The 56,020-nt window shown below is 53.4% G+C and carries 58 protein-coding genes, 1 other RNA gene and 2 pseudogenes (2 of these 61 running past the window's edge); 31 read left to right on the top strand and 30 right to left on the bottom strand.

The genetic code is table 11. The features are described 5' to 3' along the window. Positions 1-229, bottom strand: the 5' portion of a protein-coding gene (locus tag HV041_RS00865; protein ID WP_048213165.1) for a protein YgfX. The gene continues 179 nt to the left of window position 1, outside the view; the window shows 229 of its 408 coding nt (coding positions 1-229); it begins with the start codon at positions 227-229; its stop codon lies beyond the left edge, outside the window. Then, complete coding sequence (gene sdhE / locus HV041_RS00860; RefSeq protein ID WP_005123351.1) at positions 210-476, bottom strand: FAD assembly factor SdhE; 267 nt, start codon at positions 474-476, stop codon at positions 210-212. The genes HV041_RS00865 and sdhE overlap by 20 nt, the downstream gene beginning before the upstream one ends. A gap of 255 nt (positions 477-731) precedes the next feature. Here sdhE and ygfZ point away from each other — a divergent pair, with 255 nt between their 5' ends. Then, complete coding sequence (ygfZ, locus tag HV041_RS00855) at positions 732-1,712, top strand: tRNA-modifying protein YgfZ (RefSeq protein ID WP_048213166.1); 981 nt, start codon at positions 732-734, stop codon at positions 1,710-1,712. Between the two features lie 90 nt (positions 1,713-1,802). Here ygfZ and HV041_RS00850 read toward each other — a convergent pair whose 3' ends face one another. Both HV041_RS00850 and yqfB read right to left on the bottom strand, forming a co-directional pair. Next, positions 1,803-2,462, bottom strand: a complete 660-nt coding sequence (locus HV041_RS00850) for a hemolysin III family protein (protein WP_003026947.1) — start codon at positions 2,460-2,462, stop codon at positions 1,803-1,805. Positions 2,463-2,625: 163 nt separating this feature from the next. Beyond that, complete coding sequence (gene yqfB / locus HV041_RS00845; RefSeq protein ID WP_048213167.1) at positions 2,626-2,937, bottom strand: N(4)-acetylcytidine aminohydrolase; 312 nt, start codon at positions 2,935-2,937, stop codon at positions 2,626-2,628. Between the two features lie 52 nt (positions 2,938-2,989). On the opposite strand from yqfB, the gene HV041_RS00840 reads away from it, so the two are divergent. Together HV041_RS00840 and bglA are read left to right on the top strand one after the other, a co-directional pair. Beyond that, a complete protein-coding gene (locus HV041_RS00840) occupies positions 2,990-3,718 on the top strand; it encodes a MurR/RpiR family transcriptional regulator (protein WP_003838265.1) in 729 nt (242 codons plus the stop codon). A 120-nt stretch (positions 3,719-3,838) separates the two neighbouring features. Then, positions 3,839-5,272, top strand: a complete 1,434-nt coding sequence (bglA, locus tag HV041_RS00835; protein WP_121585023.1) for a 6-phospho-beta-glucosidase BglA — start codon at positions 3,839-3,841, stop codon at positions 5,270-5,272. Positions 5,273-5,313: 41 nt separating this feature from the next. Here the strand turns inward: bglA and HV041_RS00830 are convergent, their stop codons facing one another. The 8 genes from HV041_RS00830 to HV041_RS00795 all read right to left on the bottom strand — a co-directional run bounded on the left by HV041_RS00830 (position 5,314) and on the right by HV041_RS00795 (position 15,553). After that, positions 5,314-6,057, bottom strand: coding sequence for an SDR family oxidoreductase (locus HV041_RS00830; RefSeq protein WP_121585024.1), 744 nt, complete (start codon positions 6,055-6,057; stop codon positions 5,314-5,316). 61 nt (positions 6,058-6,118) lie between these two features. After that, positions 6,119-8,992, bottom strand: coding sequence for an aminomethyl-transferring glycine dehydrogenase (gene gcvP / locus HV041_RS00825; RefSeq protein WP_121585025.1), 2,874 nt, complete (start codon positions 8,990-8,992; stop codon positions 6,119-6,121). Positions 8,993-9,169: 177 nt separating this feature from the next. After that, positions 9,170-9,559 carry a glycine cleavage system protein GcvH gene (gene gcvH / locus HV041_RS00820; RefSeq protein WP_003026965.1) on the bottom strand — a complete coding sequence of 130 codons (390 nt, stop codon included), beginning with the start codon at positions 9,557-9,559 and terminating at the stop codon, positions 9,170-9,172. Between the two features lie 25 nt (positions 9,560-9,584). Then, positions 9,585-10,679, bottom strand: coding sequence for a glycine cleavage system aminomethyltransferase GcvT (gcvT, locus tag HV041_RS00815; RefSeq protein ID WP_121585026.1), 1,095 nt, complete (start codon positions 10,677-10,679; stop codon positions 9,585-9,587). Positions 10,680-11,131: 452 nt separating this feature from the next. Beyond that, positions 11,132-12,334 (bottom strand): FAD-dependent 2-octaprenylphenol hydroxylase, encoded by a 1,203-nt coding sequence (gene ubiI, locus HV041_RS00810; protein WP_101742752.1) that lies wholly within the window; start codon positions 12,332-12,334, stop codon positions 11,132-11,134. Between the two features lie 115 nt (positions 12,335-12,449). Further along, entirely contained in the window at positions 12,450-13,628 is a 1,179-nt protein-coding gene (gene ubiH, locus HV041_RS00805) for a 2-octaprenyl-6-methoxyphenyl hydroxylase (RefSeq protein WP_121585027.1), read from the bottom strand. Next, positions 13,625-14,950 carry a Xaa-Pro aminopeptidase gene (gene pepP / locus HV041_RS00800; protein ID WP_121585028.1) on the bottom strand — a complete coding sequence of 442 codons (1,326 nt, stop codon included), beginning with the start codon at positions 14,948-14,950 and terminating at the stop codon, positions 13,625-13,627. The genes ubiH and pepP overlap by 4 nt, the downstream gene beginning before the upstream one ends. 24 nt (positions 14,951-14,974) lie before the next feature. Beyond that, on the bottom strand, positions 14,975-15,553 hold the full coding sequence (locus HV041_RS00795; RefSeq protein WP_086523442.1) for a YecA family protein: 579 nt from the start codon (positions 15,551-15,553) through the stop codon (positions 14,975-14,977). Between the two features lie 167 nt (positions 15,554-15,720). Between HV041_RS00795 and zapA the strand changes: the two genes are divergently transcribed. The 3 genes from zapA to HV041_RS00780 all read left to right on the top strand — a co-directional run bounded on the left by zapA (position 15,721) and on the right by HV041_RS00780 (position 16,891). Beyond that, positions 15,721-16,050, top strand: coding sequence for a cell division protein ZapA (gene zapA, locus HV041_RS00790; RefSeq protein ID WP_003026980.1), 330 nt, complete (start codon positions 15,721-15,723; stop codon positions 16,048-16,050). 41 nt (positions 16,051-16,091) lie between these two features. Continuing rightward, positions 16,092-16,275, top strand: a non-coding RNA gene (ssrS, locus tag HV041_RS00785) — 6S RNA. Between the two features lie 19 nt (positions 16,276-16,294). Then, complete coding sequence (locus HV041_RS00780) at positions 16,295-16,891, top strand: 5-formyltetrahydrofolate cyclo-ligase (RefSeq protein ID WP_121585029.1); 597 nt, start codon at positions 16,295-16,297, stop codon at positions 16,889-16,891. Positions 16,892-17,271: 380 nt separating this feature from the next. On the opposite strand, the gene serA is transcribed toward HV041_RS00780, so the two are convergent. Both serA and rpiA read right to left on the bottom strand, forming a co-directional pair. Continuing rightward, entirely contained in the window at positions 17,272-18,504 is a 1,233-nt protein-coding gene (serA, locus tag HV041_RS00775) for a phosphoglycerate dehydrogenase (protein ID WP_121585030.1), read from the bottom strand. Between the two features lie 269 nt (positions 18,505-18,773). Beyond that, positions 18,774-19,433 (bottom strand): ribose-5-phosphate isomerase RpiA, encoded by a 660-nt coding sequence (rpiA, locus tag HV041_RS00770; protein WP_086523812.1) that lies wholly within the window; start codon positions 19,431-19,433, stop codon positions 18,774-18,776. Positions 19,434-19,603: 170 nt separating this feature from the next. Between rpiA and argP the strand changes: the two genes are divergently transcribed. The 5 genes from argP (at position 19,604) to HV041_RS00745 (ending at position 26,149) form a co-directional block, all read left to right on the top strand. Next, positions 19,604-20,497 carry a DNA-binding transcriptional regulator ArgP gene (gene argP / locus HV041_RS00765; RefSeq protein ID WP_003026988.1) on the top strand — a complete coding sequence of 298 codons (894 nt, stop codon included), beginning with the start codon at positions 19,604-19,606 and terminating at the stop codon, positions 20,495-20,497. Between the two features lie 232 nt (positions 20,498-20,729). Continuing rightward, positions 20,730-22,874 (top strand): methylmalonyl-CoA mutase, encoded by a 2,145-nt coding sequence (gene scpA, locus HV041_RS00760; RefSeq protein ID WP_048213179.1) that lies wholly within the window; start codon positions 20,730-20,732, stop codon positions 22,872-22,874. Next, positions 22,867-23,862, top strand: coding sequence for a methylmalonyl Co-A mutase-associated GTPase MeaB (gene meaB / locus HV041_RS00755; protein WP_048213180.1), 996 nt, complete (start codon positions 22,867-22,869; stop codon positions 23,860-23,862). Before scpA ends, meaB begins: the two co-directional genes overlap by 8 nt. A 10-nt stretch (positions 23,863-23,872) precedes the next feature. Continuing rightward, a complete protein-coding gene (scpB, locus tag HV041_RS00750; RefSeq protein ID WP_003026994.1) occupies positions 23,873-24,658 on the top strand; it encodes a methylmalonyl-CoA decarboxylase in 786 nt (261 codons plus the stop codon). A gap of 24 nt (positions 24,659-24,682) precedes the next feature. Further along, the gene (locus HV041_RS00745) at positions 24,683-26,149 is read left to right on the top strand and encodes an acetyl-CoA hydrolase/transferase family protein (RefSeq protein ID WP_165712744.1); all 1,467 of its coding nucleotides are present in this window, start codon (positions 24,683-24,685) and stop codon (positions 26,147-26,149) included. On the opposite strand, the gene HV041_RS00740 is transcribed toward HV041_RS00745, so the two are convergent. The 7 genes from HV041_RS00740 to epd form a co-directional block, all read right to left on the bottom strand. Next, the gene (locus tag HV041_RS00740; protein WP_003026999.1) at positions 26,146-27,042 is read right to left on the bottom strand and encodes a LysR family transcriptional regulator; all 897 of its coding nucleotides are present in this window, start codon (positions 27,040-27,042) and stop codon (positions 26,146-26,148) included. The genes HV041_RS00745 and HV041_RS00740 overlap by 4 nt on opposite strands. A 123-nt stretch (positions 27,043-27,165) precedes the next feature. Continuing rightward, positions 27,166-27,912: an oxidative stress defense protein gene (locus HV041_RS00735; RefSeq protein WP_003027002.1), complete on the bottom strand. Its 747-nt coding sequence runs from the start codon at positions 27,910-27,912 to the stop codon at positions 27,166-27,168. 93 nt (positions 27,913-28,005) lie between these two features. After that, a complete protein-coding gene (gene argO, locus HV041_RS00730; RefSeq protein WP_121585504.1) occupies positions 28,006-28,641 on the bottom strand; it encodes an arginine exporter ArgO in 636 nt (211 codons plus the stop codon). A gap of 189 nt (positions 28,642-28,830) precedes the next feature. Next, entirely contained in the window at positions 28,831-29,691 is an 861-nt protein-coding gene (locus tag HV041_RS00725; protein ID WP_003027007.1) for a small-conductance mechanosensitive channel MscS, read from the bottom strand. A 191-nt stretch (positions 29,692-29,882) separates the two neighbouring features. Then, on the bottom strand, positions 29,883-30,962 hold the full coding sequence (gene fbaA, locus HV041_RS00720; RefSeq protein ID WP_003027029.1) for a class II fructose-bisphosphate aldolase: 1,080 nt from the start codon (positions 30,960-30,962) through the stop codon (positions 29,883-29,885). Positions 30,963-31,176: 214 nt separating this feature from the next. Beyond that, positions 31,177-32,340, bottom strand: a complete 1,164-nt coding sequence (pgk, locus tag HV041_RS00715; protein ID WP_003027032.1) for a phosphoglycerate kinase — start codon at positions 32,338-32,340, stop codon at positions 31,177-31,179. Positions 32,341-32,379: 39 nt separating this feature from the next. Beyond that, positions 32,380-33,408, bottom strand: a complete 1,029-nt coding sequence (epd, locus tag HV041_RS00710) for an erythrose-4-phosphate dehydrogenase (protein ID WP_003027035.1) — start codon at positions 33,406-33,408, stop codon at positions 32,380-32,382. A 374-nt stretch (positions 33,409-33,782) separates the two neighbouring features. Here epd and HV041_RS00705 point away from each other — a divergent pair, with 374 nt between their 5' ends. Genes HV041_RS00705 through HV041_RS00685 form a run of 5 tightly spaced genes read left to right on the top strand, consistent with a single transcriptional unit; the run spans position 33,783 to position 36,828 of the window. Further along, positions 33,783-34,208, top strand: coding sequence for a PPC domain-containing DNA-binding protein (locus tag HV041_RS00705; protein WP_101742760.1), 426 nt, complete (start codon positions 33,783-33,785; stop codon positions 34,206-34,208). 24 nt (positions 34,209-34,232) lie between these two features. Continuing rightward, a complete protein-coding gene (locus tag HV041_RS00700; RefSeq protein ID WP_003027040.1) occupies positions 34,233-34,811 on the top strand; it encodes an ECF transporter S component in 579 nt (192 codons plus the stop codon). Next, complete coding sequence (locus tag HV041_RS00695) at positions 34,812-35,519, top strand: energy-coupling factor transporter transmembrane component T (protein ID WP_121585032.1); 708 nt, start codon at positions 34,812-34,814, stop codon at positions 35,517-35,519. It begins immediately after the preceding gene. Continuing rightward, positions 35,507-36,184, top strand: a complete 678-nt coding sequence (locus HV041_RS00690) for an ABC transporter ATP-binding protein (protein WP_048213187.1) — start codon at positions 35,507-35,509, stop codon at positions 36,182-36,184. Before HV041_RS00695 ends, HV041_RS00690 begins: the two co-directional genes overlap by 13 nt. Beyond that, complete coding sequence (locus HV041_RS00685; RefSeq protein ID WP_048213188.1) at positions 36,178-36,828, top strand: ATP-binding cassette domain-containing protein; 651 nt, start codon at positions 36,178-36,180, stop codon at positions 36,826-36,828. Before HV041_RS00690 ends, HV041_RS00685 begins: the two co-directional genes overlap by 7 nt. A 60-nt stretch (positions 36,829-36,888) precedes the next feature. Here HV041_RS00685 and tkt read toward each other — a convergent pair whose 3' ends face one another. Next, entirely contained in the window at positions 36,889-38,880 is a 1,992-nt protein-coding gene (gene tkt / locus HV041_RS00680; RefSeq protein WP_048213189.1) for a transketolase, read from the bottom strand. A gap of 279 nt (positions 38,881-39,159) precedes the next feature. Between tkt and HV041_RS00675 the strand changes: the two genes are divergently transcribed. Then, complete coding sequence (locus HV041_RS00675; protein ID WP_003027053.1) at positions 39,160-39,918, top strand: M48 family metallopeptidase; 759 nt, start codon at positions 39,160-39,162, stop codon at positions 39,916-39,918. 196 nt (positions 39,919-40,114) lie between these two features. On the opposite strand, the gene speB is transcribed toward HV041_RS00675, so the two are convergent. The 4 genes from speB to HV041_RS25175 all read right to left on the bottom strand — a co-directional run bounded on the left by speB (position 40,115) and on the right by HV041_RS25175 (position 43,522). Then, on the bottom strand, positions 40,115-41,035 hold the full coding sequence (gene speB, locus HV041_RS00670; RefSeq protein WP_121585033.1) for an agmatinase: 921 nt from the start codon (positions 41,033-41,035) through the stop codon (positions 40,115-40,117). A 142-nt stretch (positions 41,036-41,177) separates the two neighbouring features. After that, complete coding sequence (gene speA / locus HV041_RS00665; RefSeq protein WP_071887384.1) at positions 41,178-43,154, bottom strand: biosynthetic arginine decarboxylase; 1,977 nt, start codon at positions 43,152-43,154, stop codon at positions 41,178-41,180. Beyond that, positions 43,147-43,293 (bottom strand): acid stress response protein YqgB, encoded by a 147-nt coding sequence (yqgB, locus tag HV041_RS00660; RefSeq protein ID WP_005123310.1) that lies wholly within the window; start codon positions 43,291-43,293, stop codon positions 43,147-43,149. Before yqgB ends, speA begins: the two co-directional genes overlap by 8 nt. 91 nt (positions 43,294-43,384) lie before the next feature. Further along, the gene (locus HV041_RS25175; protein ID WP_269149342.1) at positions 43,385-43,522 is read right to left on the bottom strand and encodes a hypothetical protein; all 138 of its coding nucleotides are present in this window, start codon (positions 43,520-43,522) and stop codon (positions 43,385-43,387) included. 418 nt (positions 43,523-43,940) lie between these two features. On the opposite strand from HV041_RS25175, the gene metK reads away from it, so the two are divergent. The 8 genes from metK to ruvX all read left to right on the top strand — a co-directional run bounded on the left by metK (position 43,941) and on the right by ruvX (position 51,125). Then, positions 43,941-45,095, top strand: coding sequence for a methionine adenosyltransferase (metK, locus tag HV041_RS00650; protein ID WP_040232098.1), 1,155 nt, complete (start codon positions 43,941-43,943; stop codon positions 45,093-45,095). 401 nt (positions 45,096-45,496) lie between these two features. Further along, a complete protein-coding gene (gene galP, locus HV041_RS00645) occupies positions 45,497-46,891 on the top strand; it encodes a galactose/proton symporter (protein ID WP_003027074.1) in 1,395 nt (464 codons plus the stop codon). A gap of 77 nt (positions 46,892-46,968) precedes the next feature. Continuing rightward, positions 46,969-47,466, top strand: a complete 498-nt coding sequence (locus HV041_RS00640) for a SprT family zinc-dependent metalloprotease (RefSeq protein WP_061068543.1) — start codon at positions 46,969-46,971, stop codon at positions 47,464-47,466. Positions 47,467-47,560: 94 nt separating this feature from the next. Beyond that, positions 47,561-48,268, top strand: coding sequence for a deoxyribonuclease I (endA, locus tag HV041_RS00635; RefSeq protein WP_121585034.1), 708 nt, complete (start codon positions 47,561-47,563; stop codon positions 48,266-48,268). A 74-nt stretch (positions 48,269-48,342) separates the two neighbouring features. After that, the gene (gene rsmE / locus HV041_RS00630; RefSeq protein ID WP_121585035.1) at positions 48,343-49,074 is read left to right on the top strand and encodes a 16S rRNA (uracil(1498)-N(3))-methyltransferase; all 732 of its coding nucleotides are present in this window, start codon (positions 48,343-48,345) and stop codon (positions 49,072-49,074) included. A 12-nt stretch (positions 49,075-49,086) separates the two neighbouring features. After that, positions 49,087-50,034: a glutathione synthase gene (gshB, locus tag HV041_RS00625; RefSeq protein ID WP_003027083.1), complete on the top strand. Its 948-nt coding sequence runs from the start codon at positions 49,087-49,089 to the stop codon at positions 50,032-50,034. A 111-nt stretch (positions 50,035-50,145) separates the two neighbouring features. Beyond that, a complete protein-coding gene (locus tag HV041_RS00620; RefSeq protein ID WP_048213499.1) occupies positions 50,146-50,709 on the top strand; it encodes a YqgE/AlgH family protein in 564 nt (187 codons plus the stop codon). Then, entirely contained in the window at positions 50,709-51,125 is a 417-nt protein-coding gene (ruvX, locus tag HV041_RS00615; RefSeq protein WP_061068855.1) for a Holliday junction resolvase RuvX, read from the top strand. The genes HV041_RS00620 and ruvX overlap by 1 nt, the downstream gene beginning before the upstream one ends. Here ruvX and HV041_RS00610 read toward each other — a convergent pair. After that, the gene (locus HV041_RS00610) at positions 51,122-52,102 is read right to left on the bottom strand and encodes a type IV pilus twitching motility protein PilT (RefSeq protein WP_121585036.1); all 981 of its coding nucleotides are present in this window, start codon (positions 52,100-52,102) and stop codon (positions 51,122-51,124) included. The two genes, ruvX and HV041_RS00610, sit on opposite strands and share 4 nt — an antisense overlap. A 17-nt stretch (positions 52,103-52,119) precedes the next feature. Between HV041_RS00610 and HV041_RS00605 the strand changes: the two are divergent. Beyond that, positions 52,120-52,290: pseudogene (locus HV041_RS00605) on the top strand (YggS family pyridoxal phosphate enzyme); the annotation flags it as partial. Positions 52,291-52,295: 5 nt separating this feature from the next. Here HV041_RS00605 and HV041_RS00600 read toward each other — a convergent pair. The 3 genes and pseudogenes from HV041_RS00600 to HV041_RS00590 all read right to left on the bottom strand — a co-directional run. Further along, positions 52,296-52,715 carry a DUF3828 domain-containing protein gene (locus tag HV041_RS00600; RefSeq protein WP_182294034.1) on the bottom strand — a complete coding sequence of 140 codons (420 nt, stop codon included), beginning with the start codon at positions 52,713-52,715 and terminating at the stop codon, positions 52,296-52,298. After that, complete coding sequence (locus HV041_RS00595; protein WP_061068548.1) at positions 52,715-53,074, bottom strand: hypothetical protein; 360 nt, start codon at positions 53,072-53,074, stop codon at positions 52,715-52,717. The genes HV041_RS00600 and HV041_RS00595 overlap by 1 nt, the downstream gene beginning before the upstream one ends. 352 nt (positions 53,075-53,426) lie before the next feature. After that, positions 53,427-53,552, bottom strand: a pseudogene (locus HV041_RS00590) (type IV pili twitching motility protein PilT); the annotation flags it as partial. A gap of 17 nt (positions 53,553-53,569) precedes the next feature. On the opposite strand from HV041_RS00590, the gene HV041_RS00585 reads away from it, so the two are divergent. The 5 genes in view from HV041_RS00585 to hemW are tightly spaced (at most 18 nt apart) and all read left to right on the top strand, a layout consistent with a single transcriptional unit that may run on beyond the window. Next, a complete protein-coding gene (locus HV041_RS00585; RefSeq protein ID WP_048213195.1) occupies positions 53,570-54,274 on the top strand; it encodes a YggS family pyridoxal phosphate-dependent enzyme in 705 nt (234 codons plus the stop codon). 18 nt (positions 54,275-54,292) lie between these two features. After that, positions 54,293-54,859, top strand: a complete 567-nt coding sequence (locus HV041_RS00580; RefSeq protein ID WP_003825417.1) for a YggT family protein — start codon at positions 54,293-54,295, stop codon at positions 54,857-54,859. Continuing rightward, positions 54,856-55,146, top strand: a complete 291-nt coding sequence (gene yggU / locus HV041_RS00575; protein WP_005123286.1) for a DUF167 family protein YggU — start codon at positions 54,856-54,858, stop codon at positions 55,144-55,146. Before HV041_RS00580 ends, yggU begins: the two co-directional genes overlap by 4 nt. A gap of 7 nt (positions 55,147-55,153) precedes the next feature. Beyond that, positions 55,154-55,747, top strand: a complete 594-nt coding sequence (locus tag HV041_RS00570; protein WP_115642890.1) for an XTP/dITP diphosphatase — start codon at positions 55,154-55,156, stop codon at positions 55,745-55,747. Further along, on the top strand, positions 55,740-56,020 hold the 5' end (the start) of the coding sequence (gene hemW / locus HV041_RS00565; protein WP_121585039.1) for a radical SAM family heme chaperone HemW. It continues 856 nt past the right edge of the window; 281 of the gene's 1,137 nt are visible here — the first part of the coding sequence; the start codon lies at positions 55,740-55,742; its stop codon lies beyond the right edge, outside the window. The genes HV041_RS00570 and hemW overlap by 8 nt, the downstream gene beginning before the upstream one ends.

Here is a 56,020-nt window from a genome sequence, read left to right as displayed (position 1 = left end):
AGCGCAGGCGACCGTCCATTAACAGTCTAATCTCTCCCTGACAAGCGTTAATGCGACGCTGACTGCGTACGCTATCAAACACCACCAGAGAGAGCAGCACCAACCATAATGGGGTGTAGCTCAATGGCCAGGGCATCAATAAAATGAATACCGCAACCAGCCCATGAATGAGCAGAGAGAGCCACTGTGCGCGCCATGAAACGCGTAAATCAGATTGCCACTGGACCACGTTCCCGATTCCGTGTCTGGATGAGTCGCACCATCTGCTCCAACTGCTCATCAGCCGGTTTCCCATGATTCATCAACCAGTTAAATAAGTCTGGATCATCACATTCCAGCAGACGGATAAAGATGCGTTTTTCTTCGTCACTTAAGTTGTCATACTCATGTTCGAAAAACGGCATGATAGAGATGTCCAGTTCACGCATACCGCGGCGGCATGCCCAATGAATACGTGCTTTGTTGTTAATATCCATGTTCTTTTCCCTGTCTCGCGAAAACGAAGTATCCGGCTATTGTAACGTGTTTTTCACGCTCTTTTACGGGAATATCAGTAAACGGAAGCGCGATCGCTAAATAAAACCACATTAAGTCAAAGGGTTCACTTTTTTGGATGTCTCCTCGCAAAGCTTAATATAAGGCACAAACAGGATGTTTAAACCGCTTGCAATAGCCTATAGCTCTTTTACCATTAGTCATTATTACCGCGTTAAGCAAATCAGGACATTATTATGGCTTTTACATCGTTTCCTCCTCGCCAGCCGTGTGCGTCGGCACGTTTGCCTCTGACGCTAATGACGCTCGACGACTGGGCTCTCGCCACCATTACCGGCGTCGACAGTGAAAAGTACATCCAGGGCCAGGTCACCGCTGATGTCAGCCAAATGACCGAACAGCAACACCTGCTGGCAGCTCACTGCGATGCCAAAGGTAAAATGTGGAGCAACCTGCGTCTCTTCCGTCAGGCTGATGGTTTTGCCTGGCTTGAACGCCGTAGCCTGCGTGATGCCCAATTGACCGAACTGAAAAAATACGCCGTCTTCTCGAAGGTCGTGATTGCCCCGGATGACGAGCGCGTCCTGCTGGGCGTAGCGGGCTTCCAGGCGCGCGCGGCGCTAGCCAATCTCTTTAGCGAACTGCCAACCAGCGATAAGCAGGTCGTTACCCACGGCGCTTCCGCCCTGCTGTGGTTCGAGCATCCATCTGAACGCTTCCTGCTGATCGTTGATGTCGCAACAGCTGAGATGATTGCGGAGAAACTGCGTGGCGAAGCAGAATTGAATAACAGCCAACAGTGGCTGGCGCTGGATATCGAAGCGGGTATTCCGGTTATTGATACTGCCAACAGCGCACAGTTTATTCCGCAGGCCACCAATCTGCAGGCATTGGGCGGTATCAGCTTTAAAAAAGGCTGCTATACCGGTCAGGAAATGGTTGCCCGCGCAAAATTCCGCGGCGCCAATAAACGCGCCATGTGGACTCTGGCAGGTGCGGCCAGTCGGGTGCCGGAAGCGGGTGAAGACCTTGAGCTGAAAATGGGCGAGAACTGGCGTCGTACCGGCACCGTACTCGCCGCGGTACAGCTGGCTGATGGACAAGTGCTGGTGCAGGTTGTGATGAATAACGACATGGAAGCCGACAGCGTGTTCCGCGTTCGCGACGATGCAAAAACGCTGCATATCGTACCGCTGCCGTATTCGCTGGAAGAGTAAAAGATTAACGCCGGATAGCGCACGCTTATCCGGCCTACAGGCACATTTTGTAGGCCGGATAAGGCGCTAGCCGCCATCCGGCATCAAGGGTTAAGCCTGACCAACGTACAGATAGATTGCCAGGAAGTGGCAAACGCTGCCACCCAGCACAAAGCCATGCCAGATCGCGTGGTTGTAAGGAATGCGCTTACAGACGTAGAAAATAACGCCCAGCGAATACACGACGCCGCCAACGGCCAGCAACGTCACACCACCCGCCGCCAGCTTAACCGCCAGTTGATACACCACTATCAGCGATAGCCAGCCCATTGTCAGGTAGGTCACCAGCGACAGAACCTTAAAGCGGTGCGCAATAGTCAGTTTGAATAAAATACCGATTAGCGCCAGGCTCCAGATAACAATCATCAGTCCGCGTGCCAGCGGCGAATCCAGCCCCACCAGCAGAAATGGCGTGTAGGTCCCGGCAATCAGCAGATAAATCGCGCAGTGGTCGAATTTTTTCAGCCAGACTTTCGCTCTCTGATGGGGGATCGCATGATACAAGGTTGAGGCAAGGAACAGCAGGATCATGCTGCCGCCGTACAGGCTATAGCTGGTAATAGCCATGGCGCTGGCGTTGGTATCCACTGCCTGAACCAGTAACAGCACCAGTCCGACAATCCCAAACACCAGCCCGATACCGTGACTGATGCTATTGGCTATTTCCTCTGCCAGCGAATATCCCTGCGCGATTAATGGCTTCTGAACCATAAGTTACTCCCCAGAAACGAACACTTTCGTTATTGCGCCTCTAGCGTAACTGAGAATGGTTCCAGTGAACACATGTTAGCTAAAATATTTATCAAATAATAAATAATTAATAAAAATCATATAATTGCATTTTATATTTCAGCTAACAGCTGTACCTGTAAAGTTAAAGGCATTTAAAATCAATCACATAAAATTGCGTTTGATCCGGGTAAATCTCGGCGATCACCTGTTTAAGCTCATCGAGCGCCATGTTTTCCTGTTGGGCATGTTTTTCCGTTAGCGTATCCAGCGTGACGGTTGAGGTGCCGACAACTTCAATCGTGCAGAAGTAGCCCTCATCTTCGAAGCGCCCAACCCGTAAAATGTCCCCGGCTTTGAAGTGTGATTCGGACTCGTCACGAATGGTGATGGTCTTGCGTCCGGCCAGAATGTCATCCTGGAAACGCTGAAAAAAAGTGATGTCATTTGGCTGCATGTTATTATTCCCTGTAGATGAAGTCTGATGAGTGAGTTTTGCCATTGTGAGTATGTTCTCCCACGCTGCCATCGCCAGTCTCAACAATCTTGAGATGCTGGTCTACAACTATGTCATCAAAAACCGTGACAAAGTCATGTACATGACCATTCGCGAACTGGCCGATGCCGTGGGTGTTTCCACTACCACCGTACTGCGCTTTTGCCGCAAGCTTAAATGTGAAGGTTACTCAGAATTTCGCGTGCGCTTCAAATTATATTTAGAGCAGAATGAACCGCAACAGGCTAATTTCGGTGCCAGCGAAATTATCAGTTTCTTTAAAGGCGTCAATAACGACGAGTTCGATAAACTGCTCGATCAGGCTGTTGATATTATATTATCGTCCGAACGTATTATATTCGTCGGAGCGGGAACGTCTGGAGCGCTGGCAAAATATGGCGCACGTTTTTTCTCAAACGTCGGTAAATTCAGTAATCACATTGACGATCCTTATTTCCCGGTAACTAACGACATGGCCAGAAACGCGCTGGCGATCGTGCTTTCCGTGTCTGGTGAAACAGAAGAGATCCTGCGCTTTGCCAGCCAGTTCAGTCTGCACAACTGTAAGGTTCTGTCGGTCACCAGCCATGAGCACTCTCGCCTGGCGAAACTCGCCGACTTTAACCTCTCCTGGCATGTTCCACAAACACGTATTGCCGGGGTATACGATATAACCACGCAGATCCCCGTTATTTATATTCTGGAATCACTCGGTCGCAAGCTGGCGAAAAGAATAGCGTAAAAAAACAATCTGTTTTTTTGATGTAACAAATCACATTTACGATATTTTGTTATATCGTGACATTTATCTTTCCTTTGTTAGACTCAAAATCAGATTGTATTAATTTGAGACTGAGCGCAGATGAAAAAACTTACCTTACCAAACGATTTTTTATGGGGCGGCGCGGTTGCGGCGCACCAGGTTGAAGGCGGCTGGAACAAAGGTGGCAAAGGCCCTAGCATTTGCGACGTACTGACCGGAGGGGCACACGGCGTTCCGCGAGAAATCACTCAGGAAGTTGAGCCCGGTAAGTACTACCCTAACCACGAAGCTGTCGATTTTTACAGTCATTACAAAGAAGACATCAAGCTGTTTGCCGAGATGGGCTTCAAATGCTTCCGTACCTCAATCGCCTGGACCCGTATCTTCCCGAAAGGGGACGAAACCCAGCCGAATGAAGAAGGGCTAAAGTTCTACGACGACATGTTTGATGAACTGCTGAAGTACAACATCGAACCGGTCATCACCCTTTCCCACTTCGAAATGCCGCTGCACCTGGTTCAACAGTACGGTAGCTGGACCAATCGTAAAGTCGTCGATTTCTTTGTCCGATTTGCTGAAGTCGTTTTTGAGCGCTACAAGCACAAGGTCAAATACTGGATGACCTTTAATGAGATCAACAACCAGCGCAACTGGCGTGCACCGCTGTTTGGTTATTGCTGCTCCGGCGTGGTGTATACCGAGCATGAAAACCCGGAAGAGACTATGTACCAGGTGCTGCACCACCAGTTCGTGGCCAGCGCTCTGGCAGTAAAAGCCGCACGTCGCATCAACCCGGAAATGAAAGTCGGCTGCATGCTGGCGATGGTGCCACTGTACCCGTTCTCCTGTAAGCCTGAAGATGTGATGTTCGCGCAGGAATCGATGCGTGAGCGCTATGTTTTCACCGACGTTCAACTGCGCGGCTACTATCCATCATATGTACTGAACGAGTGGGAACGCCGCGAATTCAACATCCGAATGGAAGCCGGCGATGAGCAAATCCTGCGTGAGGGCACCTGTGACTATCTCGGATTCAGTTACTACATGACCAACGCGGTAAAAGCGGAAGGCGGCAGCGGCGATGCCATTTCTGGTTTTGAGGGCAGCGTACCGAACCCGCACGTAAAAGCCTCCGACTGGGGCTGGCAGATTGACCCCGTCGGTCTGCGCTATGCCTTATGTGAGCTGTATGAACGCTACCAGAAGCCGCTGTTTATCGTTGAAAACGGGTTTGGCGCTTATGACAAAGTAGAAGAAGACGGCAGCATCAACGACGACTATCGCATCGACTATCTGCGCGCCCACATCGAAGAAATGATGAAAGCGGTAACCTATGATGGCGTAGACCTGATGGGCTACACGCCATGGGGCTGCATCGACTGCGTATCGTTTACCACCGGTCAGTACAGCAAACGTTACGGCTTTATCTACGTGAACAAACATGACGACGGCACCGGCGATATGACGCGTTCACGGAAGAAGAGTTTTGAGTGGTATAAAACGGTGATTGCCAGCAACGGCGAGAATTTGTGATTTTTTGCCGGATGGCGCTGCACCATCCGGCAAACAACACATTACTTCCCGCCCGCCAGTTCCAGAAAACTGCCCGTTACGTAAGATGCCTTCTCGCTCAGTAGCCAGGTAATTGCCTGTGCGACTTCTTCCGGCTGCCCGCCACGCTGCATAGGCAACATAGATTTCACGCGATCGACTCTTCCCGGCTCGCCGCCTGACGCATGCATTTCAGTGTAGATAAGACCCGGCCGCACACCGTTCACGCGGATACCCTGCGCCGCAACCTCCAGCGCCAGGCCGGTGGTGAGCGTGTCCACCGCGCCTTTCGAGGCCGCGTAATCAACATACTCGAATGGCGCACCAAGCCGCGATGCCGCTGAAGAGACATTCACAATCGCCCCGCCCTGACCACCATGCTTGAACGACATGCGCTTTACCGCTTCCCGACAGCACAGGAAATAGCCGGTAACATTGGTCGCCAGGACGCGATTAATGCGTTCGGCGGTTAAGTTTTCGACCGTGCTTTGCTCAAACAAGATCCCGGCATTATTCACCAGGGCAGTCAGCGGTTCGCCTTCACGGTCAATAGACTCAAACATTGCCACCACCTGGCTTTCATCACTGATATCCGCACGCAAAGCAATTGCTTTACCGCCTGCAGCGATGATGTAGTTCACCACCTCGGTTGCCGCACGAATATTGTGATGAAAATTCACGGCGACCGTGTAACCCTCTTGCGCCAGTTGCAGCGCGGTTGCTCGACCAATGCCACGACTGCCGCCCGTCACCAATGCTATAGCCATAACGTTTCTCCCAAAAAATAAAGGCGCCGAAGCGCCTTTAAAAGATAGTCGAATCAGCAGATTACTGATATTCGCTCATCGGTACGCAGGAGCAGAACAGGTTACGGTCACCGTAAACGTCATCAAGGCGTTTCACGGTTGGCCAGTATTTGTTCGCCACACCCGCCGGGAAGACGGCGATTTCGCGGCTATAACCGTGATTCCACTCCGCTACCAGCTCGTTTTGCGTGTGCGGTGAGTTAACCAGTGGGTTATCTTCCAGTGACCATTCACCGGCTTTCACGCGATCGATCTCAGCGCGGATTGCCAGCATCGCATTGATAAAGCGATCCAGTTCCACTTTGCTTTCAGATTCTGTCGGTTCAACCATCAGGGTACCCGCGACCGGGAAAGACATGGTCGGCGCATGGAAACCGTAATCGATCAGGCGCTTGGCAATATCCAGTTCGCTGATGCCGGTCTCTTCTTTCAGTGGGCGAATGTCGAGAATACATTCATGCGCCACGCGACCATCGCGACCGGTATACAGTACCGGATAAGCATCTTTCAGACGGCTGGCAATGTAGTTAGCGTTAAGGATCGCCACCTGGCTTGCCTGCTTCAGACCTTCTGCGCCCATCATACGGATGTACATCCAGCTGATTGGCAAAATGGATGCGCTACCGAACGGCGCCGCAGAAACTGCGCCCTGACGGGTCAGCATCCCTTCAATCTGCACTACGCTGTGACCCGGTACAAACGGCGCCAGATGTGATTTCACGCCGATCGGTCCCATACCTGGGCCGCCGCCGCCGTGCGGAATGCAGAATGTTTTATGCAAGTTGAGGTGCGAGACATCTGCGCCAATAAAGCCCGGCGTGGTGATCCCAACCTGAGCGTTCATGTTCGCGCCATCAAGGTAAACCTGGCCGCCGAACTGGTGCACAACGTCGCACACTTCACGGATCGTTTCTTCATAAACGCCGTGGGTGGATGGGTAGGTCACCATGATGCAAGAAAGGTTGTCGGCATGTTGTTCTGCTTTTGCTCGCAGATCGTCCAGGTCGATGTTGCCGTTCTTATCACAGGCGACAACCACGACCTGCATACCCGCCATCTGTGCAGACGCCGGGTTGGTACCGTGGGCAGAGGCCGGGATCAGGCAGATATCGCGATGACCTTCGTTACGGCTTTCGTGATAATGACGAATCGCCAGCAGACCCGCATACTCGCCCTGCGCGCCGGAGTTCGGCTGCATGCAGACGGCATCATAACCGGTCAGTTTTACCAGCCACTCGGAAAGCTGGCCGATCATCTGGTGATAACCTTCAGCCTGCTCTGGCGGGCAGAACGGATGCAGCTCAGCGAATTCAGGCCAGGTGATAGGGATCATCTCGGCAGCGGCGTTGAGTTTCATGGTGCAGGAACCCAGCGGGATCATTGCCTGATTCAGCGCCAGATCTTTACGCTCCAGTGAGTGCATGTAGCGCATCATCTCGGTTTCGCTGTGGTAGCGGTTGAACACCGGATGGCTGAGGATCGCATCGTCACGCAGCATGCTTTCCTGAATAGAACGACTGTCGAGCGCCACGTCTTTATCCAGCGTATCGATGTTCAGGCCGTGACTGTCGCCCAGCAGAACATTGAACAACTGCACCACGTTTTCACGGGTGGTGGTTTCATCGAGCGTAATACCTACCGCGTTATGGATATCGCTACGCAGGTTGATTTCTGCCGCTTCGGCACGCGCCAGTACCGCCGCTTTGTCGGCCACTTCAACACACAGAGTGTCGAAGTAGTGCGCATGACGCAGCTTCAATCCTTTCTGTTGCAGACCGGCTGCCAGAATATCAGTCAGGCGGTGGATGCGATTAGCAATGCGTTTCAGGCCAACCGGACCATGATAAACGGCATACAGGCTGGCGATGTTGGCCAGCAGAACCTGCGAGGTACAAATGTTGGAGTTCGCTTTCTCGCGGCGGATATGCTGCTCACGAGTCTGCATCGCCATGCGCAGTGCGGTATTGCCCGCCGCATCTTTGGAGACGCCGATAATACGGCCTGGCATGGAGCGTTTGAATTCGTCTTTAGCGGCGAAAAATGCCGCGTGTGGGCCACCGTAACCCATCGGTACGCCGAAGCGTTGTGCAGAACCGAAAACGATATCCGCGCCCTGTTTGCCCGGAGCAGTCAGCAGTACCAGCGCCATAAAGTCGGCAGCGACACTGACCACAACTTTACGGGATTTCAGCTCGGTAATCAGTTTGCTGTAGTCATGCACTTCACCGGTGGTGCCAACCTGCTGCAACAGCACGCCAAACACATCCTGGTGATCCAGTGCTTTCGCCGCGTCATCAACAATCACGTCAAAACCAAAGGTTTGTGCACGGGTACGCACGACGTCCAGCGTTTGCGGATGAACATCAGCCGCAACGAAGAAGCGGTTGGCGTTTTTCAGTTTGCTGACACGTTTGGCCATCGCCATGGCTTCAGCGGCCGCGGTGGCTTCATCCAGCAGAGAAGCGGAAGCCATATCCAGCCCCGCCAGATCCAGTGTGACCTGTTGGAAGTTCAGCAGAGCTTCCAGGCGCCCCTGAGAAACTTCTGGCTGATACGGCGTATACGCAGTGTACCAGCCCGGGTTTTCCAGCATGTTGCGCAGGATTACCGGTGGCAACTGCACGGCGGTGTAGCCCATGCCAATGTAGGACGTGAAGCGCTTGTTACGCCCAGCGATGGCTTTTAATTCAGCCAGCGCAGCGTATTCGGTCGCCGCCTCGCCCACCTGCGGCGGGGTTGCGAGCTGAATGTCTTTCGGCACAATCTGGCCGATCAGCGCGTTTAACGACTCGGCGCCAACCGCATTCAGCATCTCTTGCTGCTGCGCGGCGTCCGGTCCGATGTGGCGTTCAATGAAAGCGCCGCTGTTTTCAAGCTGGCTTAACGTCTGTGTCATGGGCGATGGTTCCTGAAACGTGCAGTGAATCGTAGGTGTCTCTACTTACCTGAATACGCAAAATAATTCGCGTTGCAGGACGGCGGCGACGCAGCACATCCCCAGGAGCTTACATAAGTAAGTGACTGGGGTAAGCGAGGAAGCCAACACACCTGCAACGTGAAGGATGAAGCGTATTTACTCGTCTTCTAACAATGCTTCATATGCGGTCGCATCCAGCAGCGATTCAATTTCGCTTTCATCGCTGGCTTTGATTTTGAAAATCCAGCCACCCGCATATGGCTCGCTGTTGACCAGTTCCGGGGAGTCGCTGAGCGCGTCGTTAACCGCCACAATCTCACCACCTACTGGCGCATAGATATCGGATGCCGCTTTTACGGACTCCGCAACGGCACAATCATCGCCCGCACTGACGGTTGCGCCAACTTCTGGCAGGTCAACGAAAACCATGTCACCTAACAGCTCCTGAGCGTGTTCGGTGATACCAACGGTGTAAGAGCCGTCAGCTTCTTTGCGCAGCCATTCGTGTTCTTTGCTGTATTTCAGTTCTGCAGGTACGTTGCTCATCAATCAATCTCCAAAAAAGGATGAATTACGCGACGGCTTTGCCGTTACGCACAAAAACAGGTTTAGTCACTTTTACCGGCATTTCGCGGTTACGAATTTGCACAATCGCCGTGTCGCCGATACCCGCAGGGACACGCGCCAACGCGATGCTGTAACCCAGGGTTGGGGAGAATGTCCCGCTGGTGATAATGCCTTCCTGCTGGTTGCCAGAAGCATCGGTGAAGCGCACCGGCAGTTCATTACGCAGCACGCCTTTCTCGGTCATCACCAGCCCGACCAGTTGTTCGTGGCCTTTTTCACGCTGCATTTCCAACGCTTCACGACCGATAAAGTCGCGGTCAGCCGGTTCCCATGCGATGGTCCAGCCCATGTTGGCCGCCAGCGGAGAAATGCCTTCGTCCATCTCCTGACCGTACAGGTTCATACCAGCTTCTAAACGCAGCGTATCACGCGCGCCCAGACCGCAAGGCTGAACACCGGCTTCGACCAGCGCACGCCAGAAATCCGCGGCCTTTTCATTCGGCATGGCAATTTCATAGCCTGCTTCGCCGGTATAACCGGTGGTTGCGATAAACAAATCACCCGCCTGAACGCCAAAGAACGGCTTCATGCCTGCTACCGCCTGACGCTGCTCATCAGTAAACAACGTAGCTGCTTTTGCCTGCGCGTTTGGTCCCTGTACCGCGATCAGCGACAGGTCGTCACGAACGGTGATGTCGATAGCGTATGGTTCAGCGTGTTGGGTAATCCAGGAGAGGTCTTTTTCGCGGGTGGCGGAGTTTACAACGAGGCGGAAGAAATCTTCAGTGAAGTAGTAGACAATCAGGTCATCTATCACGCCGCCCGAAGCGTTAAGCATACCGGAGTAGAGGGCTTTACCCGTCTTCGTTAGCTTCGCGACGTCGTTTGCCAGCAGATAACGCAAGAACTCCCGGGTGCGGCTACCGCGCAGGTCGACGATGGTCATATGCGACACATCAAACATTCCGGCATCGGTGCGGACAGCATGGTGTTCATCGAGCTGAGAACCGTAATGCAGTGGCATCATCCAGCCATGGAAATCGACCATGCGCGCGCCACATTGCGTGTGTTGTTCGTACAAAGGAGTCTGTTGAGCCATCTTTTCCTCGTTGAATAAGCGGGGCTACCAACTCTTTCGCGGTGAAATTGTCGCCACGAAACCCAGCACCACAGCCGCTCCAGGGGCTGCGACGCAAACGTTCTCTTTGTCCTGAACTTACCACCGAAACAGACGCTAAACCATAAGGCAAAATTAACCATCACATTAGCTTATGACTAAAAATGACCAGATCGACGACAGCATAAAAAACCAGTAAAACGCCAATACATCAGAACAACAGACATATATAAGCGAAGTTAAGCCGTATCAATCCATATTAAATGTGGAAAAAATGTCAAAAATGGCGTTATGAAAAAAACGTAATATTAAAAAAACTAATGCGAAAAAAGGCGTGGAATTAGATTATTTCAAATGAGAGAACCATCCCGGCGCGCAGGCCGGGAGAGGAAAGTGTGACGGGTTTCAAACTCTTAAGATTGTCCTTACGGACACTAGCGTAGCCACTCAGGAAGATCGTTCAGTCCCATCGCCTGGCGGATGAGTTGCGGTTTTACGCCTGGCAGGGTATCGGCCAGTTTCAGACCAATATCACGCAGCAGTTTTTTCGCCGGATTCTCGCCTGCAAACAGCTCACGGAAACCCTGCATCCCCGCCAACATCAGCGCTGCGCTGTGCTTACGGCTACGTTCATAACGGCGCAGATAGAGGTACTGACCAATATCTTTGCCCTGACGCTGTAGCCGCTTAAGCTCGTCGATCAGCTCCGCCGCATCCATGAAGCCAAGGTTTACCCCCTGACCCGCCAGCGGGTGGATGGTATGCGCCGCATCACCCACCAGTGCCATACGATGGGCGGCAAACTGGCGGGCATAGCGTCCAGTCAGCGGAAACGTCTGGCGTTCGCTCTCAAGGCTGCACAGCCCCAGGCGATTATCAAAAGCGATATTCAGCGCCTGATTGAATTCGTCTACGCTTGCCTGCTGCATACGTTCTGCTTCCTGCGGCGAGAGCGACCAGACGATAGAACACAGGTGTGGATCGCTGAGCGGCAGGAATGCCAGGATACCCTCACCATGAAACGCCTGACGCGCAACCGCACCGTGGGCTTCCTGCGTACGGATAGTCGCCACCAGCGCATGATGGCGGTAATCCCAAAAGGTGAGCGGAATATCCGCTTTGTTGCGCAGCCAGGAGTTAGCGCCATCGGCACCGACGACCAGGCGTGCCGTCAGCATTGCGCCATCTTTCAGGGTCAGAAATGCCTCGTTCTCACCCCAGGCCACCTGCTGTAATTCAGCGGGTGCCAGCAGCGTAATATCCGCTGAACGCTGCGCCTTTTGCCACAGCGCGTAGTGAATCTCTGAGTTTTCGACAATGTGCCCCAAATGGCTGTAGCCCATGCTCTGGTCATCAAACGCAATTCGTCCAAAGCTGTCTTTGTCCCAGACTTCCATGCCGTGGTAGCAGCAAGCGCGACGGGCTACAATATCGGACCAGACGCCAAGACGGGTCAGCAGTTTTTCGCTGGCGGCATTAATAGCCGATACGCGAAGCTGAGGAGGAGCATCCGCCGCCAACGGCTGCGGGACATGTTGTTCCAACACCGCAACGCGCAACCCGCTGCCCTGCAAGCCGCAGGCAACCGCCAGTCCCACCATGCCGCCACCCACAATTGCTACATCAACACTTTGCACTGTTTATACCTCGAAACCTGTAATCCGTAGGCCTGATAAGCGCAGCGCCATCAGGCATTTTTGCGGAGACCCTTGCCGGATGGCTGCTTTGCCTTATCCGGCCTACAGGTCATATTTATCGCGCAACCCAACCGAGGGTTCGCTCCGCCAGCGCATCGCGCGCAGGGGTAAATAATTCCATCGCCATCAGCCCGACATTTCGTCCAACAACCAGCGGGGCCCAGCGATTGGCAAACAGATACACCAAATTATTAGTCACGCCAATCGTCGTTTCGCGATCGCGTTCGCGGCGATGCTGATAGCGTGCCAGCACCGCATAATCACCGACATCTTCCCCGCTGTTCTGCGCCTGGGTCAACGTTTCAGCCAGGCTCATCACATCACGCAGACCAAGGTTGAAACCTTGTCCGGCAATGGGATGCAGCGTCTGGGCTGCGTTCCCTACCAGCACGGTTCGATGGGTAATCGCTTTTTGCGCCGAGGTTAACGAAAGCGGATAGGCGTTGCGTTTACCCGCCTTGATAATACGCCCCAGCCGCCAGCCAAACGCGGTTTGCAGTTCACGGCAAAACCGTTCGTCGGACCAGGCCAGAATCTCATCGCGCCGTTCCAGCGGATGACACCACACCAGCGAGCAGCGACCATCAGACATGGGCAGCATTGCCAGCGGGCCATATTGCGTGAAACGTTCAAACGCTCGACCGTCGTGCGGCACAGAGGTTGTGACGTTGGCAATTACCGCCAGTTGCTCATAGGGCTGTTGCTGCCAGTCAACGCCGCAGGCGGTAGCCAGTGCGGAGCGCGTACCGTCGGCGGCCACCAGCAGGCGGCCATCAATCATTTCGCCATTTTCCAGCGTAACTTCCACGCGCTCCTGCGTGCGTGACACGCTGGCTACGCGGTCGGGGCAGTGCAGTGTGACGCCCGGCGCTTTACGCAGCAGCGCAAACAGACGTAGCCCGACATCGTGCAGCTCTACAACTTGCCCCAGCGCAGGAATACGGTATTCCTGCGCATCCAGCGTTACAAATCCGGCATGGCCGCGATCGCTGACGTGAACGGTTTTGATCGCTGTTGCGCAATCGGCAATCGCCTGCCATATGCCAATTCGCGCCAGCTGTTGGCAGGTCCCTGCCGCCAGCGCGATCGCCCGGGCATCAAACCCCGGATGGCGATCAGAGTCAGGCGCGCTTGCTTCTATCAGATGAACTGGCAGCGTCCCATGACTAAGCTGGGAAATGGCCAGCGCCAGCGTCGCGCCGACCATGCCACCACCGACGATAATCACGCTCATTGCAGTCGTGCCGCAGCCATCAGGGCTTCAATGTCATCCGCTTTCTTCACCACGCTGGCGGTCAGGTTTTCATTGCCGTCTTCCGTGATGAGGATGTCATCTTCAATACGAATGCCGATACCACGATAGGCAGCCGGTACGTCGGCGTCCGGCGCGATATACAGTCCCGGTTCAACGGTAAGCACCATTCCCGGCTCGAGAATACGTGAACGGTCCTGACCATAAACGCCGACGTCGTGTACATCCAGACCCAGCCAGTGACTAAGCCCGTGCATGAAGAAAGGTCGGTGTGCATTTTCGGTAATCAGTTGATCGACCTCGCCGTGCAGAATGCCAAGCCTCACCAGGCCGGTAATCATGATACGCACCACTTCGCTGGTGACTTCCTGGATGGATGTTCCGGGACGATACAGACGCAGGCTGGTCTCTAAGGATTCGAGCACGATATCGTAGATTTCACGCTGTGCTGGGGTAAATTTACCGTTTACCGGGAAGGTACGCGTAATGTCGCCCGCATAGCCTTTGTATTCACAGCCAGCGTCGATCAGCACCAAATCGCCATCGCGCATTTCACTTTCATTTTCAGTGTAATGCAGGATACAGCCGTTTTCACCGCTGCCGACAATCGTGTTATAGGACGGATAACGCGCACCATGGCGGGTAAATTCGTGGTGAATCTCCCCTTCTAACTGGTATTCAAACATTCCCGGACGGCATTTTTCCATCGCACGGGTATGCGCCAGCGCGGTGATTTCTCCGGCACGACGCATGACCGCGATCTCTTCTGGTGATTTGAACAGGCGCATCTCATGCACCATTGGACGCCAGTCGATAATCGCGGCAGGCGCGCGCAAATTTTGCCTGGAACCTTTACGCAGTTTATCCAGCGCCGTGCACACAATCTCGTCGGCCCAGGCATATTCACCTTGTGCGTGATACACCGCGTCCAGGCCATTGAGCAACAGGTGCAGCTGTTGGTTAATTTCGCTGAAGGCCAGCGCCCGGTCAACGCCGAGTTTTGCCGGTGCGGCATCCTGACCAAGACGACGGCCAAACCAGATCTCCGCCGTCAGATCGCGAACCCGATTAAACAAAACGCTGTGGTTATGAGTGTCATCGCTTTTAATCAGCACCAGCACGGCTTCAGGTTCGTTAAAACCGGTGAAGTACCAGAAATCACTGCTTTGGCGGTACGGGTATTCACTGTCCGCGCTGCGCGTCGCTTCAGGGGCGGCAAAAATCAGCGCGGCGCTGCCGGGCTGCATTTGTGCCAGTAAAGCCTGGCGACGACGCTGGAATTCTTGCTGAGATATCTCGCTCATCACACTCTCCTTTGCGTTTCGTTCTTAGTGCAGAGTCGGTTTACGGACTTCCGGCGCAGTCGGCTGCTGACGCGTAAACGTGTCATGACACAGCAAGGCGGCTACGCGCACGTATTCGATGATCTCTTCGAGCGACATTTCCAGCTCTTCCTGATCTTCGTCTTCGTCATACCCTAACTGCGCGATATTGCGCAGGTCGTCAATCGCTTCCCCGGTTTCGCCGGTTACTTTGTCGAGCTTCGGCTGCGTGACGCCAAGACCCAGCAAAAAGTGGTTTACCCATCCCGCCAGCGCATCGGCGCGATCGAACACGCTGACGTCATCCCCTTCAGGCAGATAAAGCTGAAAAAGGAAACCATCATCTTCCAGCGCATCGCTGGTGGCAGAGTGCATTTTCAGCAGCGCCTGAGCCAGCTCGTGACCGAAGGCCAGACCTTCGTTCGTCAGGTCGTGCAGCAGCGGCTGCCATGAGCTGTCGTTGTTGCCGCCACAAATCATTCCGCTGATTAAGCCGTGCATTTCGGCCGGGGTTAATCCAGCCCCTTGTTGGTTCAAAAACTGGCTAACGTCGTTGTAGCCAGGCATTTCGTTCTGTATAGACATAAGCATTCGTCATCAAAGGGAGGAATATTCATGGTATGCTACCACTTTGGACCCTGGTGAACCAGAAAAGGGCTTGTATCTTGATACCAGGGTAGCTATAGTGTCGCCCCTTCGCGGACCCAAGGTCTGGAGACGAAGGCAGCGCAGTCAATCAGCAGGAAGGTGGCATGTCTGCACAACCCGTCGATATCCAAATATTTGGCCGTTCACTGCGAGTGAATTGCCCGCCTGAACAAAGGGATGCGTTGAATCAGGCTGCGGACGATCTCAATCAGCGATTGCAAGATCTGAAAGTTCGCACTAGAGTCACAAATACTGAGCAGTTGGTTTTCATCGCCGCGTTGAACATCAGCTATGAATTAACTCAGGAAAAAGCGAAGACGCGTGAGTACGCGGCGAGCATGGAACAACGTATTCGGATGCTACAACAGACCATCGAACAGGCGTTGCTTGATCAGGGTCGCATAACCGAAAAAACGGGCCAAAACTTTGAATAACACTTTTCGGTTTACTGTGGTAGAGTGACCGTGAAGACAAAATTTCTCTGAGATGTTTGCAAGCGGGCCAGTCCCCTGAGCCGATATTTCATACCACAAGAATGTGGCGCTCCATGGTTGGTGAGCATGCTCGGCCCGTCCGAGAAGCCTTAAAACTGTGACGACGCATTCACCTTGAACCAAGGGTTCAAGGGTTACAGCCTGCGGCGGCATCTCGGAGATTCCCTTCTACCTGGCAACAGCCATGACACTACTTTCTGAACTCCCTTTATCCCGGCAAGAAATTCGTCAACTGATTCGTCAGCGTCGACGTGCGCTTACCTCTGAGCAGCAGCATCAGTACGGTCAGCAGGCCGCGACCCGAATGCTCAGTTTTCCTCCAGTTGTACTCGCGCATACCGTGGCGGTGTTTCTCTCGTTCGATGGCGAACTCGATACCCAGCCGCTAATAGATCAGCTGTGGCGAGCGGGCAAGCGCGTCTATCTTCCGGTGCTTCATCCCTTCAGCCCCGGTAATTTACTGTTCCTGCACTATCATCCGCACAGCGACCTGGTGACCAATCGCTTAAAAATTCAGGAACCACGGCTTGATGTACGCGACGTATTGCCGCTGTCAAAGCTGGATGTACTGATTACACCGTTAGTGGCGTTTGATGAATACGGGCAACGCCTGGGCATGGGCGGCGGATTTTACGACCGTACGCTACAAAACTGGCAGCAACATAAGATCCAGCCCGTAGGCTACGCGCACGACTGTCAGTTAGTCGAGAAGTTGCCGGTTGAAGAGTGGGATATCCCGCTGCCTGCGGTGGTGACGCCGTCAAAAATTTGGCAATGGTAGCCGTTTTTTAGCGATTGACAGCGTCGTTTTTTTGACCTAAATTCCTCGGTGAAGGGTGAGGGAGGCGAACCTCCCTCCTGCGTACTCTCTGTTAATATGCTGGGTAAGCGATGATTAACAGGATCAGCAGCATGATGACGTATCTCATCATCGTCCCTTTCCTTTTTAAAGCCCCTGCTCCGGTAGGGGCTTTCCCGTTTCAGCACTATGCTGAGCCCCTATCGTAAATTCCTTTTACTGCTGTACAACACGCAACGCTGCCTTTAGTTGCCAATTGCGGCAAGGCTCGAAAACAGAATGTATGCGTTACAGGAAGAGATTTGAGGCAGGGAAATCAGAGGAAAGATGGGCAGGTCAACCGCCTGCCCATGTAGAGGAAATCAGTACAGTAGACGAGCGCGAATGGTTCCCGGAAGGGCTTTCATCGCCTGCAGCGCTTTCTCCGCCACATCTTCATCCGCTTCAATATCGATAACAACGTAACCTACCTGCGCGGAAGTCTGCAGATACTGCGCGGCAATGTTGACGCCCTGCTCGGCAAAAATCTGGTTCAGCGCGGTCAGTACGCCCGGACGGTTTTCGTGAATGTGCATCAGACGACGACCGCCGTGTAGCGGCAGCGAAACCTCCGGGAAGTTAACTGCAGACAGCGTAGAGCCGTTGTCGGAATACTTGGTCAGTTTCCCAGCGACTTCCAGACCGATGTTTTCCTGCGCTTCCAGCGTTGAACCACCAATGTGCGGCGTCAGGATCACGTTATCAAAATCACACAGCGGCGAGGTGAAAGGATCGCTGTTAGAAGCTGGCTCCGTTGGGAAGACGTCGATGGCCGCTCCCGCCAGATGTTTCGTTGCCAGCGCATCACACAGCGCAGGAATATCAACAACCGTACCACGTGCGGCGTTAATCAGCAGCGCACCTGGTTTCATCAACGCAATCTCACGCGCGCCCATCAGATTTTTGGTGGAGGCATTTTCCGGTACGTGCAAACTGACCACATCGCTCATATTCAGCAGGTCGGAAAGATGCTGTACCTGCGTGGCGTTGCCCAGCGGTAGTTTATTTTCAATATCATAGAAGTAGACGTGCATCCCCAGCGATTCCGCCAGAATGCCCAACTGAGTACCAATGTGGCCGTAGCCGATGATCCCCAGTTTTTTGCCACGCGCTTCAAAGGAGCCGGTAGCCAGTTTGTTCCACACGCCGCGGTGCGCTTTGGCGTTCGCTTCGGGGACGCCGCGTAGCAGTAGCAGCAGTTCGCCAATCACCAGTTCGGCAACAGAACGCGTGTTAGAGAATGGCGCGTTAAACACAGGGATCCCGCGCTTTGCCGCAGCAGACAGATCAACCTGATTGGTGCCAATGCAGAAGCAGCCAATCGCGACCAGTTTCTCTGCGGCGTCAATCACATCTTCAGTCAGATGGGTACGGGATCGCAGGCCAATGAAATGGGCATCACGGATGGACTCTTTCAGTTGCTCAGTGTCCAGAGCGCCTTTGTGAAACTCGATGTTGGTATAACCTGCTGCACGAAGGCTTTCGAGCGCTTTTTGATGCACGCCTTCAACCAGCAGAAATTTAATCTTCTCTTTCTCCAGTGATACCTTTGCCATTTCCCGACCCTGTCTTTTTTGTTCAAACTGATGTGTTGTGTGTGGGATTTTCATCCTCCTCTTCAACATATCAAAAAATAATATTGCGGCAATATGAACGTTTGCGTCGCCGTGCTGAGGAAATGTCATTCAGCGGGAATTGTCAGAGGAATATACTGGCGATAACTTTTTCTTTGGAGGGATCGGCAGGACAATATTATAAACGTGACACAAGTCACCAAATTTGCCCTGCCAAAATTTTTTTAACGGGAGAAGACGCTCCCATCAGATCATTTTACGATAGTTTTCACGCCGTCCGGTGTGCCAATCAGCGCCACATCCGCACCACGGTTGGCGAACAGACCTACGGTTACTACGCCCGGAATCGCATTGATGGCGTTTTCCAGCGCCACGGCGTCAAGGATCTCCAGACCGTGCACATCAAGGATCACGTTGCCGTTGTCCGTCACCACGCCCTGACGGTATTCAGGACGGCCGCCCAACTTCACCAGTTGACGCGCGACTGCGCTGCGCGCCATTGGGATCACTTCCACCGGCAGCGGGAAGTTACCAAGAATATCGACTTCTTTGGACGCATCCGCGATGCAGATAAATTTCTTCGCCACCGAAGCAATGATTTTTTCACGGGTCAACGCTGCACCGCCGCCCTTGATCATCTGCATGTGGCCGTTGATTTCATCCGCGCCGTCAACGTATACGCCGAGACTATCAACTTCGTTAAGATCGAACACGTGGATACCGAGGCTTTTGAGTTTTTCGGTTGAAGCGTCCGAACTGGATACCGCACCTTCAATCTGACCTTTCATTGTGCCCAGCGCATCAATAAAGTGTGCGGCTGTTGAACCTGTACCTACGCCCACAATGGTGCCGGGCTGTACATACTGAAGTGCCGCCCATCCTACTGCTTTTTTCAGTTCATCCTGCGTCATGATCGTTTCGCCTGTGGTGTGAATATGGTGGGAAAATTCACGCGCATTATAGAACATTGTGCAGAAAAATGTTCCCACACCCGCTCGCAAGCGGCGGATTTCGTCTTTACCCAACCTAAATTTGTGTCATAGTGCAGAACAAGCAAAATTTTCAGGAGTGCGTCAAAGCAATGAAACGTCCGGACTACAGAACACTACAAGCACTGGATGCGGTTATTCGTGAACGAGGATTTGAGCGCGCGGCGCAAAAGCTGTGCATCACGCAATCCGCGGTTTCACAGCGCATAAAACAGCTTGAGAATATGTTCGGACAACCGCTGCTGGTGCGTACCGTCCCCCCGCGCCCTACCGAACAAGGACAAAAGCTTCTGGCACTTCTGCGCCAGGTTGAACTGCTGGAAGACGAGTGGCTGGGCGATGAACAAACCGGCTCGACGCCGCTGCTGCTTTCTCTGGCGGTGAACGCCGACAGCCTGGCAACCTGGTTACTTCCGGCGCTGGCCCCGGTACTGGCTAATTCGCCGATTCGCCTGAATCTGCAGGTTGAAGATGAAACCCGCACCCAGGAACGTCTGCGTCGTGGTGAAGTGGTCGGTGCGGTGAGTATCCAACATCAGGCGCTGCCAAGCTGTCTGGTGGATAAACTCGGCGCGCTGGACTACCTGTTTGTTGGCTCCAAACCTTTCGCCGAACGTTATTTCCCTAACGGCGTCACCCGCTCCGCCCTGCTGAAAGCCCCGGCGGTAGCGTTTGACCATCTTGATGATATGCACCAGGCGTTCCTGCAACAAAACTTCGACCTGCCGCCGGGCAGCGTGCCGTGCCATATCGTTAACTCGTCTGAAGCCTTCGTCCAACTGGCGCGCCAGGGAACCACCTGCTGCATGATCCCGCACTTACAGATTGAGAAAGAGCTGGAAAGCGGCGAGCTGATCGACTTAACGCCGGGCCTGTTCCAGCGCCGGATGTTGTACTGGCACCGTTTTGCCCCGGAAAGCCGCATGATGCGCAACGTTACCGACGCGCTGCTGGAATACGGGCACAAGGTGTTGCGTCAGGATTAAACCGTGTATTGCTCCAGAGTGCCGGATGGCGGCGTAACGCCTTATCCGGCCTACAAGCCTTTACCCTCTTTTCATGCTATTCCCGCCACGTCTTTGAAATACATCACAAAATAAAACACGCCACGCGGCAAAAAACGACGTCCTGTTGGCTATTTTTTGCTGGCGACAAGCCAAATGAAAAAGCACACCGTATTCGCAAAGATTCAACTTATTGCGTAATACGGAGCAAAAAATGGCAAACGTGCAGGAGTGGCAAACACTCGCCAACAAAGAACTCAGTCGACGGGAAAAAACCGTTGAGTCGCTGGAAAGACAGACGGCGGAAGGGATTGCCATCAAACCGCTGTACACCGAAGCGGACCTCGATAATCTGGAAGTCACGGGCACCCTCCCTGGTCTGCCGCCTTACGTGCGTGGCCCACGCGCCACCATGTATACCGCGCAGCCGTGGACCATTCGCCAGTACGCTGGTTTCTCTACCGCCAAAGAGTCCAACGCCTTTTACCGCCGCAACCTCGCCGCCGGGCAAAAAGGACTTTCCGTCGCCTTTGACCTTGCCACCCATCGCGGCTATGACTCTGACAACCCGCGCGTGGCAGGTGACGTCGGCAAAGCGGGCGTGGCGATCGATACTGTCGAAGATATGAAGGTACTGTTCGACCAGATCCCGCTGGATAAGATGTCGGTATCAATGACCATGAACGGCGCGGTGCTGCCAGTACTGGCGTTTTATATCGTCGCTGCAGAAGAACAAGGCGTAACGCCGGAGCAACTCACCGGGACCATTCAGAACGATATTCTGAAAGAGTACCTGTGCCGCAACACCTACATTTACCCGCCAAAACCTTCAATGCGCATCATCGCCGACATCATCGCCTGGTGTTCCGCCAATATGCCGCGCTATAACACCATCAGTATCAGCGGTTATCACATGGGGGAAGCCGGGGCGAACTGCGTCCAGCAGGTGGCGTTTACGCTGGCTGACGGCATTGAGTACATCAAAGCCGCGCTGTCTGCCGGGCTGAAAATTGATGACTTCGCGCCGCGCCTGTCATTCTTCTTCGGCATCGGCATGGATCTGTTTATGAACGTCGCCATGCTGCGCGCGGCTCGCTATTTGTGGAGTGAAGCAGTCAGCGGTTTTGGTGCGACTAACCCGAAATCTCTCGCTCTGCGTACCCACTGCCAGACCTCCGGCTGGAGTCTGACCGAGCAAGATCCTTACAACAACGTGATCCGCACGACCATTGAAGCGCTCGGCGCTACGCTTGGCGGCACTCAGTCCCTGCATACCAACGCCTTTGATGAGGCGCTCGGTCTGCCCACCGATTTCTCCGCCCGCATCGCGCGTAATACACAGATCATCATTCAGGAAGAGTCAGAGATCTGCCGCACCGTCGATCCGCTGGCCGGATCGTATTACGTCGAGTCGCTCACCGATCAAATCGTGAAGCAGGCGCGCACGATCATCAAACAAATTGATGAGGCAGGCGGCATGGCGAAAGCGATCGAAGCCGGGCTCCCTAAACGGATGATCGAAGAAGCTTCCGCGCGCGAGCAGTCGCTGATCGACCAGGGTAAACGCGTTATCGTCGGCGTGAACAAATACAAGCTGGATAAAGAAGACGAGACGTCGGTGCTGGAGATCGACAATGTGAAGGTGCGCAACGAGCAGATTGCCTCGCTGCAGCATATCCGTGCAACTCGCGACAATGATGCCGTTAACGCCGCGTTATCCGTGCTGACCCACGCCGCACAGCATAATGAAAACCTGTTGGCCGCCGCCGTTAACGCCGCCCGCGTTCGCGCCACGCTTGGTGAGATCTCCGACGCGCTGGAAAGCGCTTTTGACCGCTATCTGGTTCCCAGCCAGTGCGTCACCGGCGTGATTGCGCAAAGCTATCACCAGTCCGACAAATCCGCCGATGAGTTCGACGCCATCGTTGCGCAAACCGAACAGTTCCTCGCGGAAAATGGCCGCCGACCGCGCATTCTGATCGCCAAGATGGGTCAGGATGGCCACGATCGCGGCGCTAAAGTGATCGCCAGCGCCTACTCCGATCTCGGCTTCGATGTCGACCTCAGTCCGATGTTCTCCACTCCGGAGGAAATTGCCCGTCTGGCGGTAGAAAACGATGTACATGTAATAGGCGCATCGTCACTGGCGGCAGGTCATAAAACGCTGATCCCGGAACTGGTTACCGCGCTCAAAAAATGGGGGCGTGAAGATATCTGCGTGGTAGCAGGAGGCGTTATTCCGCCACAGGATTACGCCTTCCTGCACGAGCATGGCGTGGCCGCCATTTATGGCCCCGGCACGCCAATGCTCGACAGCGTTCGCGACGTATTAACCCGTATCAGCCAGCATCATGATTAACGCCGCCACGCTTGAGGATACCGTTCGTCGCTTGCGACTTGGCGAACGAGCTACGCTCGCCCAGGCAATGACGCTGGTAGAAAGCAACCACCCGCGCCACCAGCCGCTCAGTACGCAATTGCTGGACGCGATTATGCCGTTCACCGGTAACGCCCTGCGTTTGGGGATAACCGGTACGCCGGGCGCAGGGAAAAGCACCTTTCTGGAAGCCTTCGGCATGCTGTTAATCCGTCACGGATTACGGGTGGCGGTGATCGCCGTCGATCCCAGCAGTCCGGTCAGCGGCGGCAGCATTCTTGGCGATAAAACCCGCATGACGGAGCTGTCTCGCGCCGAGTCTGCGTTTATTCGCCCGGTCCCTTCCAGCGGTCATTTAGGCGGAGCCAGCCAGCGCGCCCGCGAATTAATGCTGCTTTGCGAAGCGGCAGGCTTTGACGTGGTGATTGTAGAAACCGTCGGCGTTGGGCAGTCAGAAACCGAAGTCGCAGGCATGGTGGATTGCTTTATCTCACTGCAAATCGCTGGCGGTGGCGACGATTTGCAAGGCATCAAGAAAGGTCTGATGGAAATGGCGGATCTGGTCGTCATCAACAAGGACGACGGCGAGAACCATGCCAACGTGGCCATCGCCCGCCATATGTACGAATCCGCCCTACATATTCTGCGCCGCAAATATGACGAGTGGCAGCCGCAGGTTCTGACCTGTAGCGCCCTGGAAAAACGCGGTATTGAGGAGGTCTGGCAGGCGATAACCGACTTTAAAACGTGCCTTACCGCCAGCGGTCGACTGGAAAAAGTCCGCCAGCAGCAGGCGGTGGACTGGTTACACCAGCAGGCTGAAGAAGAAGCCCTGCATCTGCTGTTTGCGCGGACTGATTTCGACCGCTATTTCCAGCAGACGCTACAGGCCGTCAAAAATAACGATCTGTCGCCGCGCACCGGTCTGCGGCACATCAGCGAATTTATCCAGCATCATTACTTTCAATAAAGAGAACATTATGTCTTATCAATATGTCAACGTGGTCATCATCCAGAAAGTCGCGGTTATTGAGTTCAACTACGCCCGCAAGCTCAATGCCCTGAGTAAAGTGTTTATTGACGATCTGATGCAGGCGCTGAGCGATCTCAATCGTGCGGACATTCGCTGCATCATTCTGCGTGCTCCGAGTGGAGCCAAAGTGTTCTCTGCCGGGCATGATATTCATGAACTCCCGACCGGACGTCGCGATCCGCTCTCCTATGACGATCCGCTGCGTCAGATAACCCGCATGATCCAAAAATATCCAAAACCGGTGATCTCTATGGTTGAAGGCAGCGTCTGGGGCGGCGCATTTGAGATGATCATGAGTTCCGATCTCATCATCGCCGCTGAAACTTCTACCTTCTCGATGACCCCGGTCAACCTCGGCGTGCCGTATAACCTGGTCGGCATCCACAACCTGACCCGCGATGCCGGTTTTCACATCGTGAAAGAGCTGATCTTTACCGCCTCGCCGATTACCGCTCAACGTGCGATGGCCGTCGGGATCCTCAACCATGTGGTCCCTGTCGACGAACTAGAGGATTTCACTCTGCAAATGGCACACCACATCTCGGAGAAAGCGCCGCTGGCGATCGCCGTCATTAAAGAAGAGCTGCGCGTGCTGGGTGAAGCGCACACCATGAATTCCGATGAGTTCGAGCGCATTCAGGGCATGCGCCGCGCGGTGTACGACAGCGAGGATTATCAGGAAGGGATGAACGCGTTTATGGAAAAACGTAAACCTAATTTTGTCGGCCATTAATCACGTCTGAGGAAGGAGACGGCCATGAAACGGATGAGCGCCGAACAGGCGGCAGAAATTATCCAGCACGATGATATGGTGGCGTTTAGCGGCTTTACCCCCGCGGGTTCACCAAAAGCGTTACCCACCGCAATTGCCCAACGCGCCTGCGAACAGCATCAGAACGGACAGCCTTTTCAGATCCGCCTGCTGACCGGAGCATCAATTGGCGCCGCCGCTGATGATGTACTATCCGCAGCGGATGCCGTTTCCTGGCGTGCGCCTTATCAAACGTCATCGGGCCTGCGCGACAAAATTAATCAGGGCCAGGTGAGGTTTGTCGATCTCCATTTGAGCGAAGTGGCGCAAATGGTTAATTACGGCTTTTTTGGCGAGATCGACGTTGCCGTCATTGAAGCCTCAGCCATCGCGCCGGATGGCCGGATTTGGCTGTCCAGCGGTATCGGTAATGCCCCCACCTGGCTGCTGCGGGCGAAAAAAGTGATCATTGAATTGAATCATTACCATAATCCGCGTGTGGCGGAGTTTGCCGATATCGTGATACCCGGTGCGCCGCCGCGGCGTAACAGCGTACCCATTTTTCATACCATGGATCGCGTAGGCAGTCAGTGCGTACAGATAGACCCCAAAAAGGTGGTTGCGGTGGTGGATACCGAACTGCCCGATGCCGGAAATGCATCGGATAAAACCAATCCGGTCAGCCAACAAATTGCCGATAACGTAGTCTCTTTCCTGCTGGCAGAAATGGCGCACAAACGCATTCCATCTGAGTTTCTGCCCTTACAAAGCGGGGTGGGCAATATCAACAACGCGGTAATGGCGCGACTGGGCGAGAACCCGGATATCCCGCCCTTTATGATGTATTCGGAGGTGTTGCAGGAGTCGGTGGTGCATCTGCTGGAAACGGGCAAGATAACCGGTGCCAGCGCCTCCAGCCTGACCATTTCAGCCCCGTCGCTACAGAAGATTTACGACAACATGGACTTCTTCGCCAGCCGGATTGTATTGCGCCCGCAGGAGATCTCCAATAACCCGGAAATCATCCGTCGGCTGGGGGTTATTGCGCTCAACGTCGGTCTGGAGTTTGATATCTACGGTCATGCCAATTCCACGCACGTTGCGGGGGTGAACCTGATGAACGGCATCGGCGGCAGCGGGGACTTCGAGCGCAACGCCTACCTGTCTATCTTTATGGCGCCGTCGATTGCCAAAGGCGGGAAAATATCTACCATCGTGCCGATGTGCAGCCATGTCGACCACAGCGAACATAGCGTTAAAGTGATCGTGACCGAACAAGGGATTGCCGATCTGCGTGGGCTATCTCCGATGCAGCGGGCGCACACGATTATCAATAACTGTGCGCATCCGCTTTACAGAGATTATTTGCACCGCTATCTGGAAAAAGCGCCCGGCGGGCATATCCATCACGATCTCAGCCATGCGTTCGATCTGCATCGCAACCTTCTCGAAACAGGCTCGATGCTAGGTTAACTTGCACTACCGTCACGATCTTCAGCAATATGCTGGAGCATGGTGGCGGTATAGCGATGATTTTTCAGCGAATAGAGAAACTCCTGCATATACATGGGACTGCCGGGCGCGTCGAAATATTTCAGCGTCGACGGGTTCACCAGCCGCCAGGCGAAGTGAGGGATCACCGTCAAAAACTGCCCGCGCTCCACCGCGCTAATCTTGGCCATAAAGCTGTACGGACGATAGATTATCGTCGGGTTGATCCCGCAGGGCCGCATGTATGCATCCAGCATCGCCTCAAAGTTGGCGCGATTCTGGAAGCGCATTTGCAGCCAGGGCAGCTCGCGCAGCAGATCCTGCGGCTGTTTTTCTTCATAGCGCCGGGAAACGAGAAACCCCAGACGCAGCGGAGGTAGTTCGCTGATCGCCAGATTTTCCAGCTCCTGCACGCGGGGGGAAACGTGCTGCGGCGAGATAATAAAATCCAGTTTGCGATCGAACAGGTTATCAATCACCCCATTCTCGCTGAATTCAACGGCCTGAGCCGTTACACCGTCATACTTGTCACCAAGGCTAATCAACTGGTCAAAAATAATCGTTGGGTAGGTATTGTCGATGCCGATAACGATTTCCCGCGAGCGGCGAGAGGCGTTATGGATTTCGTTATCAATGGCAGAAAGGCGCTGATAAACGGGAAACAGCTTCTGATACAGCTCTTGTCCTGCTTTATTCAGGCTGATGTTGTTATCTTTGCGGGTAAACAGCGTATAGCCGATTTGATCTTCCAGTGCGGCAATGCTTTTACCGAAAGGTGATGCGGTCATATGTATTTTTTCTGCCGCTCTGGCGATGTTATTGGTTTGCGCCAGCAGAATGAAATTACGCATCTTTTTCGAGATAAAAATATCCATAGCGTCCCCTTAAAAATCGCTATGGCCTATCCTCATTACGGCGAAAAAAAAGACCGGATGTGAAGTCTCATTTTTACAGTTGCTCACAGAAAAAACCCGGCTGGAAAGCCGGGTCTGCAACGATTACTGAGTTTTGGCAGGCGTTGCGGCTGGTTGCCCCGCCGTCGGCTCAATCTGGAAGACGACATCAACCTGATCGTCAAACTGAATAACCGGCTGTTCGTAGGTTTCCTGAGCAGAGGCAGCAGGTGCCGCGTCTGCCTTCATCATCCGTACCATCGGGCTAGGCTGATAATTGGAAACGTGGTAGCGCACGCTGTACACCGGGCCAAGTTTGCTATTGAAGCCCGCGGCCAGCTGTTCCGCCTGATGAATGGCATCATCAATTGCCGCTTTACGCGCTTTATCTTTGTAAGCATCCGGTTGGGCAACGCCAAGCGATACCGAACGGATCTCATTCAGACCAGCCTTCAGCGCGCCATCGAGCAGAGCGTTAAGTTTGTCCAGCTGACGCAGCGTGACTTCAACGGTGCGCACCGCACGATACCCTTTGAGGATACTTTTACCATTCTGGTAGTCGTAGTCCGGCTGGGTACGCAGGTTGGCAGCGCTAATGTCTTTCTTCGCTATCTGATTCTGTTCAAGGAAGGACAGATATTGCGCCACGCGCTCATCGGCCTGCTTCTTCGCTGAAGCTGCATCCTTGGCAGCAACGTTCACTTCAATTGCCAGCGTGGCGATGTCTGGGGTCGCATCCACGCTTGCTGTTCCGGAAGTCACGATGTGCGGTCCATTTGGCAACTCATTTGCCTGTACCGATAGTGCGCTGAATCCGACTAATGCCGCCAGGGCCATTATTTTGAACTTCACGGTCGTTCCTCCATGTTTCATTAATTACCCCGAAACTCAGGGCACATGCAGGCAAGCTTAGCCGATCTCGCTGCGTTGTCCATCAGACAACACTTAGTTGAACAACGCATGAACGTGCGCAACACCTTCTTTTGCCAGTTGAAAAGCGATAAACCACATCACTAATCCTACCAGGGTATTGATGATGCGCTGTGCTTTAGCCGTGCGCAGACGCGGAGCCAGCCAGGCCGCCAGCAATGCCAGACCGAAGAACCACAGGAACGAAGCGCTGACGGTTCCCAGCGCAAACCAGCGCTTAGGCTCAACGTCCAGTTGCCCCCCCAGACTCCCCAGCACCACAAAGGTATCCAGGTAAACATGGGGATTGAGCCATGTCACCGCCAGCATGGTGGCGATGATTTTCCAGCGCCCCTGCTTCATTACTTCGGCGCTGGCCAGTTCCAGGTTACTGCTCATCGCCGTTTTTAACGCCCCGAAACCGTACCAGAGTAAAAAAACCACCCCACCCCAGGTGACAAGCGCCATCAGCCATGGTGACTGCATCAGCAAGGCGCTACCGCCAAAGATCCCCGCGCAAATTAGCACTAAATCGCTGATAGCGCAGAGTAAAGCAATCATGATGTGATACTGGCGACGAATGCCCTGGTTCATCACGAAAGCATTTTGCGGACCGAGCGGAAGTATCATAGCCGCACCAAGTACAAGCCCTTGAAAATAATACGATAACACGTTAATCATCCCGAACTGTTTCTCTTAGGAGCAGACTATAGCGCGGGGAAAACATTAGCGGAAATGGATAATTTTAATAAGGGATAAGAGGAATTAATACCAGGAGGAAAATGCCGGATGACGGCTAACGCCTTATCCGGCCTACAAAACCTGTGGGCCCGGTAAGCGATAGCGCCACCGGGCACGCGATTACTCTGCCGCGCGCTCTTTCACACGCTTGAAGTTCACATCCATCTGCGGATACGGGAAGCTGATGCCGTTAGCATCGAACTCGCGCTTAATGCGTTCCAGCACATCCCAGTAGACACTTTGCAGATCGCTGCTGTTGCTCCAGACGCGTACGACGAAATTAATTGAGGAAGCCCCCAGCTCATTCAGGCGCACCGTCATTTCACGGTCTTTAAGAATGCGATCTTCCGACTGAATGATATCAGTGAGGATTTTTTTCACCTGATCGATATCAGAGTCGTAAGCCACACCGATAATAAATTCGTTACGACGAACCGGTTCACGAGAGAAGTTAATGATGTTCCCGGCAATAATTTTGCCGTTTGGGATCACAACAATCTTACCGTCTACGGTACGCATAGTGGTGGAGAAAATCTGCACGTTGAGTACGGTTCCCGCTACGCCGCCGAGATCGACATACTCACCTGCGCGGAACGGACGGAACATCACCAGCAGGACACCTGCGGCGAGGTTAGACAGGGAGCCTTGCAACGCCAGACCGACGGCTAAACCTGCGGCACCGAGAACGGCGATCACGGAGGCAGTTTGCACCCCAACGCGGCCCAGCGCGGCAATCAGCGTGAACGCGATAATACCGTAACGCACCAGTGCAGAGAGGAAGTCAGCAACTGTGGCATCAATTTTACGCGCCAGCATCAGGCGGTTAACGGTATTTGATACAATGCGCGCCACGATCATACCGATAATGACAATCGCGATGGCCGCAACGATGTTGACGGCATAGCTCAACAGCAGTTCCTGGTTACGCACCAGCCAGGTGCCCGCACCGTTTATGCTGTCGACAACATTCAAATCTTCCATTCACTATTCCTTTTTTGCTTACCCAAACGGGAGAAATAAAGCCGCCCTGACGGGACTGGCAACCTGACAAGGGTAAACAATAAAGCCGGATTTTGCCAAACAGATCACAGAATTCTCTGTCAGCAGCACATTGGCATAGCAATAAAAAAGGCCCGCATTTGCGGGCCTCATGTCACGTGGAACGGCGTAAATTACAGAACGTCAACCGCGTTCAGTTCTTTGAAAGCCTGTTCCAGACGGGTGATCATGGTTGCCTGACCAGCACGCAGCCATACACGCGGATCGTAGTATTTCTTGTTCGGCTGATCTTCGCCTTTCGGGTTACCCAACTGGCCCTGCAGGTAAGCTTCGTTTGCTTTGTAGTAGTTCAGAACGCCTTCCCAGGTAGCCCATTGGGTATCGGTGTCGATGTTCATTTTCACTACGCCGTAGCTTACGGAGTCTTTGATTTCCTGAGCAGTAGAACCGGAACCGCCGTGGAAGACGAAGTTCAGGCTGTTGTGCGGCAGGTTATGTTTCTTAGAAACATAGTCCTGAGAGTCGCGCAGGATGGTCGGGGTCAGAACGACGTTACCCGGCTTGTAAACGCCGTGTACGTTACCGAAGGAAGCTGCGATGGTGAAACGCGGGCTGATTTTGCTCAGCTCGGTGTATGCGTAATCAACGTCTTCCGGCTGGGTGTACAGTGCAGAAGCGTCCATGTGGCTGTTGTCCACACCGTCTTCTTCGCCACCGGTGCAACCCAGTTCGATTTCCAGAGTCATGCCCATTTTGGACATGCGCGCCAGATATTTGGAGCAGATTTCGATGTTCTCTTCCAGAGACTCTTCAGACAGGTCGATCATGTGAGAAGAGAACAGCGGTTTGCCGGTTGCTGCGAAGTGTTTTTCACCCGCGTCCAGCAGACCGTCGATCCACGGCAGCAGTTTCTTAGCGCAGTGGTCAGTGTGCAGGATAACCGGAACACCGTAGTGTTCAGCCATCTGGTGAACGTGATGTGCGCCAGAGATAGCACCCAGGATTGCAGCACCCTGAGGAACGTCGGACTTCACGCCTTTACCCGCGATGAAAGAAGCACCACCGTTGGAGAACTGTACGATTACCGGCGCTTTAACTTTTGCAGCGGTTTCCAGTACGGCGTTGATGGAGTCGGTACCAACGCAGTTAACAGCTGGCAGAGCAAAGTTGTTTTCTTTAGCTACCTGGAAAACTTTCTGTACGTCATCACCAGTGATTACGCCTGGTTTTACGAAATCAAAAATTTTAGACATATTACGAGTCCTGTATCTTCGGCCGTTGTACACATCATCCTTCAAGCCGCCTCATCGTTGGCTGCCCTCGCTCGCCCCAGTCACTTACGTAAGTAAGCTCCCGGGAACTCACTCTGTTGCCGCCTTGATGCAACTCGAATGATTTTGTGTAAAGAATTGAAGCGTGCTCTAAAGCGCGCTGAAATAAGGGCAGGTTTCCCTGCCCATTAAAGTCTTACTTTTTAGCACGCTCTTCGAGCATGGCTACTGCTGGCAGTACTTTGCCTTCCACGAATTCGAGGAACGCGCCGCCGCCAGTAGAGATGTAGGAGATTTTGTCAGCAATGCCGAACAGGTCGATTGCTGCCAGGGTGTCACCGCCGCCTGCGATAGAGAATGCTTCGCTGTCTGCGATGGCATTAGCAACGATTTCAGTACCTTTGCGGAAGTTCGGGAATTCGAACACGCCAACCGGGCCGTTCCACAGAATGGTTTTCGCATTCTTCAGAATGTCAGCCAGCTGCTGTGCAGAAGCGTCGCCGATATCCAGGATCTGCTCGTCTTCTTTTACATCGCTAACGGATTTCAGGGTAGCCGGTGCGGTTTCAGAGAATTCAGTCGCTACGCGAACGTCGGTCGGGACCGGGATGTCGCAAGTGGTCAGCAGACGCTTAGCTTCATCAACCAGGTCAGCTTCGTACAGGGATTTACCCACGTTGTGGCCTTGAGCAGCAACGAAAGTGTTCGCGATACCACCGCCAACGATCAGCTGGTCAGCGATTTTTGACAGAGAATCAAGAACGGTCAGTTTGGTAGAAACTTTAGAACCACCAACGATAGCAACCATCGGACGAGCAGGTTCTTTCAGTGCTTTACCCAGTGCATCCAGCTCGGCAGCGAGCAGCGGACCTGCACAAGCGACATCGGCGAATTTACCGATACCATGAGTAGACGCCTGCGCACGGTGAGCAGTACCGAAAGCGTCCATAACGAATACGTCGCACAGAGCAGCATATTTTTTGGACAGTGCTTCGTCGTCTTTCTTCTCGCCTTTGTTAAAGCGAACGTTTTCCAGAACAACCAGTTCACCGGCAGCGACTTCAACGCCGTCCAGGTAATCTTTTACCAGGCGAACCGGAGCAGACAGTTTGTCTTTCAGGTAGTTAACAACCGGCAGCAGAGAGAATTCTTCGTTGTACTCGCCTTCGGTAGGACGACCCAGGTGGGAAGTTACCATCACTTTAGCACCCTGTTTCAGGGCCAGTTCGATGGTCGGCAGGGAAGCACGGATACGCGCATCGCTGGTTACTTTCCCTTCTTTAACTGGTACGTTCAGGTCCGCACGGATAAAAACGCGTTTACCAGCCAGATCCAGATCGGTCATCTTAATTACAGACATGGTGAATCCTCTCGTTGATTCATAAAGTTTTGTCGACGCTCAAGCGTCGAGCCTGAAACCAATAGCAGCCATCGCTAACGTCGTGTCGAGCATACGGTTAGCAAAGCCCCATTCATTATCACACCAGACCAGCGTTTTGATCAGGTGAGCGCCACTCACGCGCGTTTGCGTGCCATCAACGATGGCGCTGTGCGGGTCGTGGTTAAAATCTACTGAGACCAACGGTAATTCCGTATAGTCAACTATACCATGAAATGCACCTTGTGCTGCTTTTTGCAGCAACTGGTTGACTTCACTGGCTTTTACTGGTTTTTTCACCGTCACGCTTAAGTCGATCGCCGTCACATTTATGGTCGGTACACGCACCGCTATCGCTTCAAAACGATCGTTAAACTGCGGGAAAATTCGCGTGATGCCCGCCGCCAGTTTGGTATCAACCGGAATGATCGACTGGCTGGCCGCTCGCGTGCGACGCAGGTCAGGATGATAAGCATCAATAACCTGCTGATCGTGCATCGCGGAGTGGATCGTGGTGACGGTACCAGACTCAATGCCGTAAGCATCATCCAGCAATTTGATGACGGGTATTATGCAATTCGTGGTGCAGGAGGCATTGGAAACGATCCGGTGCTCAGCGCGCAGCTGATCCTGATTAACGCCAAACACAACGGTTGCGTCGATGTCGTGACTACCAGGATGTGAAAAGAGCACTTTCTTTGCGCCGGCGGCAATATGCGCCTCGCCGTGTTCGCGGCTGCCGAAGACCCCCGTACAATCCAGCACAACGTCGACACCCAGTTCGCGCCACGGAAGCGCATCGAGCGTTCGCTCATGCAGAATGCGGATCGCGTCATCGCCAACGATGAGCTGGTCTCGTTCCTGACGAACATCCCAGGCAAAACGCCCATGGCTGGTGTCATATTTCAACAAATGCGCCATGCCTGCAGCATCCGCCAGTTCGTTGATTGCCACCACGGTGATTTCCGCCCGACGCCCGGATTCATATAAAGCACGAACCACGTTGCGTCCGATGCGACCGAAACCATTAATCGCTACGCGTACGGTCATAGGTCTCCTGCAAGGATTTCTCAGAAACGATGTGGCAGACAGAGTAATGCAGCAAATCGCTCAGGGAAACCTTACCTGTCGCAAACTGCGACTAATTGGTTAATTGTCGAACATTTAATCGACTGAAACGCTTCAGCTAGAATAAGCGAAACGCGGAATAAAAGGAATGATTGTCCAGCAACAGAACACAGTTATCTGACTTACGTCACATTTTAACGTCCTTCAACGCGACTTTTATTCCATATTCCAGAATTACGAATAACCGTAGCAAGATTATTTCGTTGCCATGTCACAAATCCTGATTTATATCAGAAAGCTCCCTAACCCGCGTCTATATTATCAGCGCAACGTCCGAGTCTCGGAGTCCCTCAACTATGACAACATTCTATCCCCAACCTTCTGAAGCTCGCTTTCATGCGCTGCGTTTATTACCGGGCCAGGAAGTCTTTTCAGCGCTACACGCTTTTATCCAGCAACATCAACTACAGGCAGCCTGGATAGCGGGTTGCACCGGCAGTTTGACCAACATTGCTCTGCGCTTCGCCGGACGTGAAGAAACCACATTACTTACGGGTACGTGGGAAATTATCTCTCTGAACGGCACGCTGGAACTTACCGGCGAGCATCTCCATCTGGCGGTTGCTGACCCACACGGCGCGATGCTGGGCGGACACATGATGCCGGGCTGTACCGTGCGAACCACGCTGGAGCTGGTGATTGGCGAGTTGACGTCTCTGGCATTCAGCCGTCAGCCCTGCGCCGTTTCCGGTTATGACGAACTGGTTATTTCATCCCGCTAACGCTTCACTTATACGAGGTCTTTTATGGCGCGTCGCCAATTTTCCAGCCAGTCTCTGGTTCTTATTGTCATTGCTATCGCCATCAACATGGTCGGTGGGCAGCTTATCAGCATGTTGAAATTACCTATTTTTCTCGACTCGATTGGCACGTTGATCAGCGCGGTGCTGTTAGGCCCGGTTGTGGGGATGCTAACCGGATTACTCACTAACCTGTTGTGGGGGTTACTGACCGATCCGATCGCCGCCGCCTTTGCGCCCGTCGCCATGGTTATTGGACTGGTCGCCGGTTGGCTGGCACGGGCAGGATGGTTTCGCACCTTACCCAAAGTCGTGGTCAGCGGCGTAATTATCACGCTTGCCGTGACCCTCGTTGCCGTGCCGATTCGCACGACTCTGTTCGGCGGTGTCACCGGCAGCGGTGCGGATCTTTTTGTCGCCTGGATGCACTCGGTCGGTCAGAACCTGGTGGAGTCCGTCGCCATTACCGTCATCGGAGCGAATCTGGTCGATAAAATCCTTACGGCAATCATCGTCTGGGTGCTGCTGCGACAACTTCCGCTGCGCACCACGCGCCATTTCCCTACGATGTCTGCCGTGCGTTAAATGCATCCGTTTACGTCGTTAACTCTGTGGGCGCTTGCCGCCTGCTCCACGCTCCTGCTGCCAGCCGGAGTGCCGCTCAGCTTGTACAGCGCCGCGACGTTTGTCGGTTTGCTATGTATGAAGGCTACGCGGTCGCGGGCGAAATACGTACTCTGGCTGATGATCCCCTTAGGACTGGGGCTATGGCTGGTACACGGCGGATGGCTTACCGAGTGGATTAGCGGGCAGCCGCGCGCACCAGAACGCTGGGCCGATGCCGTTACGCTCTGGCTGCGGATCCTGGCCATTGTGTCGACATCGCAGATGTGGATGCAGTACGTGCCGGTTGCGCGTTTTATGCGCGCCCTGTTTGCTTCACGCCTGCCGCCAGGCGTTGCCTATCTGTTCGCAGGCCCGCTGCTGGTGGTTGAACAGCTCAAACGCCAGTTGGCGATTATTCACGAGGCTCAGCGCGCACGCGGCGTACCGCTGGATGAATCCTGGTACCAACGTTTACGCGCTATGCCTGCATTAATTGTGCCGCTCACCCATAACGCGCTCAATGACCTGGCCGTTCGCGGTGCAGCACTCGATATGCGCGGATTTCGCCTGCATCGCACTCGCACCACGCTGTGGGCGCCGCCAGACAGCACCTTACAACGTCTGGCCCGCTACGGTATGGTGGTTCTAATGGCGGTTGAGACAGGAGTCTGGATATGGTTACGTTAGAGCAGTTTCGCTATATTCCGACGCACGCTATGCGGCCATCCGCCTATTACGATTTCCATTACGCCAGGCCTGGTATGGTGGCTATTTTTGGTGAGAACGGCAGCGGGAAAAGTACGCTGGCACAGCTGATGGCTGGCTGGTACCCCGACTTCCTTCCGGGAGAAATTGAGGGCACAGGCACGCTACTGGGTAATCCCATCGGGAAACTGTCGCTGGTCGAGCAGTCGAGTACCATCCAGCTTGTGCAGCAGTCACCTTACCTGCAGCTTTCAGGTTGTACTTTCAGCGTGGAGGAAGAAGTGGCGTTTGGCCCGGAAAATCTCTGCCTTACCGAGACTGAAATTATGCAGCGCATAGATGCCGCCCTTACGCTGACGGAATGTCAGCCTCTGCGCCATCGTCATCCCGGCACCCTTTCCGGCGGGGAAACCCAGCGGGTAGTCATTGCCAGCGCACTCGCCATGCAGCCGAAAATATTGCTTCTGGATGAAGCGTTCAGTCGCCTGACGGCGCAAGCCACGGCAATGCTGCTGGCTCGACTGCAGCAGTGGGCACAGGAACAGCATGCTTTGGTGATACTTTTCGAACGCAACCCTTCACCTTTTCTCAGCTACTGTCAGCAGGCATGGCAGCTACGCGACGGAGCATTGTCATCACTATGCTAACGCTAAACCAGGTCAGCTATCGCTGGCCGAACGCCGCCGATGACTGTTTACGCAATATTTCGCTGGAACTCCAGGAGGGGGAATGGCTGGCGCTAACGGGCGATAATGGCGCAGGAAAATCCACGCTTTTGCGCATCATGGCCGGGCTACTGACGCCCTCATCCGGCACAATAACCGTTCAAAATCGTGCGATTGCGCAACTGAAAAACCGGGAGCGCGCCAGGGTGCTCGGCGTACTGTTTCAGGAAGCGGAGAATCAAATCTTTCACAGCAAGGTTGCAGAGGAAGTGGCCTTCGGATTACGGCTACAGAAGCTTCCGGCGACTGAAATTGCGCAACGCACGATGGCGGCGCTGCGATTATGTCAGTTAGAGGATGTCGCCGACGCGCACCCGCTCGATCTGCATACTGCACAACGACGTATGATTGCCGTCGCCAGTCTGGAAGCCCTCGAACCTGCTATTCTACTGCTGGATGAGCCCAGCCGGGACTTTGATGCGCACTGGCTTGGCGTCTTTGAAAACTGGCTGGCAGTGTGTCGTACGCGTGGCGCCAGCGTTGTGGCGATCAGTCATGACGCAGCATTTACGCAGCGCCATTTTTCGCGCGTAGTACGTCTTGAAGCAGGTCAGCTACGCACGTAACTCCCCTGATAAGCAAAAAAACGGGCCGCCTGAGCGACCCGTTTTCACCTGTAATCGAAATTACAGCAGTTCTTTTGCTTTCGCGACCACGTTGTCTACGGTGAAGCCGAATTCTTCAAACAGCAGTTCTGCCGGTGCAGACTCACCAAAGGTAGTCATACCGACGATAGCGCCGTTCAGGCCCACGTATTTGAACCAGTAGTCAGCAATGCCAGCTTCGATAGCGACGCGAGCAGAGACGGCTTTCGGCAGTACGGATTCACGGTAAGCCGCATCCTGCTTGTCGAATGCATCGGTAGACGGCATGGAAACCACGCGCGCTTTCACGCCTTCAGCGGTCAGTTTGTCCCAGGCAGCCACGGCAAGTTCAACTTCAGAACCGGTGGCGATGAAGATCAGTTCCGGCTGACCCGCGCAATCTTTCAGCACGTAGCCACCGCGAGCGATGTTCGCCAGCTGCTCTGCGGTACGTTCCTGCTGTGCCAGGTTCTGACGGGAGAGGATCAGCGCGGTCGGGCCGTCCTGACGCTCAACACCGTATTTCCATGCTACTGCGGATTCAACCTGGTCACACGGACGCCATGTGCTCATGTTCGGGGTCACACGCAGAGAAGCAACCTGCTCTACCGGCTGGTGAGTCGGGCCATCTTCACCCAGACCGATAGAGTCGTGAGTATAGACCATCACCTGACGCTGTTTCATCAACGCAGCCATACGCACCGCGTTACGGGCATATTCCACGAACATCAGGAAGGTGGAGGTGTACGGCAGGAAACCACCGTGCAGGGAAATACCGTTGGCGATAGCGGTCATACCGAATTCACGTACACCGTAATGGATGTAGTTACCGGCAGTATCTTCGTTGATGGCCTTAGAACCAGACCACAGAGTCAGGTTAGACGGTGCCAGGTCAGCAGAGCCGCCGAGGAATTCAGGAAGCCAAGGACCGAAGGCTTCAATCGCGTTCTGAGACGCTTTACGGCTGGCGATTTTCGCCGGATTAGCCTGCAGCTTAGCAATGAATTCGTTGGCTTTCGCGTCGAAGTCAGACGGCATTTCACCTTTCATACGACGGGTGAATTCAGCAGCTTCCTGCGGGAAAGCTTTGGCATAAGCAGCAAACTTCTCGTTCCATGCGGCTTCTTTTGCCTGGCCGGCTTCTTTCGCATCCCACTGCGCGTAGATTTCAGACGGGATTTCGAACGGCGCGTATTTCCAGCCCAGCTGTTCGCGGGTCAGTGCGATTTCTGCATCGCCCAGCGGTGCACCGTGAGAGTCGTGGGTACCGGCTTTGTTCGGAGAACCGAAACCGATGATGGTTTTGCACATCAGCAAGGACGGTTTGTCGGTCACTGCGCGTGCTTCTTCAACAGCGCGTTTAATGGCGTCAGCATCGTGACCATCTACACCACGAATCACGTGCCAGCCGTAAGCTTCGAAACGCTTCGCGGTGTCATCGGTGAACCAGCCTTCAACGTGGCCATCGATAGAGATGCCGTTGTCATCATAGAACGCAACCAGTTTACCCAGTTTCAGCGTACCGGCCAGGGAACATACCTCGTGAGAGATACCTTCCATCATGCAGCCGTCGCCCATGAAAGCATAGGTGAAGTGGTCAACGATGTCGTGACCAGGACGGTTAAACTGCGCCGCCAGCGTTTTTTCAGCGATAGCCATACCCACTGCATTCGCAATGCCCTGACCCAAAGGACCGGTCGTGGTTTCAACACCCGCGGTGTAACCCACTTCCGGGTGACCCGGCGTTTTGGAGTGCAGCTGACGGAAGTTCTGCAGCTCGGACATCGGCAGATCATAGCCGGTGAGGTGCAGCAGGCTGTAAATCAGCATTGAACCGTGGCCGTTAGACAGCACGAAGCGGTCACGGTCAGCCCAGGACGGGTTAGTCGGGTTGTGGTTCAGGAAATCACGCCACAGGACTTCGGCAATGTCAGCCATACCCATCGGGGCACCCGGGTGACCGGATTTGGCTTTCTGTACTGCGTCCATGCTCAGCGCACGAATAGCATTGGCAAGCTCTTTACGTGAGGACATTTTGACTCCAGATCGGATAATGAAGGCCACGCCCTAAACGACTTGACGACAGCGCGTTTTGGGCTACGCCGGAAAAAAGTGCCAACAATGTAACCCAAGCCGCGTGTCATGTACATGGAGCATCCTTTTGCCGCTTCAGAAATCTCTGGATCATGCGCGCAAGTTGCGCAATCTTCTCGCCCGCTTATTGTTCTTTTCTTTATACTTAGGCCGAGCGTCGGTTCACCTGTAAACGACGCATTTTTTAGAATAATCCTGACCTTGTGCGGAAGAGAAAAAATGAAAATTCGCGCTTTACTGCTTGCTACGAGCATGGCGGCGGCATTGACCGGCTGCCAGAACATGGACTCAAACGGACTGCTTTCCTCAGGCGCAGAGGCTTTCCAGGCCTACAGTCTGAGCGATGCGCAGGTAAAAGCGCTGAGCGATCAGGCCTGTAAGGATATGGACAGCAAAGCTACCATCGCCCCGGCTGGCAGCGAGTATGCAACGCGTCTTGGCAAAATCGCCGCCGCGCTTGGCGATAACATTAACGGCCAGCCGGTGAACTACAAAGTGTATATGGCGAAAGATGTGAATGCCTTTGCCATGGCGAACGGCTGTATCCGCGTATACAGCGGCCTGATGGATATGATGACCGACAACGAAGTCGAAGCGGTGATCGGCCACGAAATGGGTCACGTTGCGCTGGGCCACGTGAAAAAAGGGATGCAGGTTGCGCTGGGTACGAACGCCGTGCGCGCAGCTGCGGCTTCCGCTGGCGGTATTGTCGGCAGCCTGTCGCAGTCGCAATTGGGCGATCTTGGCGAGAAACTGGTGAACTCGCAGTTCTCCCAGCGTCAGGAATCCGAGGCGGATGATTACTCGTATGATCTGTTGCGCAAACGTGGGATCAATCCGGCTGGCTTAGCCACCAGTTTTGAGAAACTGGCAAAACTGGAAGCAGGACGTCAAAGCTCAATGTTTGACGATCACCCGGCATCCGCAGAACGTGCGCAACATATTCGCGATCGCATGAGCGCAGACGGGATCAAGTAATCTTCGAACCGTGCCGGATGGCGGCGTGAACGCCTTATCCGGCCTACAGAATTACAAATTTTGTCCAGCGATCGGGCGTTATTGGCGAAGCCAGTTTGAGACCGGACAGCGCACAGCCACCGGAGCGTACACGTAGTACGTGAGGATGGCGAGCACTGCCCGGGTTCAAAATGGCGAGTAAAATAGCCCGAAACCGTTACTCGCCTTTCTTAGCCGCCTGGATATAGAGCATTTCTAACGCTAACGTTGCCGCCGCCAGTGCGGTGATCTCTGACTGATCGTAGGCCGGAGCCACTTCAACAACATCCATCCCGACGATGTTCAGATCTTTCAGACCACGTACCAGTTTTATCGCGCGATCGGACGTCAGGCCGCCGATCACTGGCGTACCGGTTCCTGGTGCAAACGCCGGATCCAGACAGTCGATATCAAAAGTCAGATACACCGGCATATCACCGACAATCTGCTTAACCTGGGCGATAATGTCATCTACGCCACGATCGTTGACCTGGCATGCATCCAGCACGGTAAAGCCGTTGTCTTTGTCGAACTCGGTACGAATACCGATCTGCACAGAGTGATTTGGATCGATCAGACCTTCGTTCGGCGCAGTGTAGAACATGGTGCCGTGGTCGAATTCGCAGCCGTTCGCGTAGGTGTCGGTGTGAGCATCAAAGTGCAGCAGCGCCATTTTACCAAAGTGCTTGGCGTGCGCACGCAGCAGCGGCAACGTAACAAAGTGGTCGCCGCCAAAGGAGAGCATGCGCTTACCGGCAGACAGCAGCTTCTCAGCATGCGCCTGCAGTTTTTCACTCATTTCACGCGCATCCCCGAACGCATAAACCAGATCGCCGCAGTCCACCACGTTCAGGCGCTCGCGCATATCGAAGTTCCACGGGAAGCGGTTGTGCTCCCAGGCCAGGTTGGTGGATACCTGACGGATCGCCGCCGGGCCATGGCGGCCGCCCGCGCGACCTGACGTTGCCATATCAAACGGTACGCCGGTGATCACCCAATCGGCGTCGCTGTCGTAAGGCATGAAGTTCATCGGCAGACGCAAAAAACCAAAGGCGTTAGAAACCAGGGAGTTGTCGTATTGATGACCTAAGGTGCTCATGTACTGACCTCTTTTAAAATCGGTGAAAAAAAATCCCCTCCGCGTCGTTAAGCCCGACGAGGAAGGGATTGATTTACGTGACTACTTGTATGGGCGAATTATCGCCGTTAATTTGCCCAGGTTCAAGCGAACCCGAGCAGCCTTACTCGTCTTCGAGATAAGTGTATCCGTACAAACCTGCTTCGAACTCTTCGAGGAATTGCTGTTGCAGCTCAGCATCCAGATCGGTTTTTTTCACCTGGTCACGGAACTGCGTCAGCAGGGTGTTCGGATCCAGCTGCACGTATTGCAGCATATCCGCCACGGTATCCCCTTCGTCGGACAGCTCAACTTCCACGCTGCCGTCAGGGAAGACGAACACGTCAACCGCTTCGGTATCACCAAACAGGTTGTGCATGTTACCGAGGATCTCCTGATACGCCCCCACCATAAAGAAGCCCAGCATCGGCGGATTTTCCGGGTCGTATTCCGGCATCGGCATGGTCGTCGCAATCCCATCGCCGTCAACGTAATGGTCGATAGCACCGTCGGAGTCACAGGTAATATCCAATAGCACCGCACGACGCTCTGGCACCTGATTCAGTCCTTCGAGCGGCAGTACCGGGAACAGCTGATCGATCCCCCATGCATCCGGCATCGACTGGAACAGGGAGAAGTTGACGTAGATCTTATCCGCCATACGCTCCTGCAGTTCGTCGATAATCGGACGGTGTGCACGGTTGCTCGGGTCGAGCTGTTTCTGCACGTCATGGCACATGTTCAGATACAACTGCTCTGCCCACGCACGCTCCTGCAGGCTGAAGGTGCCTGAAGAGTAACCCACGTGAATATCATGCAGATCCATCTGGCTGTCGTGCAGCCATTCGCGCAGCGAGCGACGGGTTCCCGGCTCGTGCATCTCTTGCCAGGTTTCCCACATGCTTTGCAGGGCACGCGGTGCATCTTCAGCCGGCGGTGTGGCTTCGGTGTGTTCGCTACGCTCAACGCCGATAATGTTAGACACCAGCACAGTATGGTGCGCGGTAACCGCACGACCAGACTCGGTGATGACCGTCGGATGCGGCAGACCATGCTCTTCACAGGCATCGCCAATGGCCCAGATGATGTTGTTGGCGTATTCGTTCAGGCCGTAGTTTACGGAGCAGTCAGACTGCGAACGGGTACCTTCGTAGTCCACGCCCAGACCACCGCCGACGTCGAAGCACTGGATATTCACGCCCAGCTTGTGCAGCTCAACGTAGAAACGCGCTGATTCACGTACGCCGGTGGCGATATCACGAATGTTCGCCATCTGCGAACCGAGGTGGAAGTGCAGCAACTGAATGCTGTCCAGACGACCGCGCTCGCGCAGTATTTCCACCAGTTGCAGCACCTGGTTTGCCGCCAGGCCGAATTTTGATTTCTCTCCGCCGGAAGACTGCCATTTACCGGACCCCTGCGATGCCAGACGCGCACGCACGCCCAGACGCGGAACCACATTCAGACGTTCAGCTTCATCCAGCACGATAGCGATTTCAGACATCTTCTCGATGACCAGATAGACCTTATGGCCCATCTTCTCGCCAATCAACGCCAGACGGATGTATTCACGGTCTTTATAGCCGTTACACACGATCACGCTACGGGTCATTCCGGCATGGGCCAAAACGGCCATCAGTTCAGCTTTGGAACCGGCTTCCAGCCCCAGCGGTTCGCCGGAGTGGATCAGCGATTCAATCACGCGACGATGCTGGTTGACCTTGATCGGGTAAACGAGGAAATAGTCGCCGTTGTAACCGTAAGATTCACGGGCGCGTTTAAACGCGGCGTTAATCGAACGCAGTCGGTGTTGCAGGATCTGCGGGAAGCAGAATAATGCAGGCAGACGCTGGCCCTGCGCTTCACGGGCTTTCACCAACTCAGCAAGGTCAACGCGCGCTTCTGGTACGTCCGGATCCGGGCACACGCTGATGTGGCCCAGCTCATTGACGTCATAGTAGTTATTACCCCACCAGGCAATATTGTAAGTACGCAGCATCTTGCTGGCTTCCTCGGAACTCATTGCAACCTCCTGCATGGAGCGTAGTACACCGTGTTCGCCTGCTGACGAAGGCGAACCCAAAGAAATGTCGTCAGACATAGCGAACCTCAATTTTATTAACAAGTGTAAAACAGTTGACTACTATCGCAATCCATAGACGCGATAACAACCCAAATACAGGCAGAATTTCCAGCAGATAGTGCTGACGCTCCGACTGTGCGACCGGTTTCTTTTTCATATCAATGTAAACACGTAACCGAACTTAATGCTGACGGTTCGGCGAAACCACGAGAAAACTCTTGTTTACCAAGAGCGCCCTTGTTCAGTTCTTAGTGACCGTTACCGGCCCTGGAGTCCTGAGAAGCGCCGAGATGGGTATAACATCGGCAGGTATGCAAGATGCAGATTGCGGGGGACATATGTACACCAGAACGGTGCGACAGATTCAGCAGAATACAACGGTTCATTATCTCGTATCACCTCCACGGTTGCTCCTGACGGAACGAACCCACAAGCCAAAGCTAAAGTGTTAACCCGGCTGGAAGTGGCAACACGATGAAAACGTCGTGTGCTTTTGTATGAGCCGCGCGCCGCGTTTTATACCCATAAGGAAGTCAAAAAGCAAAAGATAAATGCGCGCATTGCCAGCACCGTCAGGAAAAATTTCCAGTTACATTTTCAGTACAATGCGACCTCAATCAAAAAAAGCTGGAAATCAGGCGAAGAGCTGTCCTAAAATAGCCGTCCAGATGTTAATCCATCTATACCGATTAACACTCAGACTGCCAGTGTCCGTCATCTGCAGACTCATGGTAGAATCTTCTACACATGGCTATTCCACTCGACAGTTTGAGCTAACTAAATATTCCTTAGGTGAAATTAAATATGGCAAAACACCTTTTTACGTCCGAGTCCGTATCAGAAGGGCATCCTGACAAAATCGCTGACCAAATCTCTGATGCCGTGCTGGATGCAATCCTCGAGCAGGATCCGAAAGCACGCGTAGCCTGCGAAACCTATGTCAAAACCGGTATGGTTTTAGTTGGCGGTGAGATCACTACCAGCGCCTGGGTAGATATCGAAGAGATCACGCGTAACACGGTTCGCGAAATTGGCTATGTGCATTCCGACATGGGCTTTGACGCCAACTCTTGCGCGGTTCTGAGCGCCATCGGTAAGCAGTCTCCGGATATCAACCAGGGTGTTGACCGCGCGGATCCGCTGGAACAAGGCGCTGGCGACCAGGGCCTGATGTTTGGTTATGCAACCAATGAAACCGACGTGCTGATGCCAGCTCCAATTACCTACGCGCATCGTCTGGTACAGCGTCAGGCTGAAGTACGCAAAAACGGTACTCTGCCGTGGCTGCGCCCGGATGCAAAAAGCCAGGTTACCTTCCAGTATGACGACGGTAAAATTGTAGGTATTGATGCCGTGGTTCTGTCGACTCAGCATGCTGAAGATATCGACCAGAAATCTCTGCAAGAAGCCGTCATGGAAGAGATCATCAAGCCGGTACTGCCGACTGAATGGCTGAGCGCTGCGACCAAATTCTTCATCAACCCAACCGGTCGTTTCGTTATCGGCGGCCCGATGGGCGACTGCGGTCTGACCGGTCGTAAAATCATCGTTGATACCTACGGCGGCATGGCGCGTCACGGCGGCGGTGCATTCTCTGGTAAGGATCCGTCTAAAGTTGACCGTTCCGCAGCCTATGCAGCCCGTTACGTCGCGAAAAACATCGTTGCCGCTGGCCTGGCTGACCGCTGCGAGATTCAGGTTTCCTACGCCATTGGCGTGGCTGAACCGACCTCTATCATGGTTGAAACCTTTGGTACCGAAAAAGTACCTTCAGAACAGCTGACCCTGCTGGTGCGCGAGTTCTTCGACCTGCGTCCGTATGGCCTGATTCAGATGCTGGATCTGCTGCACCCGATCTACAAAGAAACCGCAGCTTACGGTCACTTTGGCCGCGAACATTTCCCATGGGAAAAAACCGACAAAGCGCAGTTGCTGCGTGACGCTGCAGGTCTGAAGTAATTTACTGAAGACTGTCCGCTTAGTAAGACCAGCCTCGTGCTGGTCTTTTTTTTATTCCCCAATTTTCCCCCAACGCCTCATCACCTGAACAATGCAGTGAAGCGTTCCTCTAACAACAATGAAAGCGATTACATAGGACCGATTTTCTATCCACAACAAGTTAACATCTCTTTTCCGTCAAGCTTGCGTCACTGTTACATTATTTTTCAGGATCGTCTTAATTCCAGGCAATTAACCATATTTAATCGTATTATAAAATGTTAATTTTCAAATGGTTAATCGATAATCGTGATAAATGTCAGTGTAACCGATTACACTAATGTGATGTGATTCGCATTTTTTTACCCCGTACTCACCTACCCTTAACATCAACAAAACTAGCTACCCAACCGGAGGGCATCATGCCTGACAATAAAAAAACGGGGCGTTCCAACAAAGCCATGACATTTTTTGTCTGCTTTCTTGCAGCCCTGGCTGGATTACTTTTTGGCCTGGATATCGGTGTTATTGCCGGTGCTTTACCGTTCATCACCGACGAGTTCCAAATTACCCCCCACACTCAGGAATGGGTGGTGAGTTCGATGATGTTTGGTGCTGCCGTGGGTGCCGTCGGCAGCGGTTGGCTCTCCTTCAAACTGGGGCGTAAAAAGAGTCTGATGATCGGCGCAATCCTGTTTGTTGCCGGTTCACTGTTCTCCGCCGCGGCGCCAAACGTTGAAGTGCTGCTGGTTTCCCGCGTACTGCTCGGCCTGGCGGTGGGCGTTGCGTCTTATACCGCGCCGCTGTACCTGTCTGAAATTGCCCCGGAAAAAATTCGTGGCAGTATGATCTCTATGTATCAGCTGATGATCACCATCGGTATTTTGGGTGCGTATCTTTCCGATACGGCGTTTAGCTACAGCGGCGCATGGCGCTGGATGCTGGGCGTGATCATCATCCCTGCCCTGCTGCTGCTGGTTGGCGTCATCTTCCTGCCGGACAGCCCACGCTGGTTTGCTGCTAAACGTCGTTTTGTCGATGCTGAACGTGTTCTGTTGCGTCTGCGTGATACCAGCGCAGAAGCCAAACGCGAGCTGGATGAAATTCGTGAAAGCCTGCAGGTGAAGCAGAGCGGCTGGGCGCTGTTTAAAGAAAACAGCAACTTCCGCCGCGCGGTATTCCTTGGCGTCCTGTTACAGGTGATGCAGCAGTTCACCGGGATGAACGTCATTATGTATTACGCACCGAAAATCTTTGAGCTGGCGGGCTACACCAACACCACCGAGCAGATGTGGGGGACTGTTATCGTCGGTCTGACCAACGTGCTGGCAACCTTTATCGCCATTGGCCTGGTTGACCGCTGGGGCCGTAAACCTACGCTGATCCTCGGCTTTATCGTCATGGCCGTCGGTATGGGCGTGCTGGGCACGATGATGCACGTGGGTATTCACTCGGCGGCCGCGCAATACTTCGCTGTACTGATGCTGCTGATGTTTATCGTTGGCTTTGCCATGAGCGCCGGTCCGCTGATTTGGGTACTGTGCTCTGAAATCCAACCGCTGAAAGGCCGCGATTTCGGTATCACCTGCTCTACCGCAACCAACTGGATTGCCAATATGATCGTCGGTGCAACCTTCCTGACGATGCTGAACTCGCTGGGCAGCGCCAATACTTTCTGGGTCTACGGTGGTCTGAACGTCCTGTTCATCTTCCTGACCCTGTGGCTGATACCTGAAACTAAAAATGTCTCTCTGGAACACATTGAACGTAACCTGATGAAAGGTCGTAAACTGCGCGAAATTGGCGCACACGACTAATCACGAAAAGCTTCCTCCCCCGCGGGAGGAAGCCTTCCTCTTGCAGTCCCTTCCCTGTCGCACTATCCTCTGGCGTTATGAAAACCTCCCGTCTCCCTATCGCCATCCAGCAAGCCGTTATGCGCAGCCTGCGGGAAAAACTCGCACAGGCCAATCTTAAGCTCGAGCGTAATTATCCGGAACCTAAGCTGGTGTACCAACAGCGCGGCACCGCTGCAGGCACCGCGTGGTTACAAACCTACGAAATCCGCCTCAATCCGGTACTACTGATGGAAAATGTCGACGCATTCGTGAATGAGGTGGTGCCCCATGAACTGGCGCATTTACTGGTGTGGAAATACTTTGGTCGCGTGCCGCCGCACGGCAAAGAGTGGAAATGGATGATGGAGAGCGTGCTGGGCGTGCCAGCCCGACGCACACATCAGTTCGAACTGCAATCCGTGCAGCGTAAGACCTTTACTTACCGCTGCAAGTGTCAGGAACACCAACTGACCGTACGCCGCCATAACCGCGTGGTACGCGGTGAAGCCACCTACCGCTGCGTTCACTGCGGCGAACCACTGATTGCAGAATAATCTTCAGAATTATCAGGAACTTTTCTGATCTAACTGATTGCATACAGGAATGACTTTCGCTACGTTGCGGGCTCGTTTTGACACGGAGTTCGTGATGTACCGTAATTTTTCTTTTGCTGCGGCCCTGTTAGCCGCTGCGTTTTCAGGCCAGGTGTTCGCCGAAGGCATCAATAGTTTTTCCCAGGCAAAAGCCGCTGGCGTCAAAGTTAACGCCGATGCGCCAGGCGATTTCTACTGTGGTTGCAAAATTAACTGGCAAGGCAAAAAAGGGGTCGTGGACCTCGAATCCTGCGGCTATAAAGTGCGAAAAAACGAAAACCGCGCCAGTCGAATTGAATGGGAACACGTTGTCCCCGCCTGGCAGTTTGGTCATCAGCGCCAGTGCTGGCAGGACGGGGGGCGTAAAAACTGCGCTAAAGATCCGGTCTATCGCAAAATGGAAAGCGATATGCATAACCTGCAGCCTGCGGTAGGTGAAGTGAATGGCGATCGCGCAAACTTTATGTACAGCCAGTGGAACGGTGGCGAAGGCCAGTATGGACAGTGCGCGATGAAGGTTGATTTTAAAGAAAAAGTTGCCGAACCGCCTGCCCGCGCCCGTGGCGCCATCGCGCGTACCTATTTTTATATGCGCGACCAATACAACCTGACGCTCTCCCGTCAGCAAACCCAGCTTTTTAATGCCTGGAATAAGCAGTATCCGGTCACCGACTGGGAGTGTGAGCGCGACGAACGCATCGCGAAGGTACAGGGGAATCATAACCCTTATGTGCAACGCGCTTGCCAGGCGCAAAAGAGCTAACCTACACTAGCGGCAATATTTTTAACCATGCCCTGGCCTTTAATAGCTCAGGGCCATGACGCGGATGTTTAACTATGCGCATTCCCCGCATTTATCACCCTGAGCCAATCACCTCCGGTAGCCAAATTTCATTGTGTGAGGATGCCGCCAACCATATCGGCCGCGTACTACGTATGGGGCCAGGCCAGGCGCTGCAGCTATTTGACGGCAGCAATCAGGTATTCGACGCCGAAATTACTCACGCCAGTAAGAAAAGCGTGGAGGTGAAGGTGCTTAACGCTGAACTCGACGATCGGGAATCACCGTTGCATATCCACCTGGGCCAGGTAATGTCGCGCGGTGAAAAAATGGAATTTACTATCCAGAAATCGATTGAACTGGGTGTAAGCCTCATTACGCCACTTTTTTCTGAGCGCTGCGGCGTTAAACTGGACAATGAACGCCTGAACAAGAAGCTCCAGCAGTGGCAGAAAATCGCCATTGCCGCCTGCGAACAGTGCGGTCGTAACCGGGTGCCTGAAATTCGCCCGGCAATGGATCTGGAAGCATGGTGCGCAGAACAGGACGAAGGTCTGAAACTCAATCTGCATCCTCGCGCCAGCGCCAGCATCAACACGCTGCCGCTCCCGGTGGAGCGCATCCGCTTGCTGATTGGCCCGGAAGGTGGGCTATCGGCAGATGAAATTGCCATGACCGCACGGTATCAGTTTACTGATATTCTGTTAGGACCTCGCGTTCTGCGTACTGAGACAACTGCGCTCACCGCCATTACCGCGCTACAGGTGCGTTTTGGCGATCTGGGCTAACGGAGAAAAACAATGATCAAGCTCGGCATCGTGATGGATCCCATCGCAAGCATCAACATCAAGAAAGATTCCAGCTTCGCTATGCTGCTGGAAGCGCAACGCCGCGGTTACGAAATTCATTATATGGAGATGGCCGATCTTTATCTGATCAACGGTGAAGCCCGCGCCCATACGCGTACCCTGAGCGTAGAGCAGAACTACGACAAATGGTATGAGTTCAAGAGCGAGCAGGATCTCCCGCTGGCAGACCTGGACGTTATTCTGATGCGTAAGGATCCGCCGTTTGATACCGAGTTCATTTATGCAACCTATATTCTGGAACGTGCAGAAGAAAAAGGAACGCTGATCGTCAACAAACCGCAGAGCCTGCGCGACTGCAACGAGAAGTTGTTCACCGCATGGTTTGCCGATCTGACGCCGGAAACGCTGGTCACGCGTAACAAAGCGCAGTTGAAAGCCTTCTGGCAAAAACACAGCGACATCATTCTCAAACCGCTAGACGGCATGGGCGGAGCCTCTATTTTCCGCGTGAAGGAAGGCGATCCGAACCTTGGCGTTATTGCGGAAACGCTGACAGAGCACGGTACCCGCTACTGCATGGCGCAGAACTATCTGCCTGCAATTAAAGATGGCGATAAACGCGTGCTGGTGGTTGATGGCGAACCCGTTCCGTACTGCCTGGCGCGTATTCCGCAGGGCGGTGAAACCCGTGGCAACCTGGCCGCAGGTGGCCGTGGCGAGCCGCGTCCATTAACCGACAGTGACTGGGAAATTGCCCGTCGCATTGGGCCGACGCTGAAAGCGAAAGGTTTGATTTTTGTTGGTCTGGACATCATTGGCGATCGTCTGACGGAAATTAACGTCACCAGCCCAACCTGTATTCGTGAAATTGAAGCGGAGTTCCCGGTCTCTATTACCGGTATGCTAATGGACGCCATTGAAGCGCGCCTGCAAAAATAAAAGAACTCGCCGGTAGAAGGGACCCTACCAATACTAATAGTGACAGCGCTCCTGTTTGTACGCATACTGGGCGCTGTTGCTTTTTTGAACCAGGAAACAGAACCTCTGACAATGAATTTACAGCATCACTTTCTAATTGCCATGCCTGCTCTCCAGGATCCAATTTTCCGCCGTTCCGTGGTGTATATCTGCGAACACAATGAGAACGGAGCAATGGGGATTATCGTCAATAAGCCTCTGGAAAACTTACAAATTGAAGGGATTCTGGAAAAGCTGAAGATCACGCCTGAAGGACGCGATCCGTCCATCCGTCTGGATAAAGCAGTGATGCTCGGCGGCCCGTTGGCGGAAGACCGCGGATTTATTCTGCATACTCCGCCCGCCCGTTTTGCATCCAGTATCTTAATTTCTGATAACACTATCATCACGACCTCCCGCGATGTATTAGAAACGTTGGGCACGCAGGAGCAACCGTCCGAGGTGCTGGTGGCATTGGGCTATTCATCATGGGAAAAAGGCCAGCTGGAACAAGAGCTACTGGATAACGCCTGGCTCACGGCCCCCGCAGACCTCAACATCTTATTCAAAACGCCGATTGCCGACCGCTGGCGCGACGCTGCCAAACTTATCGGAATAGATATTCAGACCATGCCCGGCGTGGCGGGACACGCATGATGAGCGGAACATTACTCTCTTTTGATTTTGGTACGAAAAGTATCGGCGTCGCCGTGGGTCAGCGCATTACCGGTACGGCCAGGCCATTGCCCGCCATCAAAGCGCAGGACGGTACGCCGGACTGGAATTCGATTGAACGCCTGCTAAAAGAGTGGCAACCAGATGAGATCATCGTCGGCCTGCCGCTCAACATGGACGGTACCGAACAACCCCTTACCGCGCGCGCGCGTAAATTCGCCAACCGCATTCATGGTCGCTTTGGCGTAACCGTAACGCTGCACGATGAACGTTTGAGCACCGTCGAAGCCCGCTCAGGCCTGTTTGAGCAAGGCGGTTACCGGGCGTTGAATAAAGGCAAAGTGGACTCCGCTTCTGCCGTTATTATCCTCGAAAGCTATTTCGAGCAGGGCTATTAAAGCCGCCCCTGCGCCTGTCGCTGCTGCAAACTTTGTGCAAACGTCTGCATACCTGTCTGCTGCCCGGTTTGTATCACGCCGGGTAGCTGATGCGTTTTCCCTTCGCGGATCAAATTGCCCACGGCGGGCGTGTTAACGAGCAGCTCGAATAGCGCCACGCGTCCCCCCTGCTTATCCTCCTCCAGTTTTTGCGAAAGAACCGCCCGCAGGCTGTCTGCCAGTTGATTACGCACCGGATCTTTCTCTGATGCAGCAAAGGAATCCACCAGCCGCGCAATGGCTTGTGCAGCCCCACGCGTGTGTAGCGTTGCCAGCACCAGATGTCCGGTCTCCGCCGCCGTTAATGCCAGCCGAATGGTTTCCACGTCGCGCAGCTCGCCCAGCAAAATAACGTCGGGATCTTCGCGTAACGCACCGCGCAAACCGGCGGCGAAAGAGACGCAGTGTACGCCCACCTCCCGCTGTTGAATGAGACAACGCTGGCTGGCGTAGCGGTATTCAATAGGATCTTCCAGCGTCAGAATGTGTCCCTCAATATGCTGATTAAGATACTCCACCATCGCCGCCAGGGTCGTAGATTTACCGCTGCCGGTGGCGCCTGTCACCAGAATTAACCCATTTTCACTGCGCAGCAGTTCAGGTATGACCGCGGGAGTCTGGAGATCGTCTAAATGAGGACAATCCAGCGGTAGCAGTCTTAGCGCCAGTGACGTTCCTTGCTGATGGGCAAATGCGCTGGCGCGCAGCCGCCGGGAGTCCGTCAGGGTAACGGCAAAATCAACCTGCCCTTGCTCCCGCCACTGTACCTGTTGTTGCTCACTGAGCCAGCACATCAGCAGATTCTCTACGTCAGGCGCGGTAAACGGCGCATTTTCGATTTTTCCATGTCTGCGCCAACGCGCGGGCCATGCATTGCACAGGTGTAGATCCGACACGTTATGCTTTACACTAAGGGCCACTATTTCTTCCATATTCATATGAACATCCTCGGAAAATGAACGATATCGCGCATAACCTGGCACATGTCCGGGACAAAATCTCAGCCGCCGCGACGCGTTGCGGGCGGTCTTCAGAAGAAGTTATGTTGCTTGCAGTCAGCAAAATCAAACCTGCGAGCGCCATCGAAGAAGCCATTACCGCAGGATTATTTTCAATTGGTGAAAACAATAACTAATGGCGAGTAACCACGCTCTTGATTTTCCATACACCATTTTCTTCTACCATGCAGTCAATGACTTTTTGAGATGACTCACCTGTTCCAAATGTCAAATAGACATTGGTACAAATAGGATCAGTTATAGTCAGATCAATACTAATATGCTTACTCCAGTCTTCATCTGCAAAATCCTGAACCTTTAGAAAATAATCCTCTTCAAGCTCATTATTCATATAAGCTTGTTTTAATTTATTCAATGTATCAATACTAACGAAAGGCTCTAATGCCGTCGGGTTATCTGCAACTGGGATGACATTATGAGCAATCTGCTTTATATACCAGGTATTGAATTTTAATGCTTGCGTATAAGCAGGAACTATTTCTGCCATAGCAAATGATGAGAATAGAAAAGTAAATAATATTAATCGCTTCATCAGTTGTGCCTATATAATTTATACGAAGGCTGACTTTTACGATAACCGGGGCCGGGGTACACGCCATGTTCCTGCTTGAAATCTGACCACCAGTAATGCCCATCAAAAATCGCCATATGACCTGCTGCATTTCCTCCAGTATATGGTTGGATTATAGCAACATCACCTTTTACAGGATTCCCATATACTTCACGAAAACCAGCTAATACTAAATATTTCCCCATATTTTTAGCATTATCATGGTGCAATGATACGCCGCCATGTTCGATAGCTGCTGTTACTGCCCTGGCACAATAACCCGTAGCGTGTGGATGAGCATTATGTCTAACAAAATTTATAGCGGCTTCTTTATTCCACATTTACAACACCTCATTTATAAACGAAGAATATGAAATATCACAAAGCGAACCATTAGCATGAACATTAAATGCTTCTAACTCCATTTATTGACATCATCACCATGTCCCAAAATTATATTTGCAATATGTATTATCGTTTAGTTATAAAATAAGAAAAAATATTCACCCCACCAATTATGTAATACCTTAATTTTATTAGAGATATAATTTCACACCTGTTTTTATTACTTTAAACCTTTAAATTAAAGCAAGCCTGAGCTAAATAAAAACGAATTAAAAATTCTATTTATTAAATCTGTTTACATCCTCCTACAGACTCACATTTTGTACTCAGCACATCCACAGTCCCACCAGGCGCGGTAAACGGTGCGCTTTCGATTTTTCCACGCCTACGCCAACGCGCAGGCCATGCATTGCACAGGTGTAGATCCGACACGTTATGCTTTACACTAAGGGCCACTATTTCTTCCATATTCATATGAACATCCTCGGAAAATGAACGATATCGCGCATAACCTGGCACATGTCCGGGACAAAATCTCAGCCGCCGCGACGCGTTGCGGGCGGTCTTCAGAAGAAGTTACGTTGCTTGCAGTCAGCAAAACCAAACCTGCGAGCGCCATCGAAGAAGCCATTACCGCAGGGCAGCGAGCCTTCGGTGAAAACTATGTCCAGGAAGGGGTGGATAAAATCCGCTACTTTCAGGAAAAAGGCGTCAACGATCTGCAGTGGCACTTTATCGGCCCGCTGCAGTCCAACAAAAGTCGTCTGGTCGCAGAACATTTTGACTGGTGCCATACGATTGATCGTCTGCGCATCGCTGCCCGTCTGAGCGAACAGCGCCCGGCAGACCTGCCGCCGCTGAATGTGTTGATCCAGATAAATATCAGCGATGAGAACAGTAAGTCAGGGATTCCGCTGGCAGAGCTTGATGCCCTGGCCGCTGAAGTCGCTGCGCTGCCGCGCATTACCCTGCGTGGCTTGATGGCGATTCCCGCGCCTGAGTCAGATTATGTAAGGCAGTTTGAAGTTGCACAGCAAATGGCTGTAGCATTTGCCGGGTTGAAAACACGCTACCCAAATATCGATACGCTCTCGCTGGGGATGTCTGATGATATGGATGCCGCTATCGCGGCGGGTAGCACGATGGTGCGCATCGGCACTGCCATTTTTGGTGCTCGTGATTACACTAAAAAATAAGGAAAATTAAGGAACACCATGAATACGTTGACCTTCCTGCTCTCAACGGTAATTGAGCTGTATACCATGGCGCTGCTGCTGCGCGTGTGGATGCAATGGTCTCGCTGCGATTTCTACAACCCGTTCTCGCAGTTTATTGTGAAAATCACTCAGCCCATTATTGGGCCGTTACGCCGTATTATTCCTCCGATGGGGCCCATTGACAGCGCATCAGCATTAGTCGCGCTCGTTCTCAGCTTTATCAAAGCCATCGTGCTATTTAAGGTGGTCACGTTCCAGCCGATCATCTGGATCGCCGCCGTGCTGATTGTCCTGAAAACCATCGGACTGCTGATTTTCTGGGTACTGCTGGTGATGGCAATTATGAGCTGGGTCAGCCAGGGCCGCAGCCCGGTGGAGTACGTGCTGATCCAACTGGCGGATCCGCTGCTGCGTCCTATTCGTCGTATTCTTCCGGGAATGGGAGGGATAGATTTCTCGCCGATGATCCTGGTTCTGCTGCTCTATGTCATTAACATGGGGATCGCGGAAGTGTTACAGGCGACAGGCAACATGCTGCTGCCGGGGCTGTGGATGGCACTATGAGTGCCGTAACACCCTGCGATGACGGTCTGGTTTTACGGCTCTACATTCAGCCGAAAGCCAGCCGTGACAGTATTGTGGGTTTACATGGCGACGAGCTAAAAGTCGCCATTACCGCCCCGCCGGTTGATGGACAAGCCAACAGCCATCTGGTGAAGTTTCTCGGCAAACAGTTCCGCGTAGCGAAAAGCCAGGTCGTTATTGAGAAGGGCGAGCTTGGTCGGCACAAACAGGTTAAAATTATTCATCCGCAACAGATCCCGCCCGAAATTGCGGCGCTAACTGATTAGGTATCCCATGCAAAAAGTTGTCCTCGCGACCGGCAATGCCGGTAAAGTGCGTGAACTCGCCTCTCTTCTGAGTGATTTCGGTCTTGATGTTGTTGCCCAAACGGATCTGGGTGTTGATTCTGCAGAAGAGACCGGGCTGACGTTTATTGAGAACGCCATTCTGAAGGCGCGTCATGCCGCACAAATTACGGGTTTGCCAGCCATTGCTGATGACTCCGGCCTGGCGGTTAATGCCCTTGGCGGCGCGCCGGGTATCTATTCAGCCCGCTATTCCGGCGAAGATGCGACCGATCAGCAGAACCTGGAAAAACTGCTGTACACCCTGCGGGATGTCCCGGATGACCAGCGTCAGGCGCAATTCCACTGCGTGCTGGTGTATATGCGCCATGCAGACGATCCCACGCCTTTAGTGTGCCACGGAAGCTGGCCGGGCGTGATTACCCGTGAACCGGCCGGAAACGGTGGTTTTGGTTACGACCCAATCTTTTTTGTGCCGTCCGAAGGAAAAACCGCTGCTGAGCTGACCCGCGAAGAAAAAAGTGCGATTTCTCACCGCGGGCAGGCGCTGAAGCTGCTGCTGGATGCCCTGCGTAATGGTTAAGCTTCCGCCGCTAAGTCTTTATATTCACATCCCGTGGTGCGTGCAGAAATGCCCGTACTGCGACTTTAACTCGCATGCACTTAAGGGCGAGGTTCCTCATGACGACTATGTTCAGCACCTGCTGAGCGATCTGGATACTGAGGTGGCCCACGCTCAGGGACGTGAAGTAAAGACGATTTTTATCGGTGGTGGTACGCCGAGCCTGCTTTCTGGCCCGGCAATGCAAACGCTGCTCGACGGCGTGCGCGCACGGCTAAATCTGGCCGCAGATGC

The sequence above is a fragment of the Citrobacter sp. RHBSTW-00029 genome (genome assembly GCF_014104295.1).
In the GTDB taxonomy this organism is placed as follows: domain Bacteria; phylum Pseudomonadota; class Gammaproteobacteria; order Enterobacterales; family Enterobacteriaceae; genus Citrobacter; species Citrobacter youngae.
The sequence above is the reverse complement of the archived record's forward strand: the minus strand, read 5'-3'. Positions and strand labels throughout refer to the sequence as shown.

Excerpts from the sequence above, each read along its gene's own strand:
- sdhE (WP_005123351.1), bottom strand. The coding sequence starts at position 476 with ATGGATATTAACAACAAAGCACGTATTCATTGGGCATGCCGCCGCGGT.
- ygfZ (WP_048213166.1), top strand. The coding sequence starts at position 732 with ATGGCTTTTACATCGTTTCCTCCTCGCCAGCCGTGTGCGTCGGCACGT.
- HV041_RS00850 (WP_003026947.1), bottom strand. The coding sequence starts at position 2,462 with ATGGTTCAGAAGCCATTAATCGCGCAGGGATATTCGCTGGCAGAGGAA.
- yqfB (WP_048213167.1), bottom strand. The coding sequence starts at position 2,937 with ATGCAGCCAAATGACATCACTTTTTTTCAGCGTTTCCAGGATGACATT.
- HV041_RS00840 (WP_003838265.1), top strand. The coding sequence starts at position 2,990 with ATGTTCTCCCACGCTGCCATCGCCAGTCTCAACAATCTTGAGATGCTG.
- bglA (WP_121585023.1), top strand. The coding sequence starts at position 3,839 with ATGAAAAAACTTACCTTACCAAACGATTTTTTATGGGGCGGCGCGGTT.
- HV041_RS00830 (WP_121585024.1), bottom strand. The coding sequence starts at position 6,057 with ATGGCTATAGCATTGGTGACGGGCGGCAGTCGTGGCATTGGTCGAGCA.
- gcvP (WP_121585025.1), bottom strand. The coding sequence starts at position 8,992 with ATGACACAGACGTTAAGCCAGCTTGAAAACAGCGGCGCTTTCATTGAA.
- gcvH (WP_003026965.1), bottom strand. The coding sequence starts at position 9,559 with ATGAGCAACGTACCTGCAGAACTGAAATACAGCAAAGAACACGAATGG.
- gcvT (WP_121585026.1), bottom strand. The coding sequence starts at position 10,679 with ATGGCTCAACAGACTCCTTTGTACGAACAACACACGCAATGTGGCGCG.
- ubiH (WP_121585027.1), bottom strand. The coding sequence starts at position 13,628 with ATGAGCGTGATTATCGTCGGTGGTGGCATGGTCGGCGCGACGCTGGCG.
- pepP (WP_121585028.1), bottom strand. The coding sequence starts at position 14,950 with ATGAGCGAGATATCTCAGCAAGAATTCCAGCGTCGTCGCCAGGCTTTA.
- HV041_RS00795 (WP_086523442.1), bottom strand. The coding sequence starts at position 15,553 with ATGTCTATACAGAACGAAATGCCTGGCTACAACGACGTTAGCCAGTTT.
- zapA (WP_003026980.1), top strand. The coding sequence starts at position 15,721 with ATGTCTGCACAACCCGTCGATATCCAAATATTTGGCCGTTCACTGCGA.
- HV041_RS00780 (WP_121585029.1), top strand. The coding sequence starts at position 16,295 with ATGACACTACTTTCTGAACTCCCTTTATCCCGGCAAGAAATTCGTCAA.
- serA (WP_121585030.1), bottom strand. The coding sequence starts at position 18,504 with ATGGCAAAGGTATCACTGGAGAAAGAGAAGATTAAATTTCTGCTGGTT.
- rpiA (WP_086523812.1), bottom strand. The coding sequence starts at position 19,433 with ATGACGCAGGATGAACTGAAAAAAGCAGTAGGATGGGCGGCACTTCAG.
- argP (WP_003026988.1), top strand. The coding sequence starts at position 19,604 with ATGAAACGTCCGGACTACAGAACACTACAAGCACTGGATGCGGTTATT.
- scpA (WP_048213179.1), top strand. The coding sequence starts at position 20,730 with ATGGCAAACGTGCAGGAGTGGCAAACACTCGCCAACAAAGAACTCAGT.
- meaB (WP_048213180.1), top strand. The coding sequence starts at position 22,867 with ATGATTAACGCCGCCACGCTTGAGGATACCGTTCGTCGCTTGCGACTT.
- scpB (WP_003026994.1), top strand. The coding sequence starts at position 23,873 with ATGTCTTATCAATATGTCAACGTGGTCATCATCCAGAAAGTCGCGGTT.
- HV041_RS00745 (WP_165712744.1), top strand. The coding sequence starts at position 24,683 with ATGAAACGGATGAGCGCCGAACAGGCGGCAGAAATTATCCAGCACGAT.
- HV041_RS00740 (WP_003026999.1), bottom strand. The coding sequence starts at position 27,042 with ATGGATATTTTTATCTCGAAAAAGATGCGTAATTTCATTCTGCTGGCG.
- HV041_RS00725 (WP_003027007.1), bottom strand. The coding sequence starts at position 29,691 with ATGGAAGATTTGAATGTTGTCGACAGCATAAACGGTGCGGGCACCTGG.
- fbaA (WP_003027029.1), bottom strand. The coding sequence starts at position 30,962 with ATGTCTAAAATTTTTGATTTCGTAAAACCAGGCGTAATCACTGGTGAT.
- pgk (WP_003027032.1), bottom strand. The coding sequence starts at position 32,340 with ATGTCTGTAATTAAGATGACCGATCTGGATCTGGCTGGTAAACGCGTT.
- epd (WP_003027035.1), bottom strand. The coding sequence starts at position 33,408 with ATGACCGTACGCGTAGCGATTAATGGTTTCGGTCGCATCGGACGCAAC.
- HV041_RS00705 (WP_101742760.1), top strand. The coding sequence starts at position 33,783 with ATGACAACATTCTATCCCCAACCTTCTGAAGCTCGCTTTCATGCGCTG.
- HV041_RS00700 (WP_003027040.1), top strand. The coding sequence starts at position 34,233 with ATGGCGCGTCGCCAATTTTCCAGCCAGTCTCTGGTTCTTATTGTCATT.
- HV041_RS00695 (WP_121585032.1), top strand. The coding sequence starts at position 34,812 with ATGCATCCGTTTACGTCGTTAACTCTGTGGGCGCTTGCCGCCTGCTCC.
- HV041_RS00690 (WP_048213187.1), top strand. The coding sequence starts at position 35,507 with ATGGTTACGTTAGAGCAGTTTCGCTATATTCCGACGCACGCTATGCGG.
- HV041_RS00685 (WP_048213188.1), top strand. The coding sequence starts at position 36,178 with ATGCTAACGCTAAACCAGGTCAGCTATCGCTGGCCGAACGCCGCCGAT.
- tkt (WP_048213189.1), bottom strand. The coding sequence starts at position 38,880 with ATGTCCTCACGTAAAGAGCTTGCCAATGCTATTCGTGCGCTGAGCATG.
- HV041_RS00675 (WP_003027053.1), top strand. The coding sequence starts at position 39,160 with ATGAAAATTCGCGCTTTACTGCTTGCTACGAGCATGGCGGCGGCATTG.
- speB (WP_121585033.1), bottom strand. The coding sequence starts at position 41,035 with ATGAGCACCTTAGGTCATCAATACGACAACTCCCTGGTTTCTAACGCC.
- speA (WP_071887384.1), bottom strand. The coding sequence starts at position 43,154 with ATGTCTGACGACATTTCTTTGGGTTCGCCTTCGTCAGCAGGCGAACAC.
- yqgB (WP_005123310.1), bottom strand. The coding sequence starts at position 43,293 with ATGAAAAAGAAACCGGTCGCACAGTCGGAGCGTCAGCACTATCTGCTG.
- HV041_RS25175 (WP_269149342.1), bottom strand. The coding sequence starts at position 43,522 with ATGAACCGTTGTATTCTGCTGAATCTGTCGCACCGTTCTGGTGTACAT.
- metK (WP_040232098.1), top strand. The coding sequence starts at position 43,941 with ATGGCAAAACACCTTTTTACGTCCGAGTCCGTATCAGAAGGGCATCCT.
- galP (WP_003027074.1), top strand. The coding sequence starts at position 45,497 with ATGCCTGACAATAAAAAAACGGGGCGTTCCAACAAAGCCATGACATTT.
- HV041_RS00640 (WP_061068543.1), top strand. The coding sequence starts at position 46,969 with ATGAAAACCTCCCGTCTCCCTATCGCCATCCAGCAAGCCGTTATGCGC.
- endA (WP_121585034.1), top strand. The coding sequence starts at position 47,561 with ATGTACCGTAATTTTTCTTTTGCTGCGGCCCTGTTAGCCGCTGCGTTT.
- rsmE (WP_121585035.1), top strand. The coding sequence starts at position 48,343 with ATGCGCATTCCCCGCATTTATCACCCTGAGCCAATCACCTCCGGTAGC.
- gshB (WP_003027083.1), top strand. The coding sequence starts at position 49,087 with ATGATCAAGCTCGGCATCGTGATGGATCCCATCGCAAGCATCAACATC.
- HV041_RS00620 (WP_048213499.1), top strand. The coding sequence starts at position 50,146 with ATGAATTTACAGCATCACTTTCTAATTGCCATGCCTGCTCTCCAGGAT.
- ruvX (WP_061068855.1), top strand. The coding sequence starts at position 50,709 with ATGAGCGGAACATTACTCTCTTTTGATTTTGGTACGAAAAGTATCGGC.
- HV041_RS00610 (WP_121585036.1), bottom strand. The coding sequence starts at position 52,102 with ATGAATATGGAAGAAATAGTGGCCCTTAGTGTAAAGCATAACGTGTCG.
- HV041_RS00600 (WP_182294034.1), bottom strand. The coding sequence starts at position 52,715 with ATGAAGCGATTAATATTATTTACTTTTCTATTCTCATCATTTGCTATG.
- HV041_RS00595 (WP_061068548.1), bottom strand. The coding sequence starts at position 53,074 with ATGTGGAATAAAGAAGCCGCTATAAATTTTGTTAGACATAATGCTCAT.
- HV041_RS00585 (WP_048213195.1), top strand. The coding sequence starts at position 53,570 with ATGAACGATATCGCGCATAACCTGGCACATGTCCGGGACAAAATCTCA.
- HV041_RS00580 (WP_003825417.1), top strand. The coding sequence starts at position 54,293 with ATGAATACGTTGACCTTCCTGCTCTCAACGGTAATTGAGCTGTATACC.
- yggU (WP_005123286.1), top strand. The coding sequence starts at position 54,856 with ATGAGTGCCGTAACACCCTGCGATGACGGTCTGGTTTTACGGCTCTAC.
- HV041_RS00570 (WP_115642890.1), top strand. The coding sequence starts at position 55,154 with ATGCAAAAAGTTGTCCTCGCGACCGGCAATGCCGGTAAAGTGCGTGAA.